Source organism: Chitinophaga sp. MM2321 (assembly GCF_964033635.1).
Taxonomy (GTDB): Bacteria; Bacteroidota; Bacteroidia; order Chitinophagales; family Chitinophagaceae; genus Chitinophaga.
In genome coordinates this window covers 5,017,407-5,075,077 of the sequence record NZ_OZ035533.1, presented here as the reverse complement: position 1 = coordinate 5,075,077, position 57,671 = coordinate 5,017,407, and the positions used below count along the sequence as shown (strand labels likewise).

At 44.9% G+C, this 57,671-nt stretch carries 51 protein-coding genes and 1 other RNA gene (2 of these 52 cut by a window edge); 27 read left to right on the top strand and 25 right to left on the bottom strand.

Annotated elements, in window-relative coordinates:
- A protein-coding gene (locus tag ABQ275_RS19635) for a pyridoxal phosphate-dependent aminotransferase (RefSeq protein ID WP_349314855.1) crosses the window boundary here: on the bottom strand, positions 1-289 show its start. Its footprint begins 911 nt before the window's first position; only the first 289 of its 1,200 coding nucleotides appear in the window; it begins with the start codon at positions 287-289; its stop codon lies beyond the left edge, outside the window.
- Positions 290-399: 110 nt separating this feature from the next.
- Positions 400-789 (bottom strand): DUF1573 domain-containing protein, encoded by a 390-nt coding sequence (locus ABQ275_RS19630; RefSeq protein ID WP_349314854.1) that lies wholly within the window; start codon positions 787-789, stop codon positions 400-402.
- 196 nt (positions 790-985) lie between these two features.
- Between ABQ275_RS19630 and ABQ275_RS19625 the strand changes: the two genes are divergently transcribed.
- The 3 genes from ABQ275_RS19625 to ABQ275_RS19615 all read left to right on the top strand — a co-directional run bounded on the left by ABQ275_RS19625 (position 986) and on the right by ABQ275_RS19615 (position 5,462).
- Positions 986-3,388: a thiamine pyrophosphate-dependent enzyme gene (locus ABQ275_RS19625; protein ID WP_349314853.1), complete on the top strand. Its 2,403-nt coding sequence runs from the start codon at positions 986-988 to the stop codon at positions 3,386-3,388.
- 119 nt (positions 3,389-3,507) lie between these two features.
- A complete protein-coding gene (locus ABQ275_RS19620; protein ID WP_349314852.1) occupies positions 3,508-4,470 on the top strand; it encodes a D-2-hydroxyacid dehydrogenase in 963 nt (320 codons plus the stop codon).
- Between the two features lie 269 nt (positions 4,471-4,739).
- Positions 4,740-5,462: a response regulator transcription factor gene (locus ABQ275_RS19615; RefSeq protein WP_349314851.1), complete on the top strand. Its 723-nt coding sequence runs from the start codon at positions 4,740-4,742 to the stop codon at positions 5,460-5,462.
- Positions 5,463-5,548: 86 nt separating this feature from the next.
- On the opposite strand, the gene ABQ275_RS19610 is transcribed toward ABQ275_RS19615, so the two are convergent.
- Together ABQ275_RS19610 and ABQ275_RS19605 are read right to left on the bottom strand one after the other, a co-directional pair.
- On the bottom strand, positions 5,549-6,259 hold the full coding sequence (locus tag ABQ275_RS19610; protein ID WP_349314850.1) for a YebC/PmpR family DNA-binding transcriptional regulator: 711 nt from the start codon (positions 6,257-6,259) through the stop codon (positions 5,549-5,551).
- Positions 6,260-6,439: 180 nt separating this feature from the next.
- Entirely contained in the window at positions 6,440-7,942 is a 1,503-nt protein-coding gene (locus ABQ275_RS19605) for an amino acid permease (RefSeq protein WP_349314849.1), read from the bottom strand.
- Between the two features lie 201 nt (positions 7,943-8,143).
- Between ABQ275_RS19605 and ABQ275_RS19600 the strand changes: the two genes are divergently transcribed.
- From ABQ275_RS19600 to ABQ275_RS19590, 3 genes are all read left to right on the top strand, one after another.
- The gene (locus tag ABQ275_RS19600) at positions 8,144-9,433 is read left to right on the top strand and encodes a dicarboxylate/amino acid:cation symporter (protein WP_349314848.1); all 1,290 of its coding nucleotides are present in this window, start codon (positions 8,144-8,146) and stop codon (positions 9,431-9,433) included.
- Between the two features lie 49 nt (positions 9,434-9,482).
- Positions 9,483-10,178 (top strand): DedA family protein, encoded by a 696-nt coding sequence (locus ABQ275_RS19595; protein ID WP_349314847.1) that lies wholly within the window; start codon positions 9,483-9,485, stop codon positions 10,176-10,178.
- 70 nt (positions 10,179-10,248) lie between these two features.
- Positions 10,249-11,484: an MFS transporter gene (locus ABQ275_RS19590; protein WP_349314846.1), complete on the top strand. Its 1,236-nt coding sequence runs from the start codon at positions 10,249-10,251 to the stop codon at positions 11,482-11,484.
- On the opposite strand, the gene ABQ275_RS19585 is transcribed toward ABQ275_RS19590, so the two are convergent.
- The 3 genes from ABQ275_RS19585 to ABQ275_RS19575 all read right to left on the bottom strand — a co-directional run bounded on the left by ABQ275_RS19585 (position 11,485) and on the right by ABQ275_RS19575 (position 13,710).
- Complete coding sequence (locus ABQ275_RS19585; protein ID WP_349314845.1) at positions 11,485-11,943, bottom strand: MarR family transcriptional regulator; 459 nt, start codon at positions 11,941-11,943, stop codon at positions 11,485-11,487.
- 226 nt (positions 11,944-12,169) lie between these two features.
- Positions 12,170-13,111, bottom strand: a complete 942-nt coding sequence (gene mdh, locus ABQ275_RS19580; RefSeq protein ID WP_349314844.1) for a malate dehydrogenase — start codon at positions 13,109-13,111, stop codon at positions 12,170-12,172.
- A 98-nt stretch (positions 13,112-13,209) separates the two neighbouring features.
- Complete coding sequence (locus tag ABQ275_RS19575) at positions 13,210-13,710, bottom strand: thioredoxin domain-containing protein (protein WP_349314843.1); 501 nt, start codon at positions 13,708-13,710, stop codon at positions 13,210-13,212.
- A gap of 189 nt (positions 13,711-13,899) precedes the next feature.
- On the opposite strand from ABQ275_RS19575, the gene efp reads away from it, so the two are divergent.
- From efp to accC, 3 genes are all read left to right on the top strand, one after another.
- The gene (gene efp, locus ABQ275_RS19570; protein ID WP_349314842.1) at positions 13,900-14,466 is read left to right on the top strand and encodes an elongation factor P; all 567 of its coding nucleotides are present in this window, start codon (positions 13,900-13,902) and stop codon (positions 14,464-14,466) included.
- A 129-nt stretch (positions 14,467-14,595) separates the two neighbouring features.
- Positions 14,596-15,066, top strand: a complete 471-nt coding sequence (gene accB, locus ABQ275_RS19565) for an acetyl-CoA carboxylase biotin carboxyl carrier protein (protein WP_349314841.1) — start codon at positions 14,596-14,598, stop codon at positions 15,064-15,066.
- Between the two features lie 122 nt (positions 15,067-15,188).
- Positions 15,189-16,526 carry an acetyl-CoA carboxylase biotin carboxylase subunit gene (gene accC / locus ABQ275_RS19560; RefSeq protein WP_349314840.1) on the top strand — a complete coding sequence of 446 codons (1,338 nt, stop codon included), beginning with the start codon at positions 15,189-15,191 and terminating at the stop codon, positions 16,524-16,526.
- A 127-nt stretch (positions 16,527-16,653) separates the two neighbouring features.
- On the opposite strand, the gene ABQ275_RS19555 is transcribed toward accC, so the two are convergent.
- Both ABQ275_RS19555 and ABQ275_RS19550 read right to left on the bottom strand, forming a co-directional pair.
- A complete protein-coding gene (locus ABQ275_RS19555) occupies positions 16,654-17,484 on the bottom strand; it encodes a hypothetical protein (protein WP_349314839.1) in 831 nt (276 codons plus the stop codon).
- 201 nt (positions 17,485-17,685) lie between these two features.
- Positions 17,686-19,851, bottom strand: a complete 2,166-nt coding sequence (locus ABQ275_RS19550) for a glutamine synthetase III (RefSeq protein ID WP_349314838.1) — start codon at positions 19,849-19,851, stop codon at positions 17,686-17,688.
- A gap of 311 nt (positions 19,852-20,162) precedes the next feature.
- Between ABQ275_RS19550 and purL the strand changes: the two genes are divergently transcribed.
- The gene (gene purL / locus ABQ275_RS19545) at positions 20,163-22,388 is read left to right on the top strand and encodes a phosphoribosylformylglycinamidine synthase subunit PurL (protein WP_349314837.1); all 2,226 of its coding nucleotides are present in this window, start codon (positions 20,163-20,165) and stop codon (positions 22,386-22,388) included.
- A gap of 120 nt (positions 22,389-22,508) precedes the next feature.
- Here the strand turns inward: purL and ABQ275_RS19540 are convergent, their stop codons facing one another.
- The 3 genes from ABQ275_RS19540 to ABQ275_RS19530 all read right to left on the bottom strand — a co-directional run bounded on the left by ABQ275_RS19540 (position 22,509) and on the right by ABQ275_RS19530 (position 27,633).
- Entirely contained in the window at positions 22,509-24,659 is a 2,151-nt protein-coding gene (locus tag ABQ275_RS19540) for a TonB-dependent receptor (RefSeq protein WP_349314836.1), read from the bottom strand.
- 2 nt (positions 24,660-24,661) lie between these two features.
- A complete protein-coding gene (locus ABQ275_RS19535; protein ID WP_349314835.1) occupies positions 24,662-25,738 on the bottom strand; it encodes a PepSY-associated TM helix domain-containing protein in 1,077 nt (358 codons plus the stop codon).
- A gap of 653 nt (positions 25,739-26,391) precedes the next feature.
- Positions 26,392-27,633 carry a pyridoxal phosphate-dependent aminotransferase family protein gene (locus tag ABQ275_RS19530; protein ID WP_349314834.1) on the bottom strand — a complete coding sequence of 414 codons (1,242 nt, stop codon included), beginning with the start codon at positions 27,631-27,633 and terminating at the stop codon, positions 26,392-26,394.
- A gap of 174 nt (positions 27,634-27,807) precedes the next feature.
- On the opposite strand from ABQ275_RS19530, the gene pafA reads away from it, so the two are divergent.
- From pafA to ABQ275_RS19505, 5 genes are all read left to right on the top strand, one after another.
- Complete coding sequence (gene pafA, locus ABQ275_RS19525) at positions 27,808-29,475, top strand: alkaline phosphatase PafA (RefSeq protein ID WP_349318801.1); 1,668 nt, start codon at positions 27,808-27,810, stop codon at positions 29,473-29,475.
- Positions 29,476-29,667: 192 nt separating this feature from the next.
- Complete coding sequence (locus ABQ275_RS19520) at positions 29,668-30,447, top strand: enoyl-CoA hydratase-related protein (RefSeq protein ID WP_349314833.1); 780 nt, start codon at positions 29,668-29,670, stop codon at positions 30,445-30,447.
- A gap of 49 nt (positions 30,448-30,496) precedes the next feature.
- Positions 30,497-31,144, top strand: coding sequence for a hypothetical protein (locus ABQ275_RS19515; protein WP_349314832.1), 648 nt, complete (start codon positions 30,497-30,499; stop codon positions 31,142-31,144).
- A 112-nt stretch (positions 31,145-31,256) separates the two neighbouring features.
- Complete coding sequence (locus ABQ275_RS19510) at positions 31,257-31,613, top strand: hypothetical protein (RefSeq protein WP_349314831.1); 357 nt, start codon at positions 31,257-31,259, stop codon at positions 31,611-31,613.
- Positions 31,610-31,813: a helix-turn-helix transcriptional regulator gene (locus tag ABQ275_RS19505; protein WP_349314830.1), complete on the top strand. Its 204-nt coding sequence runs from the start codon at positions 31,610-31,612 to the stop codon at positions 31,811-31,813. The genes ABQ275_RS19510 and ABQ275_RS19505 overlap by 4 nt, the downstream gene beginning before the upstream one ends.
- Before the next feature lie 129 nt (positions 31,814-31,942).
- Here ABQ275_RS19505 and ABQ275_RS19500 read toward each other — a convergent pair whose 3' ends face one another.
- Complete coding sequence (locus tag ABQ275_RS19500) at positions 31,943-32,338, bottom strand: hypothetical protein (protein WP_349314829.1); 396 nt, start codon at positions 32,336-32,338, stop codon at positions 31,943-31,945.
- Positions 32,339-32,491: 153 nt separating this feature from the next.
- On the opposite strand from ABQ275_RS19500, the gene ABQ275_RS19495 reads away from it, so the two are divergent.
- From ABQ275_RS19495 to ABQ275_RS19485, 3 genes are all read left to right on the top strand, one after another.
- Positions 32,492-33,913, top strand: a complete 1,422-nt coding sequence (locus ABQ275_RS19495; protein ID WP_349314828.1) for a tetratricopeptide repeat protein — start codon at positions 32,492-32,494, stop codon at positions 33,911-33,913.
- Between the two features lie 177 nt (positions 33,914-34,090).
- Entirely contained in the window at positions 34,091-34,855 is a 765-nt protein-coding gene (locus tag ABQ275_RS19490) for a phosphosulfolactate synthase (protein WP_349314827.1), read from the top strand.
- Between the two features lie 121 nt (positions 34,856-34,976).
- Positions 34,977-35,711: a shikimate dehydrogenase gene (locus ABQ275_RS19485; RefSeq protein ID WP_349314826.1), complete on the top strand. Its 735-nt coding sequence runs from the start codon at positions 34,977-34,979 to the stop codon at positions 35,709-35,711.
- A 126-nt stretch (positions 35,712-35,837) separates the two neighbouring features.
- Here ABQ275_RS19485 and ABQ275_RS19480 read toward each other — a convergent pair whose 3' ends face one another.
- Positions 35,838-36,641: a class I SAM-dependent methyltransferase gene (locus ABQ275_RS19480; protein WP_349314825.1), complete on the bottom strand. Its 804-nt coding sequence runs from the start codon at positions 36,639-36,641 to the stop codon at positions 35,838-35,840.
- A 157-nt stretch (positions 36,642-36,798) separates the two neighbouring features.
- Here ABQ275_RS19480 and truB point away from each other — a divergent pair, with 157 nt between their 5' ends.
- Positions 36,799-37,494 (top strand): tRNA pseudouridine(55) synthase TruB, encoded by a 696-nt coding sequence (gene truB, locus ABQ275_RS19475; protein ID WP_349314824.1) that lies wholly within the window; start codon positions 36,799-36,801, stop codon positions 37,492-37,494.
- On the opposite strand, the gene ABQ275_RS19470 is transcribed toward truB, so the two are convergent.
- A complete protein-coding gene (locus ABQ275_RS19470; protein ID WP_349318800.1) occupies positions 37,475-39,910 on the bottom strand; it encodes a BamA/TamA family outer membrane protein in 2,436 nt (811 codons plus the stop codon). The two genes, truB and ABQ275_RS19470, sit on opposite strands and share 20 nt — an antisense overlap.
- 102 nt (positions 39,911-40,012) lie before the next feature.
- On the opposite strand from ABQ275_RS19470, the gene ABQ275_RS19465 reads away from it, so the two are divergent.
- Positions 40,013-40,753 (top strand): RNA methyltransferase, encoded by a 741-nt coding sequence (locus ABQ275_RS19465; RefSeq protein WP_349314823.1) that lies wholly within the window; start codon positions 40,013-40,015, stop codon positions 40,751-40,753.
- A 14-nt stretch (positions 40,754-40,767) separates the two neighbouring features.
- Here the strand turns inward: ABQ275_RS19465 and ABQ275_RS19460 are convergent, their stop codons facing one another.
- Positions 40,768-42,003: an FtsX-like permease family protein gene (locus ABQ275_RS19460; protein ID WP_349314822.1), complete on the bottom strand. Its 1,236-nt coding sequence runs from the start codon at positions 42,001-42,003 to the stop codon at positions 40,768-40,770.
- A gap of 169 nt (positions 42,004-42,172) precedes the next feature.
- Here ABQ275_RS19460 and ABQ275_RS19455 point away from each other — a divergent pair, with 169 nt between their 5' ends.
- The gene (locus ABQ275_RS19455) at positions 42,173-43,465 is read left to right on the top strand and encodes a DUF5103 domain-containing protein (RefSeq protein ID WP_349314821.1); all 1,293 of its coding nucleotides are present in this window, start codon (positions 42,173-42,175) and stop codon (positions 43,463-43,465) included.
- 188 nt (positions 43,466-43,653) lie between these two features.
- Here ABQ275_RS19455 and ABQ275_RS19450 read toward each other — a convergent pair whose 3' ends face one another.
- The 5 genes from ABQ275_RS19450 to ffs form a co-directional block, all read right to left on the bottom strand.
- Positions 43,654-44,967 carry an NAD(P)/FAD-dependent oxidoreductase gene (locus tag ABQ275_RS19450; protein WP_349314820.1) on the bottom strand — a complete coding sequence of 438 codons (1,314 nt, stop codon included), beginning with the start codon at positions 44,965-44,967 and terminating at the stop codon, positions 43,654-43,656.
- Positions 44,968-45,199: 232 nt separating this feature from the next.
- A complete protein-coding gene (locus tag ABQ275_RS19445) occupies positions 45,200-45,910 on the bottom strand; it encodes an MIP/aquaporin family protein (protein ID WP_349314819.1) in 711 nt (236 codons plus the stop codon).
- Between the two features lie 52 nt (positions 45,911-45,962).
- On the bottom strand, positions 45,963-47,456 hold the full coding sequence (gene glpK, locus ABQ275_RS19440) for a glycerol kinase GlpK (RefSeq protein ID WP_349314818.1): 1,494 nt from the start codon (positions 47,454-47,456) through the stop codon (positions 45,963-45,965).
- Between the two features lie 90 nt (positions 47,457-47,546).
- Positions 47,547-48,197: a fructose-6-phosphate aldolase gene (gene fsa, locus ABQ275_RS19435; protein ID WP_349314817.1), complete on the bottom strand. Its 651-nt coding sequence runs from the start codon at positions 48,195-48,197 to the stop codon at positions 47,547-47,549.
- Positions 48,198-48,323: 126 nt separating this feature from the next.
- Positions 48,324-48,423, bottom strand: an RNA gene (ffs, locus tag ABQ275_RS19430) — signal recognition particle sRNA small type.
- A gap of 320 nt (positions 48,424-48,743) precedes the next feature.
- Here ffs and ABQ275_RS19425 point away from each other — a divergent pair.
- A complete protein-coding gene (locus ABQ275_RS19425; protein ID WP_349314816.1) occupies positions 48,744-49,190 on the top strand; it encodes an RDD family protein in 447 nt (148 codons plus the stop codon).
- Positions 49,191-49,223: 33 nt separating this feature from the next.
- Here the strand turns inward: ABQ275_RS19425 and ABQ275_RS19420 are convergent, their stop codons facing one another.
- The gene (locus ABQ275_RS19420) at positions 49,224-49,967 is read right to left on the bottom strand and encodes an RDD family protein (RefSeq protein ID WP_349314815.1); all 744 of its coding nucleotides are present in this window, start codon (positions 49,965-49,967) and stop codon (positions 49,224-49,226) included.
- Positions 49,968-50,088: 121 nt separating this feature from the next.
- Between ABQ275_RS19420 and ABQ275_RS19415 the strand changes: the two genes are divergently transcribed.
- The 5 genes from ABQ275_RS19415 to ABQ275_RS19395 are packed head-to-tail and all read left to right on the top strand — an operon-like array spanning position 50,089 to position 55,366.
- Positions 50,089-51,090: a stage II sporulation protein M gene (locus ABQ275_RS19415; RefSeq protein ID WP_349314814.1), complete on the top strand. Its 1,002-nt coding sequence runs from the start codon at positions 50,089-50,091 to the stop codon at positions 51,088-51,090.
- Positions 51,087-51,794 (top strand): hypothetical protein, encoded by a 708-nt coding sequence (locus ABQ275_RS19410; protein ID WP_349314813.1) that lies wholly within the window; start codon positions 51,087-51,089, stop codon positions 51,792-51,794. The genes ABQ275_RS19415 and ABQ275_RS19410 overlap by 4 nt, the downstream gene beginning before the upstream one ends.
- The gene (locus tag ABQ275_RS19405; RefSeq protein ID WP_349314812.1) at positions 51,791-53,011 is read left to right on the top strand and encodes a DUF4350 domain-containing protein; all 1,221 of its coding nucleotides are present in this window, start codon (positions 51,791-51,793) and stop codon (positions 53,009-53,011) included. The genes ABQ275_RS19410 and ABQ275_RS19405 overlap by 4 nt, the downstream gene beginning before the upstream one ends.
- Before the next feature lie 3 nt (positions 53,012-53,014).
- Complete coding sequence (locus ABQ275_RS19400; protein ID WP_349314811.1) at positions 53,015-53,995, top strand: MoxR family ATPase; 981 nt, start codon at positions 53,015-53,017, stop codon at positions 53,993-53,995.
- A gap of 18 nt (positions 53,996-54,013) precedes the next feature.
- The gene (locus ABQ275_RS19395) at positions 54,014-55,366 is read left to right on the top strand and encodes a DUF58 domain-containing protein (protein ID WP_349314810.1); all 1,353 of its coding nucleotides are present in this window, start codon (positions 54,014-54,016) and stop codon (positions 55,364-55,366) included.
- Here the strand turns inward: ABQ275_RS19395 and ABQ275_RS19390 are convergent.
- The 3 genes in view from ABQ275_RS19390 to ABQ275_RS19380 are tightly spaced (at most 50 nt apart) and all read right to left on the bottom strand, a layout consistent with a single transcriptional unit that may run on beyond the window.
- Entirely contained in the window at positions 55,343-56,026 is a 684-nt protein-coding gene (locus tag ABQ275_RS19390; protein WP_349314809.1) for a hypothetical protein, read from the bottom strand. The genes ABQ275_RS19395 and ABQ275_RS19390 overlap by 24 nt on opposite strands.
- 41 nt (positions 56,027-56,067) lie before the next feature.
- Positions 56,068-57,066 (bottom strand): nitronate monooxygenase, encoded by a 999-nt coding sequence (locus tag ABQ275_RS19385; RefSeq protein ID WP_349314808.1) that lies wholly within the window; start codon positions 57,064-57,066, stop codon positions 56,068-56,070.
- A gap of 50 nt (positions 57,067-57,116) precedes the next feature.
- Positions 57,117-57,671, bottom strand: partial view of a riboflavin synthase gene (locus ABQ275_RS19380; RefSeq protein ID WP_349314807.1) — the 3' portion only. Its footprint extends 54 nt past the window's final position; 555 of the gene's 609 nt are visible here — the last part of the coding sequence; the start codon falls outside the window, past its right edge; its stop codon occupies positions 57,117-57,119.

Here is a 57,671-nt window from a genome sequence, read left to right as displayed (position 1 = left end):
CGGTTGTTACAATAATCTGCTGATAGTTTATCGCGATATTAAACCGCTCGTAATAGGTAACCAGTTTGCGGCGGTAGCTCTCATTACCCGCACTGTGGCTGTATTCCAGGATCTTGAAATCGGAATGCCGCACGGCATCCAATACCTGTTTTGGTGTTTCAATGTCGGGTTGCCCGATGTTCAGGTGATACACATTCACACCTCTTTTCTTTGCTGCCTCAGCATAAGGAACAAGCTTTCTGATAGGAGAAGGCGGCATTTGCTCGCCTCTCTGACTAATGGTAGGCATAAAAATGTTTTAATTCTTTGCCCTGCAAAGATAGGGGGGGACAGGGCTTGCAACAAAAAAACCTTACAGCATCTGCTGTAAGGTTTTAAATATAATACTGTTGTATATACTCAATTGTCTACTGTACCGGTCAGGTGCAGTTCTTTATCCTGATCAACACCTCTGAATTTAACCCAGATGGTTTTGTTTTGCTGACCTGTGCCATTGGCACTGTAGCTTGCGCTGATCTTGCCTTTTTTACCAGGCAGTACCGGTTCCTGTGTCCATTTTGGTGTAGTGCAACCGCAGCTTGCGCGGGCAGCTTCAATCAAAATAGGCTCTTTGGAAATGTTCGTGAATTCAAAATCTACGGCAACTGGTTTGTTTAATTTTGTTTTACCGAAATCAATCGTCTCTTTAGTGAATTTCACTTTGGAATCAGCCGGATTAGTTTGAGCCCATAATGCTGTCGTTATCAGCATGCTCGCAAATAGGGATAAGATAAATTTTTTCATTTTCATATGATGGTTTTAGAGCGACTTGGTTAAAAAATATGAATATCTTTCATGCCAGAAACAAATTTACGGCCAAAAAGTAATAGTTACCTTACAATTTATTAAAATCTTATTAAAAAAAATCAGATTATTTTAAATGGAAGATTAGCAGGCATTTTTCAACTGTATAATTAACCTTACTTTTGTATTTTAACCAAGAGGCATGATAGAAAATAACGAACTATCTATGAATATAGAAAGCCGGTTGTCATTCGAAGAGTTCCGCAAGGAAGTGCTAAATGACTACAGGTTGGCTTGCGAAAGCAGGGAAGTTAGTCTGCTGGCCCGAAAGGAAGTGCTGACGGGTAAGGCGAAATTTGGCATTTTTGGAGATGGTAAGGAAGTGGCGCAGGTAGCAATGTCCAAATATTTCAAGCCTGGCGACTTTCGCTCCGGTTATTACCGCGACCAGACTGTTGCTTTTGCCACTGGTATAGCCACTCCTGAACAATTTTTTTCCCAGTTATATGCCGATCCTGATCTGAACCATGACCCGTTTTCCGGTGGCCGTCAGATGAATTCTCATTATGCTACGCCTAACCTGGATAAAGACGGAAACTGGCTGAACCTCAAAGAGATGAAGAACTCCGCAGCTGATATGGCGCCCACAGCCAGTCAGATGCCCCGTTCACTGGGATTGGCCTATGCATCCAAATTATTTCGTGAAGTAGAAACGTTGAAACAGTTCGAAGGACTGTCTGACAACGGCAATGAAATATGTTTTGCTACTATCGGTGACGCCTCTACGTCGGAAGGTCATTTCTGGGAAACCATGAATGCTGCCGGTGTATTACAGGTGCCATTGGCCGTATTTGTATGGGATGATGGATATGGTATCTCTGTTCCACGGAAATACCAGACTACTAAAAACTCTATCAGCGTTGCACTGGAGGGCTTCCGTAAAACAGAAGGCTCCAACGGTTTTGATATATACAATGTAAAAGGCTGGGATTATGCCGGCATGTGCGAAGTATTTGAAGGAGCTATCCGTAAAATACGGCAAACCCATGTTCCTGCCCTGTTTCATGTAGAAGAGATCACACAGCCGCAGGGTCATTCTACCAGTGGTTCCCACGAGCGTTACAAAAGTAAGGAGCGGTTATCATGGGAAAGGGAATTTGACTGCAACCTCAAAATGAGGTCCTGGATTATCGAAAACGCTTTGTGTGACGAAGAAACCCTTGCTGCACTGGAAGTTGCGGCCAAAGCGTTTGCACAGAATGCCCGTAAATCGGCCTGGGAAAAATACATCGCGCCCATAAAAGCCGATGTACAGGTATTCAGTTCCCTGGCAACATCTATTGCTGCCATTGACGGTGCTGATGCAGGAATGATCAACAAGTTTATCCGTGAACTGAAAGCCAACCGTGAACCACAGCGCAGGGATATGCTGAAAGCTGCTGCCACCATACTTGTCAAACACCGGCACCTGAATGCAGAACCAGCCATGCAGGCTTTGCAGCATTACTATAGCCAATACCTGGAAAAAGGAAAAGAAAATTATAATTCATACCTGCATGCCACCGGCGTAAACGCTGCCCTCAATGTACCGGTAATACCGGCTACATACGGGGAAAAGCCCATTACCCTAAACGGATATGAAATACTGAATAAATATTTTGATCAGCTGTTTACCAATAACCCGAAAGTTTTTGCTTTTGGTGAAGATGTAGGTAAAATAGGAGATGTAAACCAGGGCTTTGCCGGGTTACAGCAAAAACATGGTACACAACGTATAACCGACACCGGTATACGTGAGCTGACCATTATAGGACAAGGCGTTGGAATGGCTTTGCGTGGCCTGCGCCCTATTGCGGAAATCCAGTACCTGGATTACCTGCTCTATGGTTTGCAACCGCTCAGCGATGATGTAGCCTCGTTGCAGTACCGTACCAAAGGGATTCAGCATTGCCCCCTCATTGTACGTACACGCGGGCACAGGCTGGAAGGCATCTGGCACAGCGGTTCCCCGATGGGCATGATCATCAATTCCCTGCGTGGATTGCACATATGTGTGCCGCGCAATATGGTACAGGCAGCCGGTATGTATAATACCCTCCTGTATGCCAATGAACCGGCGCTGATGATAGAATCTTTAAACGGTTATCGTTTAAAAGAGCAGTTGCCGGCTAACCTGGAAACATTCACCGTACCATTGGGTATTCCGGAAATATTGTGGGAAGGAACAGATATCACCCTGGTGACCTATGGCTCTATGACGCGTATACTGGAAGAAGCCATCGTTACGCTGGAAGAACTGGGTGTTTCCTGCGAACTGATAGATGTACAAACGTTATTACCTTTTGATATTCATCACAGTATTCTTACCTCTCTTAAAAAAACCAATCGTATTCTCTTTGTAGATGAAGATGTACCGGGTGGCGGAACAGCTTATATGTTTCAGCAGGTGATGGAACACCAGGGCGGCTACCGCTGGCTGGATGTGGCACCACGTACGCTGAGTGCACAGGCGCATCGCCCTGCTTATGGTTCTGACGGAGATTATTTCTCCAAACCAAATACAGAAGAAGTGGTGAAGATAGTAATGGAAATGATGGAAGAATAGCATTACATCTCCCTAAAAAAATAAAAGAAGAAGCCACCTGATCTTATGGGTGGCTTCTTCTTTTTTTGCCGTATTTTATGCGCGTCATTTCAATATTTTTATACACTAAACACAGGCAGATGAAAAATATAGTTGTACTGGATGGTTATACGCTGAATCCCGGAGATCTTGACTGGGGCCCGTTGGAAGCGTTGGGTAATGTGAAGGTTTATGATCGTACCCAGGAGAAAGATGTGGCAGCACGTGCAAAAGATGCGCATATCCTGCTGACTAATAAATCAGTTATCAGCGGCGCTACTATTCAGCAACTGCCGGAACTGGCGTATATAGGGGTGATGGCTACGGGGTATAATATTGTGGATATCGCAGCGGCAAAAGCGAGGAAGATACCGGTGACCAATGTGCCGGCTTACAGCACTGCTTCTGTGGCCCAGCTTACGTTTGCGCTGATCCTGGAATTATGTCATCATACCGGTTTGCATGCCGGTAGTGTACGTGCAGGGGAGTGGAGCAGCAGTATTGATTTCAGTTACTGGAAGACACCATTGGTAGAACTGGAAGGAAAAACGCTGGGGATCGTGGGGCTTGGACAGATCGGCCAGGCGGTTGCTCGCATAGGGCTGGCCTTTGGAATGAAGGTGGTGGCGCATCATCGTCATCCCGACCGGGACAAGATGGAAGGGGTGACTTTTGTGGACCTGGCTACCTGTTTCCGGGAGTCGGATGTAGTGTCGTTGCATTGTCCATTGAACCAGGAGAATAAGGAATTTGTGAATACAGCCTTGTTGCATACGATGAAGAAAACTGCTTTCCTGGTGAATACCAGCAGGGGGCCGTTGATCCAGGAAGCGGATCTGGCGGCAGCGTTGAAAGAAGGGGTTATAGCCGGTGCCGCGCTGGACGTACTTTCTACAGAGCCGCCGGCTGCTGATAATCCGCTGATCAGTGCTCCCGGAACGATTATTACACCGCATATCGCCTGGGCTACACAGGCAGCGAGAGGCAGGTTAATGCATACTACTGTGGAGAATGTAAGGTCATTTTTGGAGGGAAAGACTCAAAATAATATCATCCGCCAATAAAATAATATCATTTAATTGTAAGAAATTTTGGCGAGATGATAGTAACTGATTAGTTATCATGCATTAATCATTTCAGATAATGGGATTACGTGTATGTTTTTATCGGCAAATCTGCATTGAATAAAATGAACAGATTTTTTTTATTTTGAACAGAAAGAGAAGCTGTTTTGTTTTATTTTTGATTATACGAATAAACGTATAGAATACCCTCATTGCTATATGAAGGTTCAACCAAAACAACATCTCTGGTATTCAAAATCAACCGCTATATGAAATCACGTATTCTTTTGGTGGAGGATGACGAGTTCTTTGCCAAGGTATTGAAAAGACAACTGGAACGGGCCAACTTTGATGTAATACATGCTTTGGATGGCCAGGATGGTTGGGAAAAATTCCAGCAAACGATTTTCGATCTCTGCATCCTGGATGTGGTGATGCCGCGTAAAGATGGTTTTGCCCTGGCGGCTGATATCCGTACCAGGGATCTGAACATACCTATTGTTTTCACGTCGTCCCGTTATATGGAGCGCGACAAACTGGCGGGCTTTGATGTGGGCGCCGATGATTACCTGGTGAAACCTTTCAATACAGATGAACTGATTAGCCGGGCCATCGTTTATATTAAGCGGAGCCGCCTGTTACGCAGCGAGAAACGGATCGTTTTCACTATCGGAAATCTTGTTTTTGATTATACACAATTGCAGTTGAAAGAGAAGTTGACCGGGAAGTGTATCACTATATCTCCCAAAGAGGCGGAACTGCTGCGTTATCTCTGCGAAAATTCGAATAAAAGAATGACGCGGGAACACATTCTGACGAGTATATGGGGGGTGGATGGCCACATGGCGCAGCGTGTGATGGATGTATACCTGAGCCGGTTGCGTAAGCGTATAGCGATGGACCCCCTTGTTAAAATTGAAACCTTCCACGGCAGAGGACTGATGCTGGTGATCAACGAACTGGATCGCGCACATGTCATTGCCAAAGCATAAACTTTTTTTCTTTGACCATCATCCCATGAAAAACGTCCCGGTGAGTTACCGGGACGTTACCTTTATATGTATATGCGATGCTGTAATTATTTCAGATTGTAGAAAACCTGCTGTACATCTTCATCCTGTTCCAGCCTGTCTACCAGTTCCAGTACTTCTTTGGCTTCTTCTTCATTTAACTCTACTGTAGTGGTGGGGATACGTTTCAGTTCTGAGCTGATCACTTCCAGTCCTTTATCTTCGAGGGCTTTCGCCATGTTACCAAATTCAGTGAAGGCTGCACGGATAATGATATGACCTTCTGTGTCTTCCCCTATTTCTTCCAGGCCAAAGTCTATCAGTTCCAGTTCCAGTTCTTCCAGGTTCTGGCCTGCATTTTTTATTTTAAATTCTCCTACACGGTTAAACAGAAATCCAACGGAACCGCTGTTGCCCAGGCTTCCGCCACCTTTTGTAAAATGCATGCGCAGGTTGGCAACGGTACGGGTGGTGTTGTCGGTAGCTGTATCAATCATGATGGCCACACCATGGGGAGCATAACCTTCATAAACAACTTCTTCGTAATCAGTCTTGTCTTTACCCATGGCACGCTTAATAGCCGCGTCTACGCGGTCTTTAGGCATGTTTACGCTCTTGGCATTGAGGATGCAGCGACGAAGGGAAGGATTATTATCCGGTTCAGGACCGGCTACTTTAACGGCTATGGCAATTTCTTTTCCTATCCTGGAAAATGCTTTCGCCATTTTGTCCCAGCGGGCAAACATGGTTGACTTTCTTACTTCAAATATTCTTCCCATTTTGAGTGATATATAATTATTGGTTACTTTAAAACAGATTGCAAAAATAAGGATTTCCGAATTTAAGGTTTCCGAATTTTAGAATTTAACTAAAAACGGAGAACAAAAGCGGATAAGATAGATGTCCGCTTTTGTTCTCCGTATAGTTATAAGTCGCTAAATCCGTAAATTTCTAAATATTTATTCTTTATCCAACATTTTACGGGCCTTACTATGCTTCACACTATAGCCGAAGTAAATAATAAGTCCTAATCCCAGCCATACAAATAACCTGGCCCAGTTTTCCAGGCCGAGGCTGATAATCATCATCAGGCAGAAGCCTGCGCCCAGGATCGGAATAAACGGCACAAACGGTGTTTTAAATGAACGGGGTAGTTCCGGATTGCTTTTACGCATCACCACCACACCTATACATACCAGCACAAAGGCAAACAAAGTACCGATACTGGTCATATCGCCTACCACGTTATCAGGAACAAATGCGGCAAACAGCGATACAAACGCAAAGAACATCCACTGTGAGCGGTAAGGCGTACGGTATTTAGGATGTAGTTTGGAGAATATAGCAGGAACCAGTCCATCGTTACTCATAGAGTAAAATACCCTTGTCTGACCCAGTAACATTACCAGGATAACAGAAGAGAACCCAGCCAGGATAGCTACTGTAATGAAAGTAGACAACCACTGGTAGCCCGGCATGTAAGTATCAATAGCATATGCAACAGATGCTTCACCACCTGCTTTCAGGAAATCCTGGAAAGGCGCGATGCCGGTAAGTACATATGAGAAGAGAATATATAATACAGTACAGATAACCAGCGATACGAGGATACCTATAGGCATGTTCTTTTTAGGATTCTTTGTTTCCTGCGCAGCGGTAGAAACAGCATCGAAGCCAATGAAGGCAAAGAACACCACCCCGGCCCCTCGCAAAACACCCGGCCAGCCGTGGTTCCAGAAATTGGAGTAGTCTACTATCTGCCCGTTGTGCATTTTAACGGTACCAGCATCAGCCGGGATCGTAAATGGCGTGTGGTGAGCAGGATTGATAAAATGCCATCCCAGGAAAATAAACAGGATAACGATGGCCACTTTGGTAATTACAATGATATTATTCACCATGGCGGATCCCTGTGTTCCCCTGACGAGTAACATCGTGAGCGCCAGTAAGATAAAGAGGGAAGGTATATTCATGATACCTTGTACACCGGCATCAGATGTTTCGAATGGGCTGTGGCACCATTGATAGGGTATGGTGACATGAAAAACATTTGTAAGCAGTTTATTGAGATATTGTGACCACCCGATAGCCACCGTAGCGGCTCCCAGGGCATATTCCAGTACCAGATCCCAACCAATGATCCAGGCGATGAATTCTCCCAGGGTAGCATAAGAATACGTATAGGCGCTACCGGCAATAGGAATCATGGATGCAAATTCGGCATAGCATAACCCTGCGAGGGCGCAACCTATGGCGGCTATGATAAAAGATATGGTCACAGCAGGGCCGGCGTGTTGACCCGCAGCAGCAGCTGTTCTTACGAAAAGGCCCGCGCCGATGATGGCGCCAATACCGAGGGCAATAAGCGATCCTGCACCCAGCGTCCTTTTAAGACCCTTTTCTGATTCTGATGCTTCGGCCAGTAAAACAGACAGTTGTTTTTTAGCAAAAAGTTTGCTCATACGCAGTCGTATTGTGGTTGATGTTTTAAGGTAGTTTAGCTTGTTGTTGAGAATGTTGATGGTCAAATATAATATCTAAAATCAAAAATGGATACTTTTATTTTGCTTGTCCACGCTCAATTGTACCGGTAGAACCTTATTTTTGGGAAATTTTTTGGATACAACACAAATTTATTAAAAGAAGCAAAATTCTGCCACTGCATGAAGAAATCATCGAATCTGCTGACACTGTTTATATTTATTGCCATGGTGGTAGGAATAGGCGCTGGTTATGCTGTATACTATGTATATGGTGGACACACCGGTGCTACTGCTCAAAATGACACGCCGCAGATCTTCGCTGACAGAATCTCTATTCTTACAGATATTTTCCTGCGCATGGTGAAGATGATTATCGCTCCGCTGGTGTTTTCCACACTGGTAGTAGGTGTGGCTAAAATGGGCGATTTAAAGGCGGTAGGCCGTATTGGCGGGAAAACGATGCTGTGGTTTATCAGTGCAACATTTGTATCATTGTTTCTGGGCCTGGTGTTGGTGAATATCATGAAGCCGGGGTTATCCCTGAACCTGCCGCTGCCGGATACGCATGCTACTTCCGGCATTGCCAAAGCGGATATGACGTTGAAGGGCTTTTTCCACCATGTGGTACCGGACAGTGTGATTGATGCCATGGCAAAGAACGAGATCCTGCAGATCGTGATATTTGCGCTCTTCTTTGGGGTAGCGGCTGCTGCTATTGGCGAGAAAGCTGCGCCGGTAGTGAAACTGATGGATAGCGTTGCGTACATCATGCTGAAGGTGACAGGCTTTGTGATGAACTTCGCGCCTTTTGCTGTATTCGGTGCAATGGCTGCCATCATTGCGATGAAAGGCCCGGGGGTATTAATAACCTATGGGAAATTCATCGTGCAGTTTTATATAGGGCTGTTCAGTTTATGGACCGTACTGGCCCTGGTAGGTTGGGTGATCCTGGGAAAACGTGTCTTCGGGCTCCTGGGACGGATCAAGGATCCGCTGTTGCTGGCTTTTGGTACTGCCAGCAGTGAGGCCGCCTACCCACGTACAATGGAAGAGTTGGAGAAATTTGGCTGCGATAACCGCATTGTAAGTTTTGTATTGCCCCTGGGTTACTCTTTTAACCTGGATGGTTCTATGATGTATATGACCTTTGCCAGCCTCTTTATAGCACAGGCTTATGGTATGCACCTGACCATCGATCAGCAGATCACGATGTTGCTGGTACTCATGATCACCAGTAAAGGGATAGCAGGTGTGCCCCGCGCCTCCCTGGTGGTAATTGCCGGTACCCTGGCCATGTTCCATATTCCCGAAGCGGGCCTGATCCTGCTATTGGGTGTGGATCATCTGCTGGATATGGGACGTTCGGCTACCAATGTAATAGGCAATGCCATGGCTACTGCCGTTGTTTCCAAATGGGAGAACAAGCTTGGACCAGATAATGCATCCGCATATGACTTAACAAAGTCATAACAGAATAATTATTATTTTACCGATTCTGAAAGAAAGATAAAGCAAAAGCATGGACCAGATTTTAGAGTTTTTTAAGCACCTCATTAACCCGTCATGGATTATTGAACATGGGGGCTTGTATTTATTGTTAGCAATTGTGTTTGCGGAAACCGGTTTGTTTATTGGTTTTTTCCTTCCCGGAGATTCGCTGCTTTTTATAGCAGGTATCTATAGTGAAGATCTCTGTAGTAGTTTTTTTGATCTGCCTTTTGTTGTGATCATGATACTTATTGCTATTGCGGGTGTGCTCGGGAATATGGTTGGTTTTTGGTTTGGCCAGAAATCAGGCCCGATTATGTTTAAGAAGAAAGACACTTTTTTCTTTAAACAAAAACATTTGCATCAGGCGCACGATTTTTTTGTGAAGTATGGTGGGGGTGCTATTTTCTTCGCCCGTTTCCTGCCTATCATCCGCACTTTTGCACCCATCGTGGCCGGTATTGTGCAGATGGACAGAAAGAAGTTCATGTTGTATAATGTTATCGGATCTTTTTCATGGGTATTTTCCATGATGCTGGCAGGTCATTACCTTGATAAGTTATTCCCGAACCTGAAAGATCATCTGGAGTTGATTATCCTGATCATTGTACTGATCACTACTTTGCCTGTTATATTAAAGCTGGTATTCGGAAAAGCGAAACAGCGTCATAACGATCATGACCATCCGCAATCAGAATTACCGAAAGCGACTGATTCCACTTTATAATTAATAAAAAAAAGAGCCCATGTGGCTCTTTTTTTTTATTAATTTCCACGTTATTTATCAACCAACGTACATGAAAAACGACAAGGGCTCCGTATCTATTTTCAACATAGCGGTGATTGTAGCATCGCTGGGCTATTTTGTAGACATCTATGATCTTCTTCTTTTTACAATTGTAAGGGTACCCAGTTTAAGGGAGCTGGGCTTACCGCAAAGCGAAATTGACGCCGGCGCCGGCATGCTGCTTATTAATGTTCAGATGGTGGGGTTGTTGATAGGCGGTATTTTCTGGGGAATAGTAGGCGACAAAAAAGGGCGCTTAAGTGTATTATTCGGCTCCATCCTTATTTATTCCATCGCTAATATTGCCAATGGTTTTGTACAGGGTATCAACGGATACCTACTGTGGCGCTTTGTTGCAGGCTTCGGGCTGGCAGGGGAGCTGGGTGCCGGTATTACCCTGGTATCCGAAATATTGCCCAAGGAGAAGCGCGGTTATGGCACTATGATAGTGGCTACCGTGGGGGTTTCGGGGGCAGTAGCGGCCAATCTGATTGCCAAACTGGTAGGCGACTGGCGCATCTGTTATTTTATAGGCGGTGGGCTGGGTCTGTGTTTGCTGGTCCTGCGTGTGAGCGTAATGGAATCGCATCTCTTCAATGAAGTACGTGCTTCTGCCGCAACGAGGGGAAGTTTTCTGGCCTTGTTTACCAGCCGCGAACGATTTCTTAAATACCTGAAATGCATGCTGCTGGGTACTCCTACCTGGTTTGTAGTAGGTATACTGGTGGCTTTTTCCAATAAATTTGCTGCAGAAATGCATGTAAAAGGCAATGTGAATCCGGGGGATGCCATTGCTTTCTGTTATGCGGGATTGGTATTGGGTGACTTTGCTTCCGGACTGATCAGCCAGTTGTGGAAAAGCAGGCGTAAGGTGATGCTGCTCTTCCTGGTACTAACTGCAGTGATGGTAACCGTATACCTGAATATGTACGGCGCAGACATGTGGGTATTTTATGTCGTATGTTTCCTGTTGGGCTTTAGTGTTGGCTTCTGGGCCATCTTTGTAACCATTGCGGCAGAAAGTTTTGGTACCAATCTGCGTGCAACAGTGGCTACCACTGTACCAAACTTCGCCAGGGGAATGCTGCCTTTGATTTCTATTCTGTTTATTCAGCTGCAAACATATTTTACGTTCCTGCAAAGCGGGGCTATTGTGGCGGCGATATGCATAGGTGTGGCATTGATAACTGCCTGGAAGATTGAGGAAACATTCGGAAAAGATCTTAACTACCTGGAAGAAGTATAGTTAATAATTTTCCAGCATTTTATCCAGCAGTTTATTCAGTTGGCTAACTTCCTTTTCATTTAAGGATTTGAAAGAATCATCGAGCTGGCCCAGCTCTTCATCAATAGATCTGAGCAGGTCCAGCCCTTTGGTGGTTATTCTAACGTCTACAGCGCGCCGGTCCATTTCGCAGCTTTTGCGCTCTATCAGTTCAGACTTACGTAGTCTTTCCACCAGCCTGGATACATCGCTCATTTTGTCCAGCATCCTTTCTTTCAGCACATTGATGCTGGCTGCTTTGGGGTGTTGGCCACGGAGAATGCGCAATATGTTGAATTGCTGCATGGTGATCTCATATCGTTTAAAGAATTGCTGGTGGCGGGATGTAATCCAGTTCCCTACAAAGATGAGGCTTACAAGCCCCCGCTGGTATTCGTTCTCGAAATTTTTCTGTGTGATCAGTTTTTCCAGATTTGACATACGTTCAGAGTTAAACTAAATAGTGTCAGTTGTATTAGAAGTGTTTCATTTATACCACTTTACAGGCTTCGTATATCGTTCAAAATTACGAATCTTTTTAACACTAATTAACATTAGAGGGTGTTGTAGGAGTGGTATTTTTCCCGTAGAAAAGAATCAAAAAAATTGGGCTGATCAAAAAAAGGGTATCTCTTTTTGATCAGCCCAAATAATATATTGTTAGCCGTTATGCGGTAGTAGACTGCATTTTGTCTAATACTTCCATCACTTCTTTCACATGTTTGGCGGAAGTATCCAGTAATTCTTTTTCTGCTGCATTGAGTTGCAGTTCGATGATTTTCTCAATACCATTTTTGCCAAGTACCACGGGTACACCCAGGTAAATATCTTTCAGCCCGTACTGGCCGCTCAGCCATGCACATACAGGGAAAATGCGTTTTTCATTTTTCACGATGGCTTCTACCATCTGGGCAGCAGCAGCACCGGGAGCATACCAGGCGGAAGTGCCCAGCAGGTTCACGATTTCTCCACCACCTACTTTCGTACGCTGAATAATAGCTTCCAGTTTATCGGCAGCTACCAGCTCTGTAACAGGGATACCGCCTACTGTGGTATAGCGGGGCAATGGCACCATGGTATCGCCATGACCGCCCATGAGGATAGCCTGGATATCTTTAGGGGAGCAGCCAATTTCTTCTGCCAGGAAAGCGCGGTAGCGGGCAGTATCCAGGATACCGGCCATACCAAATACTTTACTGCTGTCTTTGTTGGCGTTGAGATAAGCGCAGTAAGTCATTACGTCCAACGGGTTGCTTACAATAATAATGATCGCATCCGGTGAGTGTTTCGTAATATTTTCAGTAACTGATTTAACGATATTGGCATTCGTGGAAATCAGGTCATCCCTGCTCATGCCTGGTTTGCGGGGAAGTCCCGAAGTGATCACGACCACATCACTGTTGGCAGTCTTTGCATAATCGTTGGTAACACCCGTAATCCTGGTGCTGTAATAATCGATGGGCGCCTGTTGCCATGTATCCAGTGCTTTTCCTTCAGCTGTTCCTTCTTTAATATCCAATAAAACCACCTCTTGCAGAAAATCTTTGTGGGCCAGCACATTGGCACAGGTTGCGCCCACATTTCCAGCTCCTACTACTGTAACTTTCATTTTATCTATAGCTTTAAAAGTGAAGAATGATTGTGATAAACAAATGTAATGATTCAGAATCAGATTAAAAGCCCGCGCAGATACAATTTAACAGGGCCTTACAGGTTCGTGTAATGCAGGAGTGAATCCAGTTTCACGGTACCTTCAAAACCCTTTACGAACTGCTGTTTCTTATTATAAATATATAATCCGGGGAAGTAATGCAGGTCATAGAAATACATGATCTGCCGGGTAGGTTCGCTGGCCATAATAACATTTGGATAGTTCTTAATGTTATAATGATCATAATATTCTTTCATCTGGTCTACCTTAAACGGTGTTACCATCAGTATTTGTGTCTTCTTAAACTTGTCTATATTTTTTAAAACTTCTTCTGTGAGATGTTTGCAATGGTCACAATCCACGCTAAATACAAACACCATTGTTTTTTCGTTTTTACGGAGATCATTTTTGTTGATGGTATGACCATCTACTAAAGTGAGCGGAAAAGCCGGAATAATCGGATACTGCAGATAAGGAGCTTTTGAAGGGGTGGAAGTAGTTTGAGCCTTCAGGAGCGCGGGCAAACAGCATAAAATAACGAAAAACACGTGACGCATACTTGTAAAAGTTTCTTGATTTGAGCTTCAATTTACCCCTTTAATGTCATTTATTGGAGAAAAAAGACGAAAATTGGACCGAAAAGAGACTATTCTGCCTAATTTTGGGAATTAGTTGCTCGTTCATATGCAAAAATTTCTACTTTTGCAATCCGTATAAATTTTTAACTTAAAATCAGTAACCTATTTATGGCTACCACCGCAGATATAAGAACAGGATTAATTATCAAGCTGGAAAACAGCTTGTATTCTGTTGTAGAGTTTGGTCAGAACAAAACCGCCCGGGCCGCAGCAAAAGTTTGGGCTAAATTGAAAGGCGTTGACAATAGCCGTTCCATAGAACACACCTGGAACTCAGGTGACACTATCTACCCTGTTCGTATTGAGAAGAAACCTTTTCAGTATCTGTACAAGGATGATACCGGCTATAACTTCATGGACAATGAAACTTTCGAGCAGATAGCGATGCCCGAAAATACCATTGACGCGCCACAATTCCTGAAAGAAGGCCAGGAAGTGAGTGTGCAGATTAATACGGAAACTGATCAGTACATGGCGGTTGAACTGCCCGATAAAATTGTAATGCTGGTTACTTACTCCGAACCAGGCGTAAAAGGTGATACGGCTACCCGTACCCTGAAACCCGCTACCGTTGAAACCGGCGCTACTGTTATGGTGCCGCTGTTTGTAGACGAAGGAGAACTGATCAGGGTAAATACCAAGAACGGAGAATATATTGAGAGAGTAAAAGCATAACCATATAAAGATTTACGATTTTGTGATTTTGGAATTTTGAGACTTGAAATGCAAGCCTCAAAATTCCAAAATCACAAAATCGTAAATCAACACATATTTCCTATAATTTCTAAACCAAAAACTGTCTACATGGACTTTAAACAGATTCAGGAACTGGTAAAAATGATCAACAAGTCAAATATCAGTGAACTGAGCATTGAACAGGACAAGTTTAAGATTACAATAAAGCAGAAAGATAACGAAGTACAACAGGTAATCACCCTCCCAGCGGCCGTTGCACCGGTACAAGCGGTAGCGGCAGCGCCTGTTGCAGCACCTGTAGCCGCGGCCGCCGCCGCAGCACCTGCTCCAAAAGCCGACAACCTGATTACGATTAAATCTCCGATGATCGGTACATTTTACCGTAGTGCCGGTCCGGACAAAGCCGCCTTTGTCAATGTAGGTGATGAAGTAACTTCAGGTAAAGTTGTATGTATCATTGAAGCGATGAAGCTGTTCAACGAAATAGAAAGCGAAGTGAGTGGCAAAATCGTTAAAGTACTTGTAGATGATGCATCTCCGGTAGAATATGATCAACCTTTGTTTTTAGTTGAACCGTAATAATAGCATGTAACTTTTAGCAGTTAGCCTTTAGCCTCTGACAGGATTGTCGGGTTAAAGGCTAACTGCTAAAAGTTAACTGCTAACAGCTAATTGGCTATTATTAACTTATAAGGAAAACAATGTTTAAAAAAATATTAATTGCCAACCGTGGCGAAATCGCCCTTCGGATTATCCGTACCTGTAAGGAAATGGGTATCAAAACGGTAGCAGTTTATTCTACTGCGGACAAAGACAGCTTGCATGTAAAGTTTGCAGATGAGGCGGTATGTATAGGCAAACCGCAAAGCAGCGAATCTTACCTCAACATCCCTCACCTGATGGCTGCTGCTGAAATCACCAATGCAGACGCTATCCACCCTGGATACGGCTTCCTGGCCGAGAATGCGCGTTTTGCAGAGATCTGTGGTGAACACGGCATTAAATTCATCGGACCCACTCCGGAAATGATCCGCAGAATGGGCGATAAGATGACAGCTAAAGAAACAATGATTGCGGCCGGCGTACCTGTAATTCCAGGTTCGGAAGGGCTGCTGCAAAGCGTGGAAGAAGCAAAAGCCATTGCCAGAGGCATGGGTCTTCCGGTAATCATCAAAGCTACTGCCGGTGGTGGCGGTAAAGGTATGCGTGTGGTATGGGAAGAAAGTGAGCTGGAAAACGCTTACAACATGGCTAAAAATGAAGCCCGCGCCTCTTTCAGTAATGATGGGATCTACATGGAGAAATTTGTGGAAGAACCCCGTCACATTGAAATCCAGGTTGCTGGTGATCAATATGGCAAAGTTTGCCACCTGAGCGAAAGAGACTGTTCTATCCAGCGTCGTCACCAGAAACTGGTAGAAGAATCTCCTTCTCCGTTCATGACACATGAACTGCGGGAAAAAATGGGAGAAGCTGCCATCAAAGCTGCCAGCGCCATCAACTACGAAAGTGTAGGTACCATTGAATTCCTGGTTGACAAACACCGCAACTTCTATTTCATGGAAATGAATACCCGTATCCAGGTGGAACACGGCGTAACAGAAGAAGTGATCAACTTTGACCTCGTAAAGGAACAAATCAAGATTGCTGCGGGTATCCCTATCTCCGGAAAAAATTATACGCCACAGATGCATGCCATCGAGTGTCGTATCAATGCGGAAGATCCTTACAACGACTTCCGTCCTTCCCCGGGTAAAATCACGGTATTACATATTCCTGGTGGGCATGGTGTACGGGTAGATTCACATATCTATGCGGGTTACGTTATTCCTCCTTTCTATGATTCTATGGTAGCAAAAATCATTACCATGGCGCAAACCCGCGAAGAAGCGATCAATACAATGGAACGCGCACTGAGCGAATTTGTGATCGAAGGCGTGAAAACAACCATTCCTTTCCATCAGCAGCTGATGCGTGATGAAAACTTCCGTAAAGGCAACTTTACCACCAAGTTTACAGAAACGTTTAAGCTCGTATAAGGACCAGGATTAAACTGATTTATTTAAATGATTGGCCTGATAGGCGGAGATTGGAAGCGGATAAATTTTATTCGTTTCGGGTCTTCGTTTATCAGGCTAATCATTTTAACACCTGTTTGTAGTTTTTTTACGGCAGGTATTTGTATTTGATTTCTGTATGAAGAAGCGGGAAGCCCAGCGTATTCATGAAATCTTTGTCTGAATTGGTATCAAATGCTGTAGGCAGGCCGTACAGGTCGTAGCTGGTAGCGTTAAAAGCATTATTGATGCTATAATCCTTGTCGAGAAATTGCCATATCGCGTGCAGATTGTGAAAGTTGACCTTATCGTCATATTGCGGATAGAGGTCTGAAGAAGCGTTGTAGGTAGTGTCTGTAGGATATTCCCATGTTGTATGAATCTTCCAGGCATTACCGGCTGCATTATAAGAATAGGTTTTTGTGATCACGACCCCATAACCTCTCTCCAGCGATTTTTCTACTGTTTTAATGATCCTGTTCTTATCGTCATAAGTATAGCTGGTAGATCTGATGGCCTGTCCGATTTGTATAATCGGCGTACTGGTACTGCTGTAACGACCAAAAACATAGCAGGTATCCCTGGTGATCCTGTTTTTATGATCATCATAGAGGTATTTGTATGCCATTTCAAATCCCAGCTCTTCGATGCGGTAAGCACCGATGTTTGCTATCAGCCTGTTTTGTTTGTCGTACATCAGTAACGTTTGTGGAGTGCCCGTGGCGATAACGGAGGGGACAAGGCTTACGGGGTACCCTTTTGTGTTGTAATTGACGGCTATAGAATCTGACCAGTAGTAAGAATCGCCTTTCAATTGTGTAATTCTTGCGAGGTGCGCTGCCGGTGGAATGATGATGGGGCCGGGTTTAATACAGGAACTGAGGGAGAGGAGGGCTGCTGCCAAAAGGCTGCTCATTGTACGGAATTGGTTTCTTTTCATGGCTACTTGTTTTTTTGGGTGAAAACGAAAGCAGAGCAGGAGTATGCCGGTTACAGGCTGATAAAAATGAAAACGAAGAGATACTGGGATAGTAGCTGGGGTAGTCGGTTAGCGGGTAGCGAATTTACGGATAATATTTAAAATAATAAAGCCCCGGATGAAAATCCGGGGCTAATCATACACCAAAACAATCTTACGGTTTTATCGCAAGAAAAGCAGTTCTCTGTACTTAGGCAGTGACCACTTCTTGTCATCCACCAGGAACTCCAGTTTATCGGAGTGGTAACGGATCACATCAAAGTATGGTTTGATCTTTTCGCAGTAGTCAATTGCTTTCTGACGGTGGTCAGTAAGCTTGTTTGCTACTTTACGTGCTTCGATCATTGCCTGTACATTTTCACTGATAACGTTAATATGTTCAGCTATTTTTTCAGCAATTTGTTTTTGTGCTTTTACGGAACCTTCTCCTAAGCCAATTTCTTTCAGACCGCGGATGTTAACGATCAGTTCATTGAGATAACTGATTGCTGACGGCAGAATATTATTGGTAGCAAGGTCGCCGATTACACGGGCTTCAATCTGCACTTTCTTCACATAATCTTCCAGCAGTATTTCGTGACGGGCGTGTAATTCTTTATCTGTGTAAACGCCGGTTTCGGTATACAGAGCGGTAGCTTTCGGCGTGATCATTGCATCAAGCGCCTTCGGCGTAGTTTTGATATTCTGTAAACCTCTTCTTTCGGCTTCTTTTTCCCACTCTTCACTGTAGCCATCGCCTTCGAACAATACCTTTTCCGAATCTACAATATATTTCCGAAGAGTTTGCATAATAGCAATCTCTTTTTTCTCACCTTTTTCGATCAGGCTATCTACTTCTACCTTAAAGTCGGTCAGTGTTTTAGCCACGATAGTGTTCAGTACGGTCATGGCGGAAGCGCAGTTTGCAGAAGAACCAACAGCGCGGAACTCAAACTTGTTGCCGGTGAAAGCAAAAGGAGAAGTACGGTTACGGTCGGTATTATCCAGCATCAGCTCCGGAATATGACGGTGCAGATCCAGTTTCAGGATTGCTTCGTCCTGTTCGTCGAACTTGTTGTTAACACGGGTTTTCACTTCCTGTAAAACTTCGTACAGGTATTTACCTGAGAATACGGAGATGATAGCAGGAGGCGCTTCATTGGCACCAAGACGGAAATCATTGCTGGGAGAAGCAATAGCAGCTCTCATCAGGTCAGCATAATCATGAACCGCTTTGATGGTGTTTACAAAGAAAGTAAGGAACATCAGGTTGGTCTTCGGTGTTTTACCGGGAGCCAGCAGGTTTACACCGGTATCGGTGGACATGCTCCAGTTGTTGTGTTTACCGGAACCGTTGATGCCTGCAAAAGGTTTCTCGTGCAGTAACACTTTCAGTTTGTGGCGTTTGGCCACTTTATTCATCAGATCCATCAGCAGGGAGTTGTGATCTACTGCGATGTTCACTTCTTCAAATATAGGAGCACACTCGAACTGGGAAGGTGCTACTTCATTATGGCGTGTTCTTAAAGGAATACCCAGTTTGTAGGCTTCTTCTTCGAAATCGCGCATGTAAGCGTATGCACGCTCAGGGATAGCACCGAAGTAATGATCTTCCAGCTGCTGACCTTTGGAAGGAGCGTGACCAACAACAGTACGGCCGGTCATGATCAGATCAGGACGGGCGTTCGCCATTGTTTCGTCTACCAGGAAGTATTCTTGTTCCCAACCCAGGGTACCGGTTACTTTTGTTACATTTTTGTCGAAGTAGTTACATACATCTACTGCCGCTTTATCCATGGCAGCCAGTGCTTTCAGCAAAGGAGCCTTGTAATCGAGCGATTCGCCGGTGTAGGAAACGAAGATGGTAGGAATGCAGAGTGTTTTACCATAACCCTGCTCCAGGATGAAGGCCGGGGAAGAAGGATCCCAGGCGGTGTAGCCACGGGCTTCGAAGGTAGCTCTCAGTCCACCGTTAGGGAAGCTGGAAGCATCCGGCTCCTGTTGTACCAGGGCGTCGCCGTCAAAAGTTTCCAGGGCAGTACCATCACTTTTCAAGGTGAAAAATGAATCATGCTTTTCAGCAGTGGTACCGGTTAATGGCTGAAACCAGTGTGTATAATGAGTTACACCTTTTTTCATTGCCCATGCTTTCATGCCTGAAGCAATCTGCTCCGACATTTTACGTTCCAGCTTGGTGCCATTTTTAACAGAGTTCATCAGGCTTTTAAAGGCCTCATCGCTCAAATATTCCCGAACAACTTTTCCGGCAAAAACGTTGCTGCCAAAGACATCGGTAATTTTACCATTGTGTTCGGTGAGTGTAGAGTCTACGCCAGCTAATCCTTCCATGCTTTGAAACGTAACGATTGCATGCTGTAAATATTTTATACAAAAGAACGCATACCTCGCTATAAATGCAAATAAATTGTTCGTTTTAATTGAAAAATTACGTTTAGGGGTTTAAAAACGACTATTTTTTGTGATTTTAATAAAAAATGGATCTGTCAAGCATCAAAACTGATGAATTTAAAATTTAATAATATGATTAAAAAGGTAAAAACGCCCCACAGGCTGTTAATCGCTTACCTCTTGGCATTTGCAGGAAAAACATGTAGGTTTGCATCTTCTTTTTAATTACTCGTTTTTTTATACTTAAATACATGCAAACCACCGTAGAAATTGCTGAACAGCTGGGACTTACTGCTGACGAGTTTGAACGAATAACTTCCATCCTGGGCCGCAACCCCAACTTTACCGAATTGAGTATGTACTCCGTTATGTGGAGTGAGCACTGCTCTTACAAAAACTCTATCGTGTGGCTGAAATCATTACCCCGCGAAGGCGACCGCCTGCTTGTAAAAGCCGGAGAAGAAAATGCCGGTCTGGTAGATATAGGTGATGGCTATGCGGTTGTATTTAAAATAGAATCTCATAACCACCCCTCTGCTATTGAGCCCTTCCAGGGCGCAGCAACCGGCGTAGGTGGTATTCACCGCGATATCTTTACGATGGGCGCCCGCCCTATCGCAGCACTGAACTCACTGCGCTTCGGAAATATCAACGATAAAAAAACACAACACCTGGTAAAAGGTATCGTACATGGCATCGGTCATTATGGTAACTGCTTTGGCGTACCTACTGTAGGTGGTGAAGTATACTTCGAAGACTGCTACGGTACCAACCCCCTGGTAAATGCCATGAGCGTAGGTATCGTAAAAGTAGGACAAACCGTTTCCGCCACTTCTTATGGTGAAGGTAATCCTGTTTTTATCGTTGGTTCTGCTACCGGTAAAGATGGCATCGGCGGCGCTTCTTTCGCTTCTGCCAACATCACAGAAGACAGCGTGGAAGATTTGCCTTCCGTTCAGGTAGGAGATCCTTTCCAGGAAAAGAAACTGCTGGAAGCCTGTCTTGAAATTATCAAAACCAACGCTATCGTTGGTATGCAGGATATGGGCGCTGCCGGTATCACCTGCTCTACTGCCGAAATGAGCGCCAAAGGCGAACATGGTATGAATATCTGGCTGGAGAAAGTACCCACCCGCCAGGAAAACATGAAAGCATGGGAAATGCTGCTGAGCGAAAGCCAGGAGCGTATGCTCATCGTTGTAAAGAAAGGTCAGGAAAAAGAAATCCTCGCCATCTTTGATAAATGGGACCTGCACTGTGTGCAGATCGGTGAAGTAACAAAAGATACCAACCTCAAATTCTATATGAATGGAGAGCTGGAAGCAGATGTTCCTGCTGAAAGCATGGTACTCGGCGGTGGCGCTCCACAATATCACCGCGCTTACACCGAACCCACCTACTTCCAGAAAATAAAAGCCTTCGATATTCAGAATATCACGGATACGGATAACCCGCGTTTTGTTGCGGAAAGAATGGTGGCTTTACCAAACATCGCTTCCAAACGCTGGGTCTACAACCAGTACGACAGCATGGTAGGTACTGCCAATGCCAGCACCAACGCACCAAGCGACGCTTGTATCGTACTCGTAAAAGGTACGAAGAAAGCACTGGCAATGACCACCGACTGTAACAGCCGCTATGTATATGCCGATCCTCACAAAGGCGGACAGATTGCTGTAGCAGAAGCTGCGCGTAACATTGTATGTTCCGGTGGCGAACCAGTAGCAATCACCAACTGCCTCAACTTTGGTAACCCTTACGATCCGGAAGTATACTACCAGTTTGTACACGCTGTACAAGGTATGGGTGAAGCCTGCCGTAAATTTAATACGCCCGTTACCGGTGGTAACGTGAGTTTCTATAACCAGTCTCCCGACGGTCCGGTTTATCCTACTCCCACCATTGGAATGGTTGGTATACTGGATAGCATGGATCAGCGCATCACACTGGATTTCAAAGAAGCCGGCAACCTGGTATACCTGGTAGGCCGCAGCCGCAATGATATCAGCAGCTCCGAATACCTGCACAAGATCATTGGTATAGAATTCAGCCCTGCTCCACACTTCAACCTCGAAGAAGAACAGCAATTACAACAGGCTATCACTAAACTGAACAAAGCAGGACTGATCCAGTCAGCCCACGATATCAGCGAAGGCGGATTATTTATCACACTGCTGGAAAGTGCCATGCCTAAAGGTCTGGGCTTTGAACTGCAACTAAATAATAAATTCCGTAAAGATGCTTACCTGTTTGGTGAAAGCCAGAGTCGTGTAGTGATCACCGTTAGTCCGGCAAACAAAGAGAAGTTCGAATCCATCATGCATAGCCTGGTAGATGCTTCCGATGTTTCCGTACGCTACGAAAAAATAGGTATCGTTACAGGCGATCATGTGAAAGTGAACGGCGAAGACTGGGGTAAAGTAAATGACTGGAAAAAAATCTACGATACTTCGATAGAAGAACACCTGAAGAAATAATTTACGATTTAGTTATTTACGAATTTAGTTATTTAAAAAATGCAGCGAAGATCGCCATATGGTAATCTTCGCTGCATTTTTTTTAAATACCTAAATAACTAAATCAAAAAATTCGTAAATCTAAAAATTAGTAGTCAGGCCCAGATTGAACCTAGCTCCGCTGCCTTTGTAGTAGGAATCGTTACGCACTTTAGCCTGGGACATGACCGGATAGTAATCTGCATTCAGCAGGTTATCCACACCGAGGCGCAGGCTGGTAGACTTATTGAAACGATACGAAGTATAGAGATTAACCAGGAAGAAATCTCCCACAGGTCCCTGTCCCAGGGCGAAATTTCCTTTTGCATCTGCATCAAAACGCTGGCGGATACCGGAATAGATGTAATACACGCCCAGGTCCCATTGTTTGAGAGGGGAGTAGTTTACATTTACGGTTACTTTATCAGGCGAGATGCGGGTAGTAGGCAGATAGGTATGCACCCCGTTTACATCCTTTTGACCTTCTACATGCGACCAGGAAGTATTGGCAGACAGGTTAGGCAGAAACTGGTAACCGGCCACTATTTCAAAGCCCTGTACACGTTCGGGTGCTCTTTCCGGCACCGCTACGCCGCCTACATCTACCAGGCTGGTACCCAGTTTGGAAGTACTCACAAAGTAGGACCCGGAAGCATTGAAGTGCCCTATATTACTGTTAAAGCCGGCTTCATAATTATTGGTAATGATCGGTTTTGTTTCTATCGTATTTACAGTGGCGCCGCCGCCATTATCCTTTGCCAGGCGCAGCGTGCGGCCCAGATCATACAGGGAGAAGCTTTGTGAATAGCTTACAAACGGATTGAATGCAGCATATTTTGTATACCGCAAACCGGCATTAAATACCAGTGCTTCATAAGGGAGGCGTCCTCCTTTTACAAACACACCACCGGGATAAGCCTGGGGCGTATTGCCGTAGCGGATCGTAGTAAAGTCAGGAATGTCCAGGTTGATATTTTCGTAGCGCACACCGGCCTTTACGAGGAAGTCGCGGAACAGGTACGTTTTCAGCTGGGCATAAGGAGCCAGGTTTTTCATGTTCATCTCCGGTACAAAGCCTCTGCCATCAGTAAGTGGCTGGGAAGTTTTGTCGTTCAGGATGTCCACACCCCAGGTTACGTCGCCATTTACATTGGGGCTGAAATTGAACCCGGTATTAAAATTCACCCTGGCGCCCATTTTCTTTGAAACAATAGCGGAATTACCGGGAGGCGAATAGAAGTCGGAATATTCAAAAACGGTGTAGAAGTCCTGGTAATAAAGGTTTACACTCAGCGATGTATTTTTGAAGATGTTTTTACTGGTATAGTTCAGGTTGGCGTTGTGGTTATAGGGAGTACCCTGTTTGTCGCCGGCACTGGTACCAAGAATCCCTACAATCGGGCTATAGCCGAATTTACCGCCGGAGTCTACGTAGCTGCTGTTTTGCATGGAACGGTAGTAGTTGTACATCAGTTCCACGCGGTTATTACTGTTGATATCGTAGCCCAGTTTGGCAAAGGCATTGACATTTTCATTTTCGCTGAGCGATTGAAAAGGGCCTATCACCTCACCTTTGGCATCTTTGTTTACCCCTGTTTGCTCATACATACCGCTTACCACGTAATCAAACCTGTTGATTTTACCACTGAAAGTCTGGGAGATGCGGCCACCCATACTGTTTTTAAGACTGCTGAGAGATCCGGCGGTGCTTACATCAGTGGTGCCACTGAAATGCTTGTCTGTATTGGCTTTCCGGGTGATGAAATTCACAATGCCACCATCGGCACCATTGCCGTAGATAGCCGTAGCGCCTTTAATCACTTCCACTCTTTCTATAACGGAAACGTCTATACTACGAATGTCTTTGTCGCCGTTACGCAGGGGGGTAGATTGCGGAATACCATCTATCATGATGAGCATACCGCGGCCACGTAGGGTTTGTCCTTTGTTGGTGGAAGTATTGGTGCCTAGTGTAAGCCCCGGTACATTCATGCTCAGGAGCTGATTGATATCGGTGGTGATGGCGCTTTGTTCGCGTAGTTGTTTACCGGTGATGATCGTGATGGAGGACGGTACGGTACCCACTGTTTCTTTATTCCGGCTGGCGGTTACCACCACCTCACCCAAACCTACCTGCGAAGACGGCGGAACCGCTACGGGCGTGGTATCCGGGGGTATTCCAGTTGTTTTTTGTGCAGCTACCTGTAAGGTAGTTATCATTGCCACAAAGCCAAAAACTAAAAACTTCTTCATATTCAGAACTGATGTGTTTTAATAATAAATTTCCGCCGGTACCAAATCAGGAAACCGGAGACAGATAAAATGCCGGGTGTCAGTGCCAGCAGTGAATAAAGGATTTTGAGGGCAATGCCGCCGTAGTTGCCGAAATGCAGGGGCGCTATACAGGCGGCAAATTTATCTCCGAATGCAGCCTGGCTGAAATTGACAGTTTTTTTCACCAGGCCGGTACCGGCGTCAAAGTTTACGGATGATGAGTAGGTGCCCCAGATGGCGGCTTCGTGGGCATGTCCCAGGAAGCGTATGGGATCGCCTGCTTTTTTGGGTGGGCGGATGCCCATCACCCTGAAACCCGGGATCTGTGCTTCGGCTTTGGCCAGCAGTTGGTCGTAATCCACTTTTACGGGTACTTCCACATATTCTTTGGGAGTGGTTTTACGGGCGTCCAGTACTTTCAGTTGCAGCATAATGCCGGTAAAAGCGATGAGTGCATTGAAGAGCAGGGCCCATACACCGATGATGCGGTGGAGGTTACGCCAGCGGCGTGTCCGGTTGCCCCATTCCAGTTTTACCCGGAAGGTGAGTACTTTCCCGATAGCGCCGCGGTACACCCATATGCCGGTGAGGACGGACAGGAATAGCAGTATTCCGGTTATAAGCATGATTTTAACGCCTGTTTTACCACTGAGCAGGGTGAAGTGCAGGTAGAGGACAAAGCCTGTAAAATAGCCTTTGTTTGCGTGTTGATGGACAACCTGACCGGTGTAAGGGTTCATAAACAGGTACACTTTATAATCTGCTGCATATTCTGCCCGGATAATAGCACTTTCGTCCGGTGCCTGGGGGAGCCTTACAAAAAAAAGATAAGGGGTTTTCCCGGGGAGCGATTGCTTTGCATGCAGCAATAGTTGTGCGAGTGGCTGTTTTTGTGTGCCGGGCGTAACATGGTAGGCGTTAGCTTCCAGCGCATGATCTATTTCATCACTGAAAACCAGTATGGAGCCGCTGATGCTTAACAGCAGCAGTATAGCTCCTGCTATGAGACCAGTGATCCGGTGGATCCGGAAGAATTGTTTACGCCAGTTTAGTTTCAACCTTGTCTTGTTTTTCCTTAATAGCGACCCATATGCAGATAAAGCCAGGAGAGCAGTTGGGCGCCAATGTGCGATACCCTCATTTCCTGTTTCAACAAAATTCCGTGTGCAGGATTTTCGCAGGGCAGGTTGCTGTAATCGCGGCAAAGGTACCATAGCACAACTGTATGCATTTACGCAATCGGGAAAAATATTCATCGGATAGCAAAAAAAGACGCTTATCTGACGTTCCGGTGATTTATTGTAGCAGTGGGAGATTTTAACGAGTCATTAACAAAATACAACGTTCGTGTTATATTTTCCTGGAAAATGTGACATATTTTTGGAAAGAATCAAATGCAAACGTTCGCAGATTTACGATAAACCATCTATATAAGATACTTGGAATCAATTAGTTATTTTAGATTCTATGAAAACCATTTATTCTACCATGTCCTCATGAAAATTTAGTGAATTTACACCTAGTGAAAGAACAACTTGTAGTAAAGGGCTGAGCACGACTCGGCCCTTTTTGTATTTTGGAATTTTTTGATTTTGAGATAATAGAATTATAAAACATTGATAATAAAAAAGCCTTCCTGTTCTACAGGAAGGCTTTTTTATTATCTGATGTAGCTATTTATCCGTTAAATCTCAAAATCCGTAAATATTTTTTACACCATCGGAATTTCCGCTACCTCGTAAACTTTTTCGTCGAGTTTAGCTTTGGTTTCACTGAAAGCCTGTAATGTCAGCTCAATATCCTCATCGGAGTGAGATGCAGTAGGGATGAGGCGATAGATGATCTGTCCTTTTGGAATAACCGGGTATACCACGATGGAGCAGAAAATGTTATAGTTCTCACGCAGATCCAGGCACATAGCGGTTGCTTCAGGAATATCACCCTGGAGGTAGATCGGTGTAACCGGGGAATTGGTTCTGCCGATATTGAAGCCACGGGATTTCAGACCGTTTTGCAGTTTCGTTACATTCTCCCACAGTTTTGCTTTCATTTCCGGATGCTGGCGCATCAGCTGTACCCGTTTCAGGTGGCCGATGACGATAGGTAAAGGAATGGATTTGGCAAAGATCTGTGAGCGCATGTTGTAGCGCAGGAAGTTAATAATGGCTTTGTCGCCGCTGATAAAAGCACCGATGGAAGCACCTGACTTGGCGAAAGTGTTGAACAAAAGATCGATTTTGTCCTGTACACCCTGTTCTTCACCAGTACCGGCGCCGGTTTTACCCATTGTACCAAAACCGTGTGCATCATCTACCAACAGGCGGAATTCATACTTATCCTTGAAAGCAGCGATTTCTTTCAGTTTGCCCTGATCACCGGCCATACCGAAAACACCTTCTGTTACAACAAGGATACCACCACCCTGGGTTTTGGCCAGTTCAGTTGCACGTTTCATTTGTTTTTCAAAATCTTCCATGTCGTTATGCTTGAACACATAACGTTTGCCGGGGTGCAGGCGCAGGCCATCGAGGATGCTGGCGTGGCATTCTGCATCATAAACAATTACATCCCTGCGGCCGCAAACAGCATCAATAGCACTCATGATGCCCTGGTAGCCGTAGTTAAGCAAGGAAGTATCTTCTTTACCCATGTAGTCGGAAAGTTCATTTTCCAGTTGCTCATGGTAATTGGTGTTGCCGCTCATCATGCGGGCGCCCATAGGGGAGGCGAGGCCAAAATCGGCTGCAGCTTTAGCGTCCGTGGAACGAACTTCGGGGTGGTTGGCCAACCCCAGGTAGTTGTTAAGGCTCCAGACAATTTTTTCTTTGCCCCGGAAATTCATGCGGGGACCTATTTCTCCTTCCAGTTTAGGGAATGCGAAATAGCCATGGGCTCTGTCTGAATGCTCCCCGATGGGGCCCATGTGTTTCAGCAGTTTCTCGAAAATATCCATACGCTATTATTATGTAATGGTTAATTGCTTCCAATAAAAACGGACACAAAGGTATTAAAATATTACTTTTTGTAAACTTGGTTTACATTTGCCCCTCGTCTTTTGAAAATTACATATATGAATATCACCCTGTATCAGGGATTTGCTCATACCTTTTAAATTATTAACAACGTGATGAAACGGACAAATCTTGTATTAATCGTCCTCCTGGCCATAGCGCCGGCTGTATGGGCGCAGAAAGCAACCTCTCCGAAACCCTTTAATCACCATGCTGCATCTAAAACTGCCAAAAAACCTGCCAGACCTAAATTGGTTGTAGGCGTTGTAGTAGATCAGATGCGTTGGGATTACCTGTATCGCTATGGCAACAGATATACAACAGGAGGATTTAAAAGATTGTTGCAGGAAGGGTTTTCATGTGAAAATACATTGATCAACTATTCTCCTACCATCACCGCCTGTGGTCATACCTGCGTGTATACCGGCTCTGTACCTGCTGTTCATGGTATTATCGGCAACACCTGGTATAGTAATGAGGCCGGCCGCAGCATCTACTGTACAGAAGACAGCACCGTATCAACACTGGGCAGCACTTCCGCCGCCGGCAAAATGAGCCCGCGCAATATGTACGTAACTACCATCGGTGATGAATTGCGGTTATCCAATAATTTCCAGAGTAAAGTAGTGGGCGTGGCTATTAAAGACCGCGGCGCTATCCTCCCCGCCGGACATAGTGCCAACGCGGCTTTCTGGTATGATGGCGGTACCGGTAACTGGGTAACCAGCACTTATTACATGAATGAACTGCCGGCATGGGCACAGGAATACAACAGCCAGAAATGGCCACAGCAATACCTGAGTAAACCCTGGACAACACTTTACCCGGTTGCCAGTTACACCCTCAGCACAGCAGATGAAAAACCTTATGAAGGCAGCTACAAAGGCGCTTCCGGCTCGTCTTTTCCGCATGACCTGAGCAAAATTGCCAATGGTACAATTGCTGCTTCTCCCTTTGGTAACACCATGACACTGGAATTTGCCAAAAAAGCAATGGAAGCGTATAACCTGGGTCAGGGAAGTGTAACAGATTTCCTGGCAATCAGCCTTTCTTCTACCGACTACGTAGGCCACCAGTTTGGTCCCAACTCCGTTGAAGCAGAAGATACCTATCTGCGCCTGGATCACGACCTGGCCACTCTTTTTCAATACCTGGATGCTAAAGTAGGTAAAGGCCAGTACCTGTTCTTTATCACTGCCGATCACGGTGTAGCGCATGTATCAGGCTTTATGGAAGAAAATAAATTGCCTGGCGGTACTTTCAGCTCTTACAGGGCGATGCAGGCGATGAACGAAAAAGTGAGCACTAAATTCGGTGTGAAAAATGCTATCAAGGCCACGGATAACTACCAGTTCTGGCTCAATCATGATGCGATTACGGATGCTGGTAAAAACGAACCTGAAATACAGCAGTATATCATCACAGAATTATTGAAATTACCTGCTGTAGTGAATGCATTCCCTAACAGAGACGTGCTGACCACCACACTGCCAGAACCCATGCGTTCTATGATGGTCAATGGTTACAATGCCAAAAGAAGTGGAGATATTCAGCTGGTACTCGCCTCCGGTTATATGGATGGCGGGAAAACAGGTACCACCCATGGCACCTGGTATCCTTACGATGCACATATTCCGCTGGTATGGATGGGCTGGGGCATACAACCGGGTAAAACCAACCGTACTATTGGCATGACAGATATTTCGCCTACACTGGCCGCTTTATTGCATATACAGATGCCCAGCGGTAATGTAGGACAGGCGATTGGAGAGATTACAAAGTAAGTCTGTTTTTTTTCTTAGATTACCATAGAAAAAAATACAAACCGGACTGATTAAACCGATTAATAAAATTAACGGGATGAGCGAAGACAGAAGCGGATAAATATTTTTTTTCGTTTCCATCTTCCCTCATCCCGTTAATTTTATTCATCAGCCAAATCCTGGTCTGATTTGTAATTTGTAATTCCTGATCTTATGGTATTTTCCTTTTTGCTATATACTGTTGCTGACCGGGTTGCCACCATTATCCTGAACCGACCTGAAAAACGCAATGCCCTGAACGGGTTACTGGTAGCCGAACTGCAACAGGCTTTTACAGCAGCTGCCGCAGATGATGCCGTGAAAGTGATTGTATTGAAGGGAAACGGAGATGCTTTTTGCGCCGGCGCTGATCTCGAATACCTGCAACAGCTTCAGCAAAACACCTATGATGAAAACCTCGCAGATTCGCAGCAACTCATGCAATTATTCCGGCAGATCCATGAACTTGATAAGATTGTAATCGCTCAGGTGGAAGGCCATGCGGTAGCAGGCGGCTGCGGGCTGGTAACACTCTGTGATCTGAGCTATGTGGTACCGGAAGCTATGCTGGGGTATACAGAAGTGAAAATAGGCTTTGTACCTGCGCTGGTAGCGATATTCCTGGTTCGCAAAATAGGGGAGGGCCGTGCCCGGGAACTGTTGCTCACCGGCAGGTTGGTAACAGCAGAAAAGGCTGCACAGGATGGCCTGATCACGGCGGTAATACCCGCAGCGGAAATTAATACACAAGTGGCAAAAGTGGCTGCCAGCCTATGTAATGATGCCTCTGCCCACTCACTGACAGTGACCAAAAAATTGATTGGCACAGTGTTGGACTTACCACTTGAAAATGGACTGAAGCATGCCGCAGAATTGAATGCCCTTACCCGTGGTCATGAAGACTGTAAACGCGGAATAGCCGCCTTTTTAAGTAAAGAAAAGCTTGTATGGTAGTTAGTTTTTTAACCATTTACTAATCAACCACTAACCAATACATCACTATATGTTATATCGGTTGTTTTTAACTTTTTTTCTCTTGTGTTTTGCCGGTTTTATACAGGCACAGCGCATTGTTTCGGATGCCAAGATCATTTATAAAATGGAGCTGCCACCGGAACAACTGCAAATGGACGCCATGCTGGAGGGGAGTACTTTTACCCAGTATATGCGCGGACAACAAAGCAGAATAGATATGAATTTCAATATCGTCCGCTATACTTATCTGATCAATAGCAAGGACGCTACTATGACCACACTGATTGACCAGCATGGCACCAAATACCTGATCCGCGCCGGGAAAGACCAATATGAAAAGGATCTCAAACAATATGAAAATATCCAGTTCAAAGATCAGGCGGAAACCAAGCAGATAGCGGGTTACACCTGTAGGAAGTCAATAGGCACCATGCCCGACGGAAAGACCTTTGAAGTATATTATGCCACTGACCTGATCCCGGAAAATAAACAGTATAACCGTCGTTTTGTAAACCTGAAAGGTATTCCGCTGGAATTTGAAATTCTCACCAAAACCGGCTCCAGAACCCGTGTTATAGCTACTAAAGTAGAGTTATTCCCAATCCCGGCTTCTTATTTTGATGTACCGAAAACCGGCTATAAAGTAGTGAGCCAGGAAGAACTGAAAAATATGTAACCACCGGATTGTGGATATAAAAGATTTTCCCCTGATTTTTTGAGCGATAAATATATTTTTATGTAAAATAAAGTTTACTTTTAGTCAAGTTTACTTTACATAATTATTCTTTATGCTTACCCGAACCAAATATTTTGCCCTGGGTTTTATTGTTGCCGGCATTCCTGTTTTTATGATAAATCATATGCAGCCGGGATCTGAATTGCTGATAATGACAGGATTATTTCTTCTTTTCTTTTCCAAAGAAAAAGTGGAAGATGAAAGAGCAGGCAAGCTGCGTACGGAAGCCTTAATGGTCAGTTTTGCGGTGGGATACCTGTTGGAATTGTTGCTCGCCTATCTGCACAACAAAGAAGTGACAGGCTTTGATTTACAGCACACCCCTTACTTCATTATGTTCGTGCTGGTACTGGCTATCATCATCTTTTATACCAGGACTTTCTTTACCGGATTTAATGAGCGGGCATGAAAAATTCCATTAAAATAGAGCGGGCCAAAAGAGATATGACACAGGCGGGGTTGGCAGAAAAAATAAAAGTATCCAGACAAACGATCAATGCTATTGAATCAGGAAAATTTATTCCTTCTACTTTGTTGGCGTTGAAACTGGCGCATGTGTTTCAAACCAGGGTTGACGAGCTCTTTACATTGGAAGAAGCAGACCTGTAGACGGGGTTTATCGAGGGTGTTAAATCTATCTATTTATCTCCCTAAAATAAAAAACAGCATAAGAAAGGCCGGTCAAAAAGTCGTTAAACTTTTTGACCGGCCCATATTGTACTTGAAGAAACGTCAATGTCAGCCTTTCTTAAGCGGCAGAATGATCTGGAGCTTCTGAAAGTTCATGTTGCCGGGTTGTTGCGGCATCTGAACGGTGTAAGGTACTACGTAGGTAACATTACCTTTCGTGTAGGTCAGTACCGATTTGAAGTTTATCGTATTGGTATTGGTAAACTTAAAATTTGAGGTAAGACTACCGGCGTACCGGTACCCTGCATCCAGGCTCAGATTAGTTTTGGGCATAGCAGTATTCAACACAAAATGGGTGTTGTCTGTCTTTTTAGCCTTGTCTTTTTCGTTATCGGTGGGCAAGATGTTAGTGTTCGCCTGCACTTTTATAGCAAATAACGCCAAAGCGCCCGCCAATAAGCAAGACAATGAAAAGATGCGTGGTATGTTAATTCTCTTTTTCATTGTAGTATTACAAATATACAAACTTTCTGATGTATTCTATAACAAATTCTTAACGCAATTTACGACTAAAACTTAAGAAAATGTTAAAAAATTTATAAATGGTTCCGGAAGTGCCTTTTTTGGGGGAGAGATAAAAATCTTATATTTACAATAATGAGTAAAGACTTTTCATTTTTAAACGAGGATTTTGATGATCTGAGAGACTTGTTGCAGCAGTTTGAAAATCTCAGGGCGGGTAAGTCTCATTCTTTTCTGGACGAGGATTCATTTGAGCAGATCATAGACTATTATGACGAGCAGGACGAAATGCCGATCGCATTACAGGCTGCTGAAATAGCCATTGAGCAATTCCCTTACTCTTCCTCCCTCTTACTTAAAAAGGCCAATTTACTGATAGAGACCAAAAAATACAGGGAAGCCCTGAATTTACTGGAAAAAGCGGCGGTTCTGGACCGGAACGATATCAATCTTTATATCCTGCAAACAGATGTGTACCTGGCGCTGAATCAGCACCAGAAGGCCGCTGACGTGCTGAATGAGCAGATAAACCAGTTTACCGGCGAAGACAGGACGGAATTGCTGCTGGAACTGGCAGATGTGTATGACGACTGGGAAGAATTTGAAAAAGTGTTTGATTGCCTTAAAATGGCCCTGGAATTTGACCCTACCAGCGAGGAGGCCTTACACAAGATCTGCTTCTGGACGGAATTTACCGGTCGTAACGAGGAAAGTATCCGTTTACATACCTATATCATTGATGAGCATCCCTATAATCACCTGGCCTGGTTCAACCTGGGCACGGCCTATCAGGGGCTTAAACTGTATGAAAAGGCTATCGACGCCTATCAGTATGCCGTAGCCATTGACGAGAAATTTGACTATGCCTATCGCAATATGGGCGATGCCTATATCCGTCTCCGTAAGTATGCAGATGCCATAGAGGTGCTGCAGAAACACCTGGAAATAGCCAAACCGGAAGACGTGATCTATGAGGCCATCGGCCACTGTTATGAGCGGCAGCGTAAATATACCCAGGCCCGTTATTATTACCGGAAGGCTTCTCACCTGAGTCCTAACGATGATAAGCTGTACTATAAGATCGCCGTGGCTTATATGATGGAGGAAAACTGGGAAAACGGCGCCAAATCATTACTGAACGCACTGAAAATCAACAAACAGAGCGCCGAATACAATATGAGCCTGGGCGAATGCTACCTGGAGCTGGGCAAGGACAAGGATGCGCTGGTGCATTTTATGAATGCAGTACGGATCCGGCCTAAGAGTGCCCAACCCTGGCAGGAGCTGATTAAAGGATTATATGTATCCGGTTTCCTGGAGGAAGCACTCGTACAACTAGCCACAGCAGAGGAAAAAGCCGGCCGCAAGCCGGTATTTATTTACTTCCGTGCCGCTATCCTGATTGCCATGGGAAAAACCAAGGAAGGGCTGCTTCACCTGGAGACCGCCCTGCAACAAGCACCCAAGATTCTAAAAAAACTTGTGGAGCTGGATCCCGCTATATTACAGCATGTAAGTGTTGTAGACCTCATTGCACAATACCGTCGCAAACGTTAACCAATGTTAATTACTTTTAAAATGAAGTATACTTCTTATTTTTGCGCCGGCTTTTAATTGTCATGAACGAAAGCCAATCGTATTCCCGGTTACTAAAATTGCTACTAAGCTACCCGAATTGCCTGGCGAAAACTAGTGTGTGTTTTACTGACCAATAAGAAGATAAAAATATTTCAAATGAATTTTAATCTGACACAGATCCCGGAAAGGACAAAGAAACCCCGCAATCATGGGCTAACCATGGTAATGGATAAGGGGCTTAGTTTGGAAGAAGCAAGAAATTTTTTATCAGCGTCGGGCCCGCACGTAGACATCCTGAAACTGGGCTTTGGTACTGCCTTTGTCACGCCCAACCTGCGTGAAAAGATAGAACTCTACCAATCAGCCAACATCCCTGTTTATTTTGGTGGTACCTTATTTGAAGCATTCCTCATCCGCAATCAGTTCGATGAATATGTAAAGCTCGTACAGGATTACGGGATCACATACATGGAGGTTTCTGATGGTTCTATCATCATCCCCCATGCGGAAAAATGCGGCTATATTGAGAAGCTGGCAAAAATAGGACTGGTACTCAGTGAAGTAGGTTCCAAAGATGCTGAGCACATTATTCCTCCCTATAAATGGATCGAATTAATGAGTACAGAACTATCTGCCGGCGCTACCTATGTCATTGCGGAAGCCCGTGAAAGCGGTAACGTAGGAATCTATCGCGGTAGTGGTGAAGTACGCGAAGGACTGGTTCAGGAAATCCTGACACAGATCCCCGCTGAAAAAATCATCTGGGAAGCTCCACAGAAAGCACAACAACTCTACTTCCTGGAGCTGGTTGGTTGTAACGCCAACCTCGGCAACCTCGCACCAAATGAAGTTATTTCCCTCGAAGCCATGCGTGTCGGCTTGAGAGGAGACTCCTTTCATTTGTTTCTGGACAAAGAATAATTCTAGGTAGGAATTTTTTTATTTTTTTATTTAATTATTTGAATTGCGGCCGGTCATCTTCGCTGCATTTCAAATAACTAAATAAAAAAATAAAAAAATATCCAAATTAAATCATGGCTTCATGAAAATTTATGGCCTCATCGGTTATCCGCTCAGCCACTCCTTTTCCAAAGGTTTTTTTGCACAAAAATTTGAAAAGGAAAACATAACAGGATGCCTGTATGAGAATTTTCCCCTCCCCGGTATCGCCGATTTCCCCACCTTATTGCAACAACAGCCAGAGCTGAATGGATTAAATGTTACGATCCCCTATAAACAGGTGGTTATCCCTCATCTCGATGACCTGAGTAAAGCGGCGGCACAGATAGGCGCTGTGAACTGCATTCGTTTTAAAGATGGGAAAAAGACCGGCTACAATACCGATGTGATAGGGTTTAGAAATTCGTTGCAACCCTTGCTGCAACCGCATCATAACCGGGCACTGGTACTGGGTACCGGTGGCGCCGCCAAGGCAGTGATATATGCTTTGCAGGAAATGGGGATTGCCTATACCATCATCAGCCGTCAGGCTACCAATGAGGCTTTATCTTACAGCTCACTGGACCAGGCAGCCATGGAAGCACATACACTCATTATCAATACTACACCGCTGGGTATGTATCCACATATTGATACACTCCCGGAAATCCCTTATCAATATATTACTTCCCGTCACCTGCTATATGATCTGGTGTATAACCCGCCGGAAACATTATTCCTGCAACGCGGCGCTGCACAAGGCGCTGTAATCAAAAACGGGCATGAAATGCTGATCCTGCAAGCGGAAGCATCGTGGGAACTCTGGAACCAGGATTAAAGGATTATAAGATTAAACAGGATGGGTGTTTTGTTGTTTTTATTAATTTTTATTAATAGGATAAGTATTTTATTGTTTTTAATTTTCAAATAACAAAACACCCATCCTGTTTAATCTTATAATCTTTTAATCCTGGTCCGGTTTGATCATGTAATACATGCAGGTGGTTACAAAGTTCCGTACAAAAGGGATGGCCGCAATGGGTTTCCATTGTTCGCGGGCATTTACACCGAACTTGTATTTGTAGATAGGATTGATCAGATAAAACCGGCGTTGTGTGATCTTATAGTGCTGGCGTTTTACAATTCTTTCGAAGCGTTCGATAGAGATGCCGGTAGACTTTACCTCCATCAGGTCCTGGATAGTATCCTGTTGTTCTCCGAAGAGGCGCAACACCCCATTGTATAAAGGTTTGGGTAGCAGGTGAACATAGGGCACCATACTCAGGAACTTATTTTCACAAATCTGCTGGTGGCCGCCATGAGGCATGTACCAGGGCGGAAAACCGAAGTATACCTGTCCGCGTGGACTGAGTAACTGTTTCAGGTGACCAATAATTTTTTCCTGATCAGGAATATGTTCAATAGCATCTTTGAGAATGATTACATCAAAAGAGTTGCGGAACTCTCCCAGGAAATCAACGTCATAGATGTTTTGGGCGATCAGTTTTAACTGGCCGGCCGCGGTATATTTTTCCAGGAAACTTTTTGCGAGCTCAATACGGGCTGGTGCAAGGTCTACACCTACGCAATTGCAGCCCATTTCCAGCAGCGGTGCAAGCACACCACCTTCTCCGCAGCCTACCTCCATTACCCGAAGTCCTGCCAGGGAAGGAAACTCCAGCTGTATAAAAGGCAGTACGTAGTTGCGTGAATTGTCTACCTGCTGTTGGTAACGTAGCGTTGCGTCTTTATGATGTTCTAGCGACATGGTTTGAAAATTGCGTGAATTTAGGGAAAAGCCTTTAGCTTTTAGTCATTAGATTATTTTTTTATTACAGATGATTAAAGAAGCCCATTCACTTTCAGTATTGCTTTCCAGGTAAAGCAAGTGGTTAAAACTAACAGCTATCTGTTATCTTTGCGCCATGCAAACAAACGAAAATGTTAATTACCTGGAAGGAGCTGTGATACTGATTGATAAACCTTTAACGTGGACCTCCTTTGATGTAGTACGTAAGATAAGAAATGTTACCAAAGCGAAAATAGGACATGCCGGCACGCTGGACCCATTGGCTACCGGTTTGCTCATCTGCTGCACCGGTAAAATGACAAAAAAAATAAATGAATACCAGGCGCAGGAAAAAGAATATACGGGCACTTTTACATTAGGTGCTACCACGCCTACGTTTGATAAAGAGTCTGAACCGGAAAATTTCAAAGAGATCACCGGTATCGATGAAGCTGCGTTACTGGCTGCCACCGCACCTTTTACCGGGGAAATTATGCAGTTGCCGCCTATTCATTCCGCTATCAAACAGAACGGGAAGCCTATTTACCTGCTCGCCAGAAAAGGAGTGGACGTAAAAGTAGAGCCGCGCAGGATTACAATCACTGAATTTGAGATCACTAAAACCGAACTGCCTGTAGTACATTTCAGGGTAGTATGCAGTACGGGTACGTATATACGTTCTTTAGCAAATGATTATGGTGCTGCTTTAGGTTGCGGCGCTTATCTGAGCAGTCTTTGCAGAACCAGGATAGGCTCCTTCAAACTGGAAGATGCCACCAGCATGGAGGATTTCATTGCAGCCAACACCGTTCCTAAAACGGATAACCAATAGCAATATTCCAGATAATATTGTTTTTGCGCCACTCACCATCTTTCAGATCCCATTCACCTACATACCAGCCGTTTTTATTACCGGTGAAGTAAGGTACCTTCAATGGTATACCCCAATCCAGCCGGATGAGGAAGAAAGAGAAGTCCAGCCGCACACCTACACCGGTGCCCATAGCAAGGTCGCGGTAGAGTTGATTAAACTGGAAGTCGGAACCGGGTCTGTCCGGATCTTTCTTGATCATCCAGATATTGCCCATATCCAGGAAGGTGGCGCCTTTGAGGTTGATGGTACCACCAAACATGCGTAGCAGGTCGAAGCGGTATTCCACGTTGCCTTCCAGTTTCATATCACCTGTCTGATCCGGGAAGATCTGTGCCGTAGAGGAGGAATCTTTAAAAGAGCCGGGCCCCAGTGTGCGTAAACGCCATGCACGGATACTGTTAGGACCACCGGCAGTGAACTGCCTGATATAAGGGAGTACCTGTGAAGTGCTGTAAGGAATGCCCACACCGGCATATACTCTTGTTGCGAGGGCGCCATGAACACCCAGTTTCCAGAAGTGGCGGTAATCTGCTTCCAACTTCACAAAATTTGAAATATTTACATTCGTCAGCGTTTCCAGGTTGTTCTTTCTCCCGGAGGCGGCACTTACCAGGCTGTTGATGCCATTCAGCCACAGACCTGACTCTTCCAGGTTTACCCTGAAATAACTGTAATGGCGCTGATGCAGCAGATCATTATTACTGTAGATGAAAGAAATATTTTCTCCACCTATCAGCGCGGGTTCAAAGCTGCGTTTCAGATAGGGATTCTTGTCTACAGTAGAATCCTTGAATAGCTGGTTAAGTGTAACGCCCACGTAGTTTAGCGTGAAAGGGCGTACTATCCAGCGTTTATAACTGGTTTCATTCCAGTCATACCCGTAGGAAAGATTGATACTGGAGATGTCAAACTTCTCAATACGTGACAGGAAGTTAGCGCCTAGTGATAACCTGGTTTTTACGTTGGAGCGGTTTGCCTGCTTTATATTGAAGGGCAGTGCAAAGCGTGGCCACGTGAGACTTACTTCTCCGCCAAATTCCCTGGATTGTAATACCCATGGACCCTGTTGGGTGCGGAGTAGTTCTATGCCTGTATTCAGGCTCATACCCAGCTGTGTGCCGCTTTTATTCAGGTTGATATGCCGGTAGTTAAGACTTACCCCCGATCCCAGCGTATAGTCGGAACTGTTACTCACCTCAAAGTTTACGCCCAGCTCCTGTTTGCGGCGGGGCGTAAGAAAAAGGTAAGCATCCAGTGCATTGGCGGTATCCTTGTTTTCTTTGTACTGGAGTGTTACAAACTGCCAGATACCCAGGTCATACAGCTTGTTAACGGTATTATTGTATTGCTGCAAGGAATAAGGTTCTCCCGGTCTGAGCAGGATGGACTTCGACATTATTTTTGGCTTCAGTATATCCTGATGGGAGCGGATGGTCACATATTTCCGGAGATCTTCCTTCAGGCTACTGTCTGAAGGATTGCCGTTAATGGGGAAGTCGGGGTATGCATATATTTTGCTGATATGATACTGCTGCCAGGTGGAGTCACCCACGTCCTCCGGGTTTTTGATACGTACTTCCACATCCATCGTGGGTTTTTCCCGGCCTTTGTTCTCATTAAAAATATTTACAAACCCTTCAAACGGATTGAGGGTATTACGGAACAATGCCTTGTTAAGTGTATCAACCGTAAACTCTATGGCATCACGGTTAAACTTGTAATAACCGGCATCTTTGATGATCCTTGTGAGCCTTTCTCTTTCGGAAGACAGGGTAGCAGATTTAAATGCCACACCTTTTTTAATCAGTGATAACCTTTCATTAGCGTGTACAATGGCCAGGATAGCGGTATCCGGTACATCGTAGGTGATTTTGTCCAGTACAAAGTTCTTACCGGTTGTTACGGCGTAGGTAACACTGGTTTTATGGCGTTTCATTTTTTCCGCATAGGCTACGGAAGCATAAAAGAAGCCCTGGTTATGGAGATAACTGGTCATCCGGGAGACAGACTCTTTTGTTTTGAGAGAGTCATAGACTACCGGTTCTTCCAGATTTCTTTTAGATAGCACGATATTCCAGAACCAGTTGGATTTTTTCTCATTATATTTTTGATTGTACAGCCATACCTTAATGCGGCTGTTCAGCAATTTTTTGTTGGGTTGTTGTGTCATCAATGACTTAGAGGAGAGCGAACTACGGAGATCCTGTTTCTCGGAATTGAGGATATCTCCATTCACATCTACCTTACTACTCACATATAACGACTGATCTTTTTGCAGGTACTTAGTATTGGAGCAAGCGCCCAAAGCCAGCAGTACAGCCAATAGCAGCAAATATTTCAGCAGGAAAATCCTTGATTCGGGTGGCAGCTGCATCACGGGCAAAAGCGTTATTAATATTTTTAAAGGTAATTCTGTCCTGACTGGTTACCATGCCTCTTCTTGGCTGATTAAAAGAAATCGTGTAGGTTTGGTCCCATGTTGTCAAAGGCGCAAATTAAATATATTCAATCATTACAGCACAAAAAAAACCGTCAAAAATCCAGCCAGTATATAGCAGAAGGCGATAAGATAGTGCAGGAGCTGCTACAGGCGGGCATGCCGGTGAAAGCGGTGTTTGCATCAAAAGATTGGTTGGAGCTGCATGCGGCGCTATTCGCGCATCTGCCGGCAGATGCAGTAATAGAAGTAGATGCTGCTGTATTGAAACAACTATCTGCGCTTACAACCCCTCACAATGCCATGGCTTTACTGGATATGCCGGTAGCCGCTGATCAGCTGCCAGCTGCCGGTACCGTTGCCCTGGCGCTGGAAGCCATACAGGACCCCGGTAACATGGGAACACTTATTCGTATCGCCGATTGGTTTGGTATTCCACAGATCATTTGTTCACCGGACTGTGTGGATGTATATAATCCTAAAACCATACAAGCCACTATGGGTAGTATTGCCAGAGTACGTATAGCCGAACACGATATACAGGACTTATTACGGCAAACCAGCCTTCCTTCTTTTGCTGCTACACTGCATGGGAACAATATTGCGGACTACCCGGTTATCAAAGAAGGTATTATCCTTATCGGTAATGAAGGCCGTGGGCTGACGCCAGAAGTAACGGCGATGGCTACACACCGTATCACCATTCCCCGCCTTGGCGGAGCAGAATCGCTCAATGCCGCCGTAGCCGCAGGTATCATTTGCGGGAGACTGCTTATTTAACAGATGAAATAAAACTATTTAAACTGTATCGCCTTTACTGGTGTGATTTTCCGGATGATCAGGGAAGGGATCAGCAATACAAGGATACAAATGGTAAAAGTGCCGAGATTAATCAGCAGGATCTCTACCCAGTTGATGGAGATGGCGGCTACAGACATATAATAAGATTCTTCCGGGAGCTTGAACAGACCCGTGCTTTGTTGAAGAAAGGCCAGTCCCAGTCCGAAGAAATTGCCGATGAGCATTCCCATGAGTATGATGTATCCTGCCTGTATTACAAATATTTTCTGCATTTGCCAGTTGCGCATACCGAGGGCTTTTAAGATGCCTACCATATTGGTGCGTTCCAGGATCAGGATGAGAATGGCCGTGATCATGTTGATAATGGCTACAATTGTCATGATCACAATAATAATCAGTTCATTCTGGTTCTGTAATTGAAGCCAGTCGAAAATATTGGGATAGATATCGCGGATGGTACGGCTAAACAATTCGTCCGACAGTGCGGTGCTGTCGATGGTATGACTTACATCGTTCATGGTGCTGTAATCATTCAGCGTAATTTCATAACCGCCTACCTGTGCTGTATCCCAGTCATTGAGTTTACGTACAAGGTTGAGATCACCGATCACATAGGTTTTATCATATTCTTCGATGCCGGTTTTATAGATGCCTGATACAGTGAGCTTGCGTGCGCGTGGTGGTAAACCACCGCCCTGGATAAAGTATACGATCACTTTATCGTTTGGTTTTATCTGTAGATCTTTAGCGGTAGAAGCCGAGATCATTATTTCGGGGGAATAACTGCTATCATTGAATTGTAGCGATCTGCCAGCCTGCATAAACCGTTGCAGCTGCGGCCAGTCGTAGTTTTTATCCACGCCTTTAAAAATAATGCCGTCTATTTCTTTTTCAGATTTAATGATGGCAGATTTGGTGGCGTAGCTGCTGATGGTTTTTATACCTGGTACCAGCTTAATACTGTCTATGAGTGTATGCGTGGAAGTAAAGGGGATTTCTTCTGTCAGCGGGCCGGCATTGGGTTGGTACTGGTTGATATGCAGGTGCCCCCAGAAGCTGAATATCTTTTCCTGGATAACCTGCTGAAAGCCGTTTACAAGGGCCGTTGCCAGGATCATTACCGCTACGCTGATGGCAGTAGCTGCAATCGCGATGTTGATAATGAATTTTGAAAATGAAGACGCTTTGTTAAAAGCAATCCGCCTGGCAATGAAAGAAGATAAACGCATTACTGATTGTATGATTTTTTGGGTAGCTATCTGAACATGTTGTTTCAGAAAATGATTTACTACTAAAGCAAATGTAGCAAATCAAATCTCTCAAAATCCGTAAATCTCAAAATCCGTAAATCTGTAAATCTCAAAATAGTTGTAACTTGAATACTATCAAATAGCCAGTATGCGTACAGCAGCATTTATTCTTATAATGGTTTTGATACCATTCCTGTTTACCGGCAGTGCGGCTGCGCAGGTAAACGTCATCACTCCGGACCACGTTTATTACAACAATATTAAGTCAGTAAAATTCAACCAGCAGGGAGATCCGCTGAGTATGCCTATGTATACGATAGGTGGTGGTGAGAAGCTGGAGTTGTCTTTTGATGACATGGATAATGATGTAAAGAACTACTATTATTCTTTTGTTCTCTGTAATGCCGACTGGACGCAGGCGCAGGTGAATCCGTTTGATTATATGCGCGGGTTTTCCGAAACAAGGATCCTTGATTACCGGTTGTCGAGTGTTGCCCTGCAAAGGTATACCCACTATAGCGTACAGCTGCCCGGCACTAACAGCTATCCGGTAAAATCCGGTAACTACCTGCTGAAAGTGTACCTGGACAGTGACACCACGCAACTGGCCTTTACCCGGAGAATGTTTGTAGTAGAGAATAAAGCAGGATTGTCTGGTTATATCCAGCAGCCGGTAAGCCCTAAGTTATTCCGCACACATCAGAAAGTGAATTTTGAAGTTAATATGGGAGCCCTGAACATTCAGAACCCTTTTGACCAGGTGAAGGTGGTGATCCTTCAGAACTACCGCTGGGACAATGCCATCACCAATCTGAAACCACAGTTTATTAATGGCAATGTGATCAAGTATAATACAGAAATTGATTGTGTGATACCCGGAGGAAAGGAATACCGCTGGATTGATTTGCGGAGTTTTCGTTTGCAGACAGAAAGGGTACAACGATCAGAATATCACAGCAGCAGTACGGATGTATATGCCGTTCCTGATCATGAGCGGGCAGATAAAGTATACCAGTTTATCAAAGATGTAAATGGTAAATTTTATCTCGCCACACTGGATGATTATAACCCTAATTTTGAAGGCGATTATGCATCAGTACATTTTTCTTTTGTAGCGCCTGAACCTTATGCCGGTTATGATATGTACATCTTTGGAGAGATGACCAGCTACGAATGTAACAGTACGAACAAACTTACCTATAATGGCGCCAGCCGGGCTTATGAAGGCACGCTTTTTCTGAAACAGGGGTACTACAATTATATCTACGGACTGGTAGATAAAACATTACCGCATCCAAAATTTAATACAGACCTGACAGAAGGCGATTACTGGGAAACAGAAAATAATTATACCATTCTATTGTATTTCCGCCCGCTGGGAGGAAGGTCTGATGAGCTGGTATCCAGTATAACGTTGAACTCTATATTAAACCGCAAATGACCAGGATTAAAGGATTTCCAGGATTTTCCCTGATGGGTGTTTTGTTGATAGACATTTATTATTAAAATAAAATAAAATAAAAGCCCTGGTAGTCATAACCAGGGCTTCTCTATTGAAAAATTAAAAACAACAAATATCTATCAACAAAACACCCATCAGGGAAAATCCTGGAAATCCTTTAATCCTGGTCATACTCCTACTGATTGCCGCAGTTTCACAATATTGGCGGCGCCGCGTTTGATGATGATACGTGTACCTCTTTCGTATGTAAAGTAGCGGTAGAACCAGTTGATGAAAACCACCAGTTTATTTCTGAATCCGAGTAGGCTCATAAGGTGTACAACCATCCACACGATCCAGGCGAAATAGCCGCTCAGGTGTATGTTGGCGAATTCGGCTACGGCCCTGTTCCGTCCTATGGTGGCCATGCTGCCGAGATCCTTGTAGACAAATCCTCTCAGGGGTTTATTTTCCAGTAAAAGACGGATGTTCTGGGCCAGGTTTTTACCCTGTTGTATGGCTACCTGCGCCACCATCGGGTATCCTTTTGGAAAACGCTGGTCATTCGTCATTTGTGCAATATCACCGATGGCGTATACATTGGAGTAACCTTGTACCAGGTTAAAGTCATTGACAAGAATGCGGCCGTTTGGTAAGAGGATGTCGGGTGGCAATCCGTTTACAGGCACGCCTTTCACGCCGGCAGACCACAAGAGTGATTGGCTATGGATTACTTCACCGGTGCTGAGGGTGACGGTATGACCGTCGTATTCTTTTACGCCGGTGTTGCACATTACGTGCACGCCGAGTTCCTGCAGGGATGCCTGTGTTTTCTGTGATGTTTTTTCACTGAAGGAAGCGAGTAACCTGGGACCTGCTTCAATCAGGTAAACATTCATCAGTGATTGTGGCAGGGCGGGGTAGTCTTTAGGCATGATATATTTGCGTAATTCCGCAAAGGCGCCCGCCAGTTCTACACCAGTGGGACCACCGCCCACCATTACAAAATTAAGTTTGGGTTTTATTTCTTCCGGATCACGGAGCAACAGGCTTTCTTCAAATTGTTTTATGACGTAGTTTCTTATTTGCACAGCTTCAATGAGTGATTTCATGCCGATGGCGTGTTCCTCAATGTTTTTGTTGCCAAAGAAGTTGGTATTACTACCGGTAGCAAATATGAGATAATCGTAGGGTATTTCGCCGATACCGGTTTCCAGGATGTTTTCTGTAGTCCGGATGCCGGTTACTTCCGCCATGCGGAATACGATATTTTTTTGTTTCCTGAAAATGCCACGCAGCGGAAAAGCGATACTATCCGGTTCCAGCCCGGCAGTGGATACCTGGTAGAGCAGCGGTTGAAAGAGGTGATAATTATTTCTATCCAATAATACTACCTGTACGGGTGCATTTTTGAGGTGTTTGGCCAGGTTGATGCCACCGAATCCGCCTCCTACAATTACTACACGCGGTTGAGTTGTTGCCGGAATGTTAGGCTGAATCATAATTCATCTGTTTAATTTGTACAGCAAAATGCGGATGTGTCGCGCTGAATAATTTAACACCTTGTAATCATAGCTGTCCGGCAAATGCTATACCATTGTCAAAAGTTTATCAAAGTTACAAAACTTTCAGAAAATAATGAAAGTTTATATGTTGATGAGAGGTTAAATGTTGATATTTCCGGGTTCAGGATAAGCCATTCCGCGGAGATGGCTTATCCTGAACCCGGAAGAATTATTGAAGGAAGCATTTAAATATAACAGCCGCTGCTGCTGCGCCTGCCAGTGGTCCTACAATCGGTACCCAGGCATATCCCCAGTCGCTGTTGCGTTTCCCGGAAATAGGTAGTATCGCATGCATGATCCTGGGACCCAGGTCCCTGGCCGGATTGATAGCATAGCCGGTAGGCCCGCCCAATGATAATCCGATAGCCAGCACTAAAAATGCCACGGGTAAAGCATCCAGCGACCCTATACCGGTGGCTGGTTTGGTGATGAAGAATACAGCCAGAATAAAAACGAGGGTGGCTACAAACTCAGTCAGAAAATTATACCAGGGATTTCGTATAGCCGGTATCGTACAAAATACAGCCAGCTTGGTTTCTGCGTCAGCAGTAGCGTCAAATTGTTTCTTGTAGCTTATCCAGACGAGGAATGCACCGAGCATGGCGCCCATCATTTGTGCGGCGAAATACGAAGGTACCAGGGCCCAGCTGAAATCTCCCTTGATAGCGAGGGCTATGGTGACAGCAGGGTTCAGGTGGGCGCCGCTGTATTGTCCGGCGCAATACACGCCAACAAATACAGCCATGGCCCATCCCATGGTAATAACGATCCATCCGCCCTGGTTGCCTTTGGATTTATTCAGGATAACGTTGGCGACTACACCATCTCCGAGTGCAATGATAAATGCAGTTCCGAGTATTTCGGCTAAAAAAGGTGACATAAATAAGAATTACAGATGGCGAATGACGGAATATAATTTGTTTGCTTGACACTTATTCTTCGGTCCAGGCTTGCGCGGCTTTGATGGCGCGTTTCCAGCCACCGCAAAGTTTGTTGCGCTGCGTCTCTTCCATAGCGGCGTCGAAGGTGGCATCTACCTGCCATTGTTCTGCAATGGATTCGATGCTATCCCAATAACCTACTGCCAGTCCGGCGAGATAAGCAGCGCCGAGTACAGTCGTTTCCGTTATAACGGGGCGGACTACACGTACCTGTAGGAGGTCGGCCTGGAATTGCATGAGCAGGTTGTTCTTTGTAGCGCCGCCGTCTACACGCAGTTCTTTGATAGGCATGCCTGCATCAGCCTCCATGGCTTTCAGCACATCCATGGTTTGATAGGCGATGCTGTCCAGCGCAGCGCGCGCAATATGTGCCGCACTGGAGCCACGGGTGAGCCCCACCATGGTGCCACGTGCATGCTGATTCCAGTAAGGGGCGCCTAATCCTGCAAAGGCAGGCACCATATAAACGCCATCGCTATCCGGCACAGTAGCTGCCAGCTTTTCCACATCAGCAGAATGGCGGATGATACCTAGTCCATCACGGAGCCATTGCACCACAGCGCCACCAATGAAGATGCTGCCTTCCAGTGCATAGCTGGTTTTACCGTTTATCTGCCAGGCCACTGTAGTGAGCAGGTTGTTTTTAGAAGGGATGGGCTTTTCGCCGGTATTCATCACCATAAAACAGCCGGTACCATAAGTGTTCTTGATCATGCCCGGTGTAGTGCACAGCTGTCCGAACAGGGCTGCCTGCTGGTCGCCTGCAATACCCGCGATAGGAATACGGTAGGGGGTAAGGTTAGCTTCTGAATAGCCGTATACTTCGCTGGATTGTTTTACTTCCGGTAGCATGGAAGCTGGTATTTCAAAGAGGGCGAGTAATTCCTCATCCCATTTCATATCGTGGATATTATACAACAATGTGCGGGAAGCATTACTCACGTCGGTGATATGTAGCTGGCCGTTGGAGAAATTCCAGGTCAGCCAGCTGTCTACGGTACCAAAGGCGAGTTCGCCGTTCTCTGCTTTCTTTCTTGCGTCCGGAACGTTGTCCAGCAGCCACTTTACTTTGGTAGCGGAGAAGTACGCATCTATGATGAGTCCTGTTTTACTTTGTACGAGGGGTTCTTTGCCTTCTTTTTTCAACGCATCGCAATAGGCGGCGGTGCGGCGATCCTGCCATACGATAGCGTTGTGAATGGGTTTGCCGGTTTTTCTATCCCATACAATGGTGGTTTCGCGTTGATTGGTAATACCGATGGCTGCGATATCTGCACCGGTTACACGTGCTTTGAGCAGGACTTCCGCCGCTACGCTGGCTTGTGAGGTCCATATCTCCATGGCATCGTGCTCTACCCATCCGGGTTGTGGAAATATTTGCCTGAATTCCTTTTGCGCTATTGCTTTAATACCACCCTGGTGATCAAAAATGATAGCGCGGGAACTGGTCGTGCCCTGGTCTAATGCAAGAATATATTTGGCCATCCGGTAATTGTTTAAGTAAACAATTTACAAAAAAAATCCCCGGCGCAATAACTGCACCGGGGACACACCATCTAAAAAATATCTTAAAGACTACATTTTCTTTGCATCTTCCAGGAATTTGGCGAGGCCAATATCTGTTAAAGGATGTTTCAACAGTCCGAGAATAGAGTCTAACGGGCAGGTACATACGTCTGCACCAACTTCTGCACATTTTACAATGTGGAGTGCGCTGCGGATAGATGCTGCCAGGATCTGAGTTTTGAATCCCTGTATGCTGTAGATCTGTGCAATCTGTGCGATCAGTTCCACACCATCCCAGTTGCTGTCGTCTATACGGCCAATGAAAGGAGATACGTAAGCAGCACCGGCTTTAGCCGCCAGGATAGCCTGACCTGCAGAAAATACCAGTGTACAGTTGGTTCTGATACCGTTTTCGGTAAACCATTTCATGGCTTTTACGCCGTCTTTGATCATCGGCACTTTCACTACGATATTCGGGTGAATAGCTGCGAGTTTCTTTCCTTCTTCAACAATTGTCTTGAAATCGGTAGAAAGTACTTCTGCACTTACATCACCGTCTACAATTTCGCAGATAGCTTCGTAATGTTTCAGAATAGCGGCGTCTCCCTTAATACCTTCTTTTGCCATCAGGGTTGGGTTGGTGGTAACACCGTCCAGAACACCAAGATCATGAGCCTCCTGTATTTGTGCCAGATTAGCTGTATCGATAAAGAATTTCATACTATAAAAATTAGTTTGTCAGAATTATTTGATCATTTGTGGAGTACACTGTCATTAGTGAGAGAGGTGGAGAAAATCGCAACCAAAGGACTATTGACGAGCGACTAATGACTTTAAAAAAGAAAAAAAAGGCAAGTTACTTATATCGCACCGCTTCAACCACCTACCCTTGCTACATTCCTGTCCTGGGGGAGTTCAGTAGGAGCTGGTCGTATAAGACTTGCCGGGGCAAAGGTAACACAATGCGTTGGAAATCCAAATTTTGTGAAAGAAATCTCATAATATTTTTTTTAAAAGTCAAAGATGAATGCGCTTTCCGGGCTTAAAACCTGCGAACTATGTATGTGTTGCAATTGTTATGCACAAGTGATGTTTTTTATCTCAAATCCTTGTCTGACATAAGTATGCTACAATAACCGGGCAATAAATATCAGGAAGAATTTTCGTGGAGAGAATGATTTTTACATTATAATTAATTACATTGTATATAATACTTATGTTTCCTGTACCTGATCGTATGATCATTAACTATTTACCTATCAACTTATGGAACAAGTAAATGAAACAAACAGCCATGATCTGCTTTCTGATCTGAAAGAAGCGCACACTTTTGAACCTGCCACCAGGTGGCATCGTTTTGCAAATTTTGTTATTGATTACATTGTTGTACTAGGCATACTATTGGTTTTAATAGTAGCTTTTTACACATTGTCAGATGCTACGGAAGAACTGGGCACCCTTGAATTACAAATCCTCTTTGCTGTACTTTTTGTTGTCTACTATGGTCTGATGGAAGGCTATGTAAATGGCCGCACCGTTGGTAAAATGATCACAAAAACACGGGTGGTACGACATGATGAACAGCCAATGTCGGTAAGCAAAGCGTTGCTTCGGGGAGTGACACGACTGGTGCCGTTTGAACCGTTGACAGGCTTTGGCAGTGCGCCATTGCATGATAAATGGACGGACACTTATGTGATAAAAGATAATTAATAAAAAAGACGTCTTCCACAGACGTCTTTCTTATTAATTATCTTTTGTTGTATAGTAGTTATAATCATTCAGCACTGTTTCCAGGAAATGGGTGTGGGCCAGATCAGATTCAATATGTAATACCTCTTTTACCCGGAATGCCACCCTGGCTGCCAGCTCATCATCACCGGCTTTCAGCGCCCTGTCCAGCAGGTCTTTCACCTTATTCATATCCCTGTCAGATAATTTTGTAATCTGCGGAAATTGCGGCTGATAATCTGAATTGGACATGTCCCTGAAAATGGTGTCTTCTATGCTGCCCTTTCTTTTTGTACTGATCACAATGGTACCGGCTATTACATCGCCCAGCCGCTGGCTGTAAGGGGTACGTGCAATAGATACAACAGGGATAATCACAGGTATAAAAAATGCCCAGGCCATCAGTGGTGATTCTATGAGCCGAAACACCCAACGTATCAGGTGTTGGCTCACCGTAGGCCGTGTGCCCGATAAACTGATCACTTTCAGATCCAGCGCCTGTTTGCCGGGTGTGAGTCCACCCATCGCAATTTCTGCTACCAGGAAATAAAATAGCAGTGGTAAGGATAACACGAGTATACTCAGGATGGAACTTTCTGTGCTGTCCAACCTGAAAGAGCTTAATACCATGTACACCAACAGGTAATAACATAACCGGATAGCAAAATCAATGAGCCAGGCAAGAAAGCGGCGCATGATATCTGCTGTTTCAAATTCCAGGTCTATATTAAAGGAAGTTGGTATTTTTATATTGCTCATACTCAAATTTACATATTTGTTTATATATTGTTTGACGTTTTAGTATGTTTGCCGATACTTCCCCATAAGTAACCCATTACTGTAGGTAGATATCCGGATTTTAAAAGGGAATTGACTCACTATGAGAGAATCATTGTTTATCAAAAAAAATTTGTCCCGTTGGAAGCAATACCAGGAGGAGCCGACAGATGACCCCGATGAGATGGCAGAAAGATTTGTGTCCGTATTGGATGACTTGTCTTATGCAAAAACGTTCTACAGTTTCAGTAAGGTTACCCGTTATATCAATGGCCTGGCAGCAGGTATTTATCAACGTATTTACCAGCACCGCAAAGAAGATGTGGGCCGCTTTCAATTATTCTTCCGGTACGAACTGCCCTTGCTGTTCCGTAAATATCACCGGTTGCTGTTGTTTACTTTATGTTTTTTCCTGCTCTTTTGTATCATCGGTGCTTTTTCTTCTGCACATGATGAAACCTTTGTTCGGGGTGTATTGGGAGATGAATATGTGAATATGACGGAACGAAATATTGCCAACAACGATCCTTTTGGGGTATACAAAGGCGGGAACCCGCTCCTGATGTTCCTTTGGATTGCAAAAAATAATATCCAGGTTTCCTTCCTGTGTTTTGTAGGCGGCATCTTCCTGGGCGTAGGCACGTTATACCTGCTGATCCGCAACGGTGTGATGCTGGGCGTGTTTCAGTATATTTTTTTCTCACATGGCCTGGGCATTAAATCTATATTGGTCATATGGATTCATGGTACACTGGAAATATCCAGTATCGTGATTGCAGGATGTGCCGGTATCATGCTGGGCAACAGCCTGCTCTTTCCCGGTACCCGCCCAAGGCTGGACTCCCTGCGCAAAGGTGCCAAAGACGGTATTAAGATCATGGTAACGCTCATGCCTATACTAACCGTAGCTGCTTTCCTGGAAGGCTTTGTAACCAGGTATACGGAAATGCCGCTGCTACTGAGTATCCTGATCCTGTTGGTATCGCTGACATTTATACTGGGCTACTTTATTTTTTACCCGATTTATCTGCACCGTAAAGGATATAGTTTGAGTACCACCGGAAAAGTGATCATACCATTTACCCGATCAAAGCAGCAACCATGAAAAAGTATTGGACAAGAACGCTGCTGCTGTTATTACTTTGTTTGCCATCGGGTGTTATTGCACAGGATGACAGCACGAGTGAAGCAACAATGCCCGCTTATGAAATGCGGACAGTATCCAACTCAATGGTGGAGCAACTGAAAAAAGATAAGCGGCTGCAATATGCTGATGTGGAAGAGAAAAAAGATAAGCCCCGGGATTACAGCGCATTTGAACGTTTCCTGGAGGCGATGTTTCGCTATGGTGCCGCTTTGCGTGGCATCGTTGTTGTGCTGCTGCTGGGTGGATTGGGATACCTGTTGTATGCCTTTATGAAGAACAACGGTATGAGCATCTTTCGTAAACCCCCATTAATAGCCGGACTGGAAGAAATACAGGAAGAAACATTGTACAGTGCAGCTGCGTATGAAGACAAAATAAAAACGGCCATTCAGGAAGGTGATATCCGGCAGACTATCCGTTGGTGGTACCTGTATACATTGTTCCAGCTGGCCAACCGCCAACTGATCACACCGGGAAGAGAAAAAACAAACAACGATTACCTGCGCAGTATGCGGAATACATCCTACTATAAAACATTTGCCACCCTCACGCTGGACTATGAATATATCTGGTACGGCGGGTTTGAAGTGAGCAATGAAAATTTTAAAGAGATGAATCAGCAGTTCAGGGATTTTAATAACCTTTTAGGAAAAGTTGCGTGAAAGCCAGGACCATTTATATCATCGCATCCATCGGCCTGTTATTGGTCATACTGATCCTGTTCAGCGGCAACCGTAAAAAGGAGGATCAGTCTACCGATATGAGCAAGGCTACTTTTTCCAGCAAGGATAAAAAAGCCGGTGGCGCCTATGTGGCTTTTAAACTTTTGCCGGAACTATTCAGTGCTCAATCTGTACAGGTAGTCACCAAACCTTTTGCTACTACATACGCAAAAGAGAAAGAGCTGTTGAATACTGACAATGCTTATATCGTAGTGGCAAATGAATTGTTTACCACCGAAAAAGATATTGAGTCCATGCTGTATTATGTGGCGAGGGGAAATACCTTGTTTCTTGCCGTAAATTCACCGGACCCGTTGCTGGGAAAGTCATTACAATTTACAGTGGTAGACGGACAAAACCTGCAACCTAAAACTACTACGGCTGTGCAGCGATATACTGATGAGGGCGTGCCTGTGGACACGGCGTTTTCTTACAAAGGCATGATTAGCGGCAGTTATTTTTCTCATATTGACAGCTCTTTCACCAGGGTGTTGGGCACCAACTACAAAGGCAAACCTAATTTTATATGCATCTCACACGCCGATGGATTTATCTATATTTTACTGAACCCATATACATTCAGCAACTATTTTTTATTGCAGGAAAATAATGTGGCCGCACTCGAAACACAGTTGTCTTACCTGCCGGTGGATGCCAGTAACCTGTACTGGGATGATTTCTACAATAATCAGCATAGTGCACAATCGGGCGATTTCAGTGAATGGCAGGTGCTGATGCGTTATCCGGCGATGCGCTGGGCGCTATGGCTGGCAGCAGGATTGTTATTGTTGTATGTCATTTTTGAAAGTAAAAGAAGACAAAGAATTATTCCAGACAGACCTCCGTTAGCCAATACTTCTCTTGAATTTGTGGATGCTATCGGTCAGTTGTATTACCAGCAGCATAACAATGCCAACCTCGCGCATAAAATGATTTTACATCTGCTGGAATATATCCGTACCCGCTTCTACATAAATACCAATCAGCTGAATGAACAATTTATTGAGGCATTATCGAAAAAGGCTGCCATGCCTGAAACGGAGATCAGGGAACTGTTACAGATGATTTACCACATACAGCTGGAAGCAAATGTGAGTGATGAATATCTACAGGAATTTTACAAACGCATTCAACTATTTTATCTAAATACGAAATAAAAAATGGACACCAATACATTTCAACCCAGAACAGATTTTTCTGCCTTGCATGAAGGTGTGGAGGCTATCAGGGAGCAGATCGGAAAAGTAATTGTAGGGCAGCATCAAATGATTGACCTGCTGCTTGCCGGGCTGCTGGTCCAGGGCCATGTACTGATTGAAGGCGTACCCGGTGTTGCAAAAACACTGACCGCCAAACTGCTGGCCCAGTGCGTGGATGCGGACTTTTCCAGGATACAGTTTACCCCCGATCTGATGCCGGCGGATGTATTGGGGACTTCTGTATTTAACCCGCAAACAAGGGTGTTTGAATATAAAAAAGGACCTATTTTCGGTAATCTCGTACTGATCGATGAGATCAACCGCGCTCCCGCAAAAACGCAGTCGGCTTTGTTTGAAGTAATGGAAGAAAGACAGATCACCAATGATGGCAATACCTATTTGCTGGATCGTCCTTTTATGGTGATTGCTACACAGAACCCAATTGAACAGGAAGGAACCTACCGCTTGCCGGAAGCGCAGCTGGACCGTTTTCTTTTTAAGATAGAAGTAAAATATCCTGACTTGCAGGAAGAAGTAGCTGTATTGCTACGCATGCATGAATTTAACGGCGAAACAGATCTCACGGGTATGATCGGTAAAGTAGTGACGGCCACGCAGATTATCGCCTTCCAGCAGCTCGTACGGCAGGTGCGGATTGATGAAAAGTTGCTCCACTATATTGCTGCTATTGTTCATGAAACACGTATGAATGCATCGTTGTACCTGGGCGCTTCCCCGCGTGCATCCATTGCTGTGATGAATTGCGCCAAAGCAATGGCTGCTATGCGTAACCGTGATTTTGTGATTCCGGAAGATGTGGTGGAAATGGTACCACATGTATTGCGTCATCGTATTATGCTGACGCCGGAGAAAGAAATGGAAGGCATTCGCGCCGATGATGTGATTGCACAAATTATTAAGATGGTGGAAGTTCCACGATAAGCTATCAGTCAAAAGAATATGTCAGCAACTGTAAAAAATAATTTATACCAGCTACTGTTTTTTACCGGCCGCCTGTATATGGCGCTGGGCGCGAATGTGCTGTTGTTTATACTGGCGTTTTTTATCCCGCGTTTGTTTAACATCGCCATCGTTGCTTTTGTTGCCATCGTGGCATTGCTGCTGCTGGATATGATCCTGCTGTTGTTGCGCCCGGCCGGAATACTGGAAGTACAACGTAAGATCAGCGAGCGGTTGAGCAATGGCGATGAGAATGAAGTATTGGTGGAATGTATTAACCGTTATCCTTTCCCGGTATTTACTACGGTTACAGAAGAGCTGCCATTTCAGTTCCAGGAAAGGGATTTCTCTTTGAAAGCAAAAGTGGGCGCGGGGATGCAGCATATTTTCCGGTATGTATTAAGACCGGTAGAAAGAGGTGTTTATGAATTTGGGTATACCAATGTATTTGTGAAAAGTGCATTGGGGATGGTGAGCCGCCGTTTCGTTTTTAACAATGCGCAAACGGTGAGTGTGTACCCCAGCTTTCATCAGTTACGGCAGCAGACATTGTATTCTTATGTGAACCGCCTGAATGAGATAGGGGTGCATAAACGTCGGGTGATAGGGCACAGTATGGAGTTTGATCATATCAAGCCTTATTCAAAAGGTGATGATGTGCGCACGCTCAACTGGAAAGCATCCGCCCGTACCGGCGATCTGATGGTGAATAATTATGTGGAAGAAAAATCGCAGCAGGTATATTGTGTGATAGATAAAGGGCGTACCATGAAGATGCCTTTTGATGGTCTTTCTTTATTGGATTATGCCATCAATGCTTCGCTGGTATTCAGCAGTGTGGCGCTGAATAAAGGCGATAAAGCGGGTCTTGTTACTTTCACAGAACAAGACGTGGATGTGCTGGCCGCCAGTAATAAAAAAGTACAACTGAATAAGATCCTGGAGTCGTTGTACGGACAGGAAACACAGTGGCAGGAAAGCGATTATGAAGCGTTGAGTGTGCAGTTACGGAGCAGGTTATCGCAGCGTTCTTTGCTGATCCTGTTTACTAATTTCGAATCTATGTCCAGCCTGCAACGGCAATTGCCTTTCCTGCGCCGCCTGGCGCGTTATCACCTGTTGTTGGTCGTATTTTTTGAGAATACGGAATTGAAGAAAATAACCGATCAGCAGGCGTATGATGTAGAAGGTATTTACAAGCAAACAATCGCGCAGAAATTTTCTTACGATAAAAAACTGATCGTAAAAGAACTGGCAAAATATGGTATCATGTCTTTATTAAGCCCGCCGGAAAATCTGACGCTGAATGTGGTGAACAAATACCTGGAATTAAAAGCCCGGACGATGATTTAGCCGCGATGGTTTTGCCGGTGGCGCCAACTCAGGGTCCGGCATTTGTTTGACGGGGATCACAGAACGCAGGTACATATCCTTATTAGGTTTATACCATGCTTCTACGGTTACAGATTTCGTAGTATCATTTTTATCCAACAATAAATCCTGTCCCAATATTCTGCCGGCGGATGTCTGGAAGCGCAGGGTGGTGGTGTCCAGCGGTAATATTTTTCCACTACTGAATTTTCCTTCTACATTTAAGTAATAGCGGATATCGCGTTTAAGACTATCTGCATAGTGATGAAAACGTATGCCCAGTAAGTGTGGTAAGGTAAGTGTTGTTTGAATCGGTGCAGTATTGGCCACGCTAACGGAAAAGGTTATACGATAATGATCCCGTGCCAGTTGTGGCCGGTTGAAAGTAAGCACCCCCTGCTGAATGGCGCCGTTGGAAGTGGTGATATTCAGTTTATTCCACCTGTAATCTCCCCGCAGGAAGCCGGTGGTTTGTTTGCGGGAACTGTCGCTGTAAACCAGTTCCAGTCCGATGGGTACGCGGTTATACAATTCTGCTATGGCAGTGGTATCGTAGCTGGCATTGATCCTCACTACTTTTGGCTGTTGGCCGTTTGCCAGCAGCGAAATAAAAAATACCGGGAGAAGCAGATATAATTTCAAGATGATTTATTTGTGAGAAGATGAAGAAAAAACCGTTCCAATTAAATCTTCCAGGTAGACACTGTTTTAATTTCTGCTTGTAATTCTGCGACCAGGCGATGAATGATATCGTCAATACTACTGATTTCATGTACCATTTCCACGCTCTGTCCTGCTTCCCATAGCTGCTTATAGGAGCCGGGTTTGATAGCGTTTTCCAGCTTTTTCATCCCCCGGAGTTGTACCAGCATTTTAAAATATTTGCGGGTACGGGAATTATTGTTCAGTATTCTTTCTATCCAGTTTTGTTTATAGCCTATTTTCTTTGCAGCGGGCGTATTGATGATATTGCTGGGTGTACCGGATAATCTTTCTGTGAGTACAATATCTTCCATTCCATAATCCACGATGGCTTGTTTATATTCATTGCTTACCGTGGCTTCGTTGCTGGCAATGAACCGGGTGCCGATGGAAACCCCTTTGGCGCCTAGTATCAGCGCACTGGCTATCTGCTGACCGGTAGCAATGCCACCGGCGGCGATGATGCATTTATCAGGAAATTCCCGTTGTAGGGCGGGTACCAGGATGTGCATCGGGTAGGGACCGGCATGACCGCCTGCGCCTGTGGCTACCGCAATAAAGCCATCACAGCCTTCTTTGGCTGCTTTGGCAGCGTGGTGAAGATTGGTCACATCACAGAGTACTTTGGCGCCGTAGCTGTGCGCCGCATTGATAACTTCCCGGGGATTGCCCAAAGAGGTAATGTAGAAAGGCACTTTGGCGTTTACACATTCCTCCAGATGTTTTACATACAGCGGGTTGGTTTTTTGTACAATAAGGTTCACCCCGTAATTGCCCTGTTTGCCGTTGAGCTGTGCTTTGTAGGCGTTCAGGTTTTCCAGCACCGTTTTCAGTTCGCCTTCCTTACGGAAGTTCAGGGTGGGGAAAGTACCTGCAATTTCATTGTCCATGGCGGCTTTCACCATGGCTTCATTGCTCACCAGGAACATGGGAGCCATGATAATAGGGTACCGTATCCGGAATGACTGGGTGAAATCCATATGAGAAGAACGTTTTAGCGGTTTAGCTGTCAGGGTGTGGCCATTTATAATCAGCTCGCAGCTAAAACCTCCCGGTTTACCGCTATTTGCCTGGCTACATATTTACCGAGAATATCAAATTCCAGATTTACCTGGGTGCCTGGTTGTATGTATTGCACATTGGTATGTGTGTAAGTATAGGGAATGATGGCCACCGAAAACTGATCGTTGGTAACGTCGAAAACAGTTAAGCTGATACCATTCATGCAGATGCTGCCTTTTTCCACGATAAGGCCGGCAAATCCGGATGGGTAACTGAAACGGTACAACCAGCTGCCATCCTGTGCTTCGCGCAGAATACAGGTCCCTACACCGTCTACATGCCCCTGCACCAGGTGCCCGTCGATGCGGCCATTGAATACCATCGCCCTTTCCAGGTTGATGTGTTGTCCGGTGGTGAGTTGTCCGAGGTTGGTTTTCTGAAGGGTTTCTGCTACGGCAACGGTTTCATAAATATTGTCCCCGATGTTGGTAACGGTCAGACAAACGCCGTTATGGGCTACACTCTGGTCTATCTTTAATTCGCCTGCAATAGCAGATCCTATCGTCAGTACGAGGTTACTCCC

Excerpts from the sequence above, each read along its gene's own strand:
- ABQ275_RS19630 (WP_349314854.1), bottom strand. The coding sequence starts at position 789 with ATGAAAATGAAAAAATTTATCTTATCCCTATTTGCGAGCATGCTGATA.
- ABQ275_RS19625 (WP_349314853.1), top strand. The coding sequence starts at position 986 with ATGATAGAAAATAACGAACTATCTATGAATATAGAAAGCCGGTTGTCA.
- ABQ275_RS19620 (WP_349314852.1), top strand. The coding sequence starts at position 3,508 with ATGAAAAATATAGTTGTACTGGATGGTTATACGCTGAATCCCGGAGAT.
- ABQ275_RS19615 (WP_349314851.1), top strand. The coding sequence starts at position 4,740 with ATGAAATCACGTATTCTTTTGGTGGAGGATGACGAGTTCTTTGCCAAG.
- ABQ275_RS19610 (WP_349314850.1), bottom strand. The coding sequence starts at position 6,259 with ATGGGAAGAATATTTGAAGTAAGAAAGTCAACCATGTTTGCCCGCTGG.
- ABQ275_RS19605 (WP_349314849.1), bottom strand. The coding sequence starts at position 7,942 with ATGAGCAAACTTTTTGCTAAAAAACAACTGTCTGTTTTACTGGCCGAA.
- ABQ275_RS19600 (WP_349314848.1), top strand. The coding sequence starts at position 8,144 with ATGAAGAAATCATCGAATCTGCTGACACTGTTTATATTTATTGCCATG.
- ABQ275_RS19595 (WP_349314847.1), top strand. The coding sequence starts at position 9,483 with ATGGACCAGATTTTAGAGTTTTTTAAGCACCTCATTAACCCGTCATGG.
- ABQ275_RS19590 (WP_349314846.1), top strand. The coding sequence starts at position 10,249 with ATGAAAAACGACAAGGGCTCCGTATCTATTTTCAACATAGCGGTGATT.
- ABQ275_RS19585 (WP_349314845.1), bottom strand. The coding sequence starts at position 11,943 with ATGTCAAATCTGGAAAAACTGATCACACAGAAAAATTTCGAGAACGAA.
- mdh (WP_349314844.1), bottom strand. The coding sequence starts at position 13,111 with ATGAAAGTTACAGTAGTAGGAGCTGGAAATGTGGGCGCAACCTGTGCC.
- ABQ275_RS19575 (WP_349314843.1), bottom strand. The coding sequence starts at position 13,710 with ATGCGTCACGTGTTTTTCGTTATTTTATGCTGTTTGCCCGCGCTCCTG.
- efp (WP_349314842.1), top strand. The coding sequence starts at position 13,900 with ATGGCTACCACCGCAGATATAAGAACAGGATTAATTATCAAGCTGGAA.
- accB (WP_349314841.1), top strand. The coding sequence starts at position 14,596 with ATGGACTTTAAACAGATTCAGGAACTGGTAAAAATGATCAACAAGTCA.
- accC (WP_349314840.1), top strand. The coding sequence starts at position 15,189 with ATGTTTAAAAAAATATTAATTGCCAACCGTGGCGAAATCGCCCTTCGG.
- ABQ275_RS19555 (WP_349314839.1), bottom strand. The coding sequence starts at position 17,484 with ATGAAAAGAAACCAATTCCGTACAATGAGCAGCCTTTTGGCAGCAGCC.
- ABQ275_RS19550 (WP_349314838.1), bottom strand. The coding sequence starts at position 19,851 with ATGGAAGGATTAGCTGGCGTAGACTCTACACTCACCGAACACAATGGT.
- purL (WP_349314837.1), top strand. The coding sequence starts at position 20,163 with ATGCAAACCACCGTAGAAATTGCTGAACAGCTGGGACTTACTGCTGAC.
- ABQ275_RS19540 (WP_349314836.1), bottom strand. The coding sequence starts at position 24,659 with ATGAAGAAGTTTTTAGTTTTTGGCTTTGTGGCAATGATAACTACCTTA.
- ABQ275_RS19530 (WP_349314834.1), bottom strand. The coding sequence starts at position 27,633 with ATGGATATTTTCGAGAAACTGCTGAAACACATGGGCCCCATCGGGGAG.
- pafA (WP_349318801.1), top strand. The coding sequence starts at position 27,808 with ATGAAACGGACAAATCTTGTATTAATCGTCCTCCTGGCCATAGCGCCG.
- ABQ275_RS19520 (WP_349314833.1), top strand. The coding sequence starts at position 29,668 with ATGGTATTTTCCTTTTTGCTATATACTGTTGCTGACCGGGTTGCCACC.
- ABQ275_RS19515 (WP_349314832.1), top strand. The coding sequence starts at position 30,497 with ATGTTATATCGGTTGTTTTTAACTTTTTTTCTCTTGTGTTTTGCCGGT.
- ABQ275_RS19510 (WP_349314831.1), top strand. The coding sequence starts at position 31,257 with ATGCTTACCCGAACCAAATATTTTGCCCTGGGTTTTATTGTTGCCGGC.
- ABQ275_RS19505 (WP_349314830.1), top strand. The coding sequence starts at position 31,610 with ATGAAAAATTCCATTAAAATAGAGCGGGCCAAAAGAGATATGACACAG.
- ABQ275_RS19500 (WP_349314829.1), bottom strand. The coding sequence starts at position 32,338 with ATGAAAAAGAGAATTAACATACCACGCATCTTTTCATTGTCTTGCTTA.
- ABQ275_RS19495 (WP_349314828.1), top strand. The coding sequence starts at position 32,492 with ATGAGTAAAGACTTTTCATTTTTAAACGAGGATTTTGATGATCTGAGA.
- ABQ275_RS19490 (WP_349314827.1), top strand. The coding sequence starts at position 34,091 with ATGAATTTTAATCTGACACAGATCCCGGAAAGGACAAAGAAACCCCGC.
- ABQ275_RS19485 (WP_349314826.1), top strand. The coding sequence starts at position 34,977 with ATGAAAATTTATGGCCTCATCGGTTATCCGCTCAGCCACTCCTTTTCC.
- ABQ275_RS19480 (WP_349314825.1), bottom strand. The coding sequence starts at position 36,641 with ATGTCGCTAGAACATCATAAAGACGCAACGCTACGTTACCAACAGCAG.
- truB (WP_349314824.1), top strand. The coding sequence starts at position 36,799 with ATGCAAACAAACGAAAATGTTAATTACCTGGAAGGAGCTGTGATACTG.
- ABQ275_RS19470 (WP_349318800.1), bottom strand. The coding sequence starts at position 39,910 with ATGCAGCTGCCACCCGAATCAAGGATTTTCCTGCTGAAATATTTGCTG.
- ABQ275_RS19465 (WP_349314823.1), top strand. The coding sequence starts at position 40,013 with ATGTTGTCAAAGGCGCAAATTAAATATATTCAATCATTACAGCACAAA.
- ABQ275_RS19460 (WP_349314822.1), bottom strand. The coding sequence starts at position 42,003 with ATGCGTTTATCTTCTTTCATTGCCAGGCGGATTGCTTTTAACAAAGCG.
- ABQ275_RS19455 (WP_349314821.1), top strand. The coding sequence starts at position 42,173 with ATGCGTACAGCAGCATTTATTCTTATAATGGTTTTGATACCATTCCTG.
- ABQ275_RS19450 (WP_349314820.1), bottom strand. The coding sequence starts at position 44,967 with ATGATTCAGCCTAACATTCCGGCAACAACTCAACCGCGTGTAGTAATT.
- ABQ275_RS19445 (WP_349314819.1), bottom strand. The coding sequence starts at position 45,910 with ATGTCACCTTTTTTAGCCGAAATACTCGGAACTGCATTTATCATTGCA.
- glpK (WP_349314818.1), bottom strand. The coding sequence starts at position 47,456 with ATGGCCAAATATATTCTTGCATTAGACCAGGGCACGACCAGTTCCCGC.
- fsa (WP_349314817.1), bottom strand. The coding sequence starts at position 48,197 with ATGAAATTCTTTATCGATACAGCTAATCTGGCACAAATACAGGAGGCT.
- ABQ275_RS19425 (WP_349314816.1), top strand. The coding sequence starts at position 48,744 with ATGGAACAAGTAAATGAAACAAACAGCCATGATCTGCTTTCTGATCTG.
- ABQ275_RS19420 (WP_349314815.1), bottom strand. The coding sequence starts at position 49,967 with ATGAGCAATATAAAAATACCAACTTCCTTTAATATAGACCTGGAATTT.
- ABQ275_RS19415 (WP_349314814.1), top strand. The coding sequence starts at position 50,089 with ATGAGAGAATCATTGTTTATCAAAAAAAATTTGTCCCGTTGGAAGCAA.
- ABQ275_RS19410 (WP_349314813.1), top strand. The coding sequence starts at position 51,087 with ATGAAAAAGTATTGGACAAGAACGCTGCTGCTGTTATTACTTTGTTTG.
- ABQ275_RS19400 (WP_349314811.1), top strand. The coding sequence starts at position 53,015 with ATGGACACCAATACATTTCAACCCAGAACAGATTTTTCTGCCTTGCAT.
- ABQ275_RS19395 (WP_349314810.1), top strand. The coding sequence starts at position 54,014 with ATGTCAGCAACTGTAAAAAATAATTTATACCAGCTACTGTTTTTTACC.
- ABQ275_RS19385 (WP_349314808.1), bottom strand. The coding sequence starts at position 57,066 with ATGGATTTCACCCAGTCATTCCGGATACGGTACCCTATTATCATGGCT.